The following is a 56,101-nucleotide window of genomic DNA, read 5'->3' as shown; positions in this document are numbered from 1 at the left end:
GGTGACACCGCAAGCACCGAACGTGAGCGCCGCAGCGGCTGCGGCCATGAGCCTTCGCATGGAGGCAGAGTCTAACTTCCGCACTCGCCGGTCGCCCATTTCCAGACGGGCGGGCGGTGTTGAATCAGGGCATGTTGAGCCTTGCCGATATCTCCGACCGGTTGGAAATCCAGCAGCTGCTGGTGGACTACTCGACCGCGATTGACCAGCGCCGATTCGACGACCTTGACAAGGTGTTCACCCCCGACGCCTACATCGACTATCGAGCCCTGGGTGGCATCGACGGCAGGTATCCCGAGGTCAAGCGGTGGCTGTCGGTGGTCTTGCCGAGCTTCCCGGCGTATGCCCACATGCTGGGCAACTTCTCGGTCCGCGTCGACGGGGACACCGCGTCGTCGCGGGTGCTCTGCTTCAACCCGATGGTTCTCGCCGGGGACCCGCCCGCCGGTCAACAGCGGGTGCTGTTCTGCGGGCTGTGGTACGACGACGAGTTCATGCGCACCCCCGAAGGCTGGCGGATGACGCGAAGGGTCGAAACCAAGTGCTTCCAGAAAGTGATGTGAGGGGCCCGATGGTGGCGACCCGTCCCCCGCAAGCGGGAGGTACCCCCAGCGCCCGGCTGCGCCGCGCTTGCGATCGCCACGGGGCCGAGTTTCTGCGGTGGCGCCACGTTCTGGCACAATATGCGGCTGTCCGCCGCGCGGTCAGGCCTTGTTCGGGGTGCTGTTCGGGCCTGCAGCCGGTGGTCACACACGCGAGGCAAAACCGGATCCTGGCATCCCGCCCGGATCGCTGAATTGCAGCGTGACCACACAGGAGAACCGCTTAACCATGGCTGTGAAGATCAAGCTCACCCGGCTTGGCAAGATCCGCAATCCGCAGTACCGCATCGCCGTCGCCGACGCCCGGACCCGCCGCGACGGCCGTTCCATCGAGATCATCGGCCGCTACCACCCCAAGGAAGAGCCCAGCCTCATCGAGATCGACTCCGAGCGCGCCCAGTATTGGCTCTCGGTGGGTGCGCAACCCACCGAGCCCGTCCTCAAACTGCTGAAGATCACCGGCGATTGGCAGAAGTTCAAGGGTCTGCCCGGTGCCGAGGGCCGGCTGAAGGTCGCCCCGCCCAAGCCCAGCAAGCTCGAGTTGTTCAACGCCGCGCTGGCCGCCGCCGACGGCGCTCCCACCACCGAGGCCGCGAAACCGAAGAAGAAGTCTTCGGCCAAGAAGGCCGCGAAGGCCACCGAAGCCGCCGCCGAGCCCGCCCCGGAGGCTGAGCCGGCCCAGGCGCCGGCCGCGGGCGGCGAGCAGCCCGAGCCGACGGCCGAACATTGACCGGCGCAATGAGCACCGTCGTGGTTGACGCCGTCGAGCATCTGGTCCGCGGGATCGTCGACAACCCCGACGACGTCCGGGTGGACATGGTGACCAGCCGCCGTGGACGCACCGTCGAAGTCCATGTGCACCCCGACGATCTGGGCAAGGTGATCGGACGCGGGGGACGCACCGCGACCGCGTTGCGCACGCTGGTCGCCGGTATCGGCGGGCGCGGTATCCGCGTCGACGTGGTGGACACCGACCAGTAGCAGAACCCACGCTCAATGCCCATGGAGCTGGTAGTCGGGCGGGTGGTCAAGGCGCACGGGGTCACCGGCGAGATCGTCGTCGAAATCCGCACCGACGACCCGACTGCCCGGTTCGCGCCGGGTACCCGCTTACGTGCCAGGCCAGCCCGCGAAAGCGATCAGGGACGCGACTACGTCGTCGACGGTGCCCGCGACCATGGTGGCCGGCTGCTGGTGCGATTGGCCGGAGTGGCCGACCGCGACACCGCCGACGCGCTGCGCGGCAGCCTGCTCGTCATCGATTCCGCCGACCTGCCGCCCATCGATGAGCCCGACACCTTCTACGACCATCAGCTCGAAGGCCTGCGGGTCCGCACGACGACGGGTCAGCGGGTCGGTGTCGTCGCCGAAGTGATCCACACCGCCGCCGGCGAGTTGCTGGCGATCCGCGGCGATGACCGCGAGGTGCTGGTTCCGTTCGTCGGGGCGATCGTCCCGTCGGTGTCGCTGGATGACGGCACCATCGTGATCGACCCGCCCGAGGGCCTGCTGGATCTGGGGTGACCGTGCGCATTGACATCGTGACGATCTTTCCGGCCTGCCTGGACCCCTTGCGGCAGTCACTGCCGGGCAAGGCGGTCGAGTCGGGACTGGTTGACCTGCAGGTGCACAACCTGCGGCGATGGACCCACGATGTGCACCATTCGGTGGACGACGCGCCCTACGGCGGCGGTCCGGGGATGGTGATGACGGCGCCGGTGTGGGGTGCAGCCCTCGACGACATCTGTTCGGGCGAAACGCTGTTGGTTGTTCCCACTCCCGCCGGCGCGTTGTTCACCCAGGCGACCGCACAGCGCTGGAGCACCGAGACGCATCTGGTGTTCGCCTGTGGCCGGTACGAGGGCATCGACCAGCGCGTCATGGAGGATGCCGCCCGCCGAATGCGTGTGGAAGAAGTCTCGATCGGCGACTACGTGCTGCCGGGTGGGGAGTCGGCGGCCGTGGTGATGATCGAAGCCGTGCTGCGGCTGCTGGCCGGTGTGCTCGGCAATCCCGCGTCACACCACGAGGATTCCCACTCGCCCGGCCTGGACCGGCTTCTTGAGGGGCCGAGCTATACCCGCCCGCCCAGCTGGCGTGGGCTCGACGTCCCGGAGGTCTTGCTCTCCGGTGACCACGCCCGAATCGCCGCCTGGCGTCGAGAGGTCTCGCTGCGGCGCACCCGCGAGCGTCGACCGGAACTGGCCCCACCCGAATAGCGGGTCTAGATCCGGCCGTTGGGAAATATCGTCTGGACGGCCTGGGTGATCGTCGCGCGGGCGGTGGCATCATCGGAGGGCTGCAGCGACTCGATCACCATGACGTAGCGACGATCCGAGCCGATGACCCCGGTCGACAGATGCATCCAGTCGCTGCCGATACAGCACATCCAGCCCTGTTTGACCGCAACCGGTTCGGCGTACAAACCGTCGGGGATGCCGAACCGCTGCGGGTAGCCGTCAACACCGGTCGGCGTGGACCTCGCTAGATCGTTGACGATGACCCCGGCTCCTGCTGGCGGGAGTCCGCCCGAGCCGTCGAGCAGCATGTCGTAGTAGCGGATCAGGTCGGCCGCCGAACTGGTCGTGTTCCACCAACGCCCATCGCTGGGCGGCGCCGTCGAGGTCAGGCCGTACCGGCTGGCGACCCCCGTGATGATGCTGCCTCCGCCGTCTTGACCCCAGAATCGTTCCGCCGCACCGTCGTCGGACGACTGCAACATGACGTGCAACGCCCGCTGGTCCTCCAGGGAGAGTGTGGTCTTGCCCTGGGATGCCCGCAGCAGCAGATCGTCGGCGATGAACAGCTTGGCCACCGACGCGGTGGCGATGATTCGGGTGTTGCCGTTGGAGACCAGCTGGTGGGTCGCGCGATCGAGGATGGCCACCGACAGGGTGGCACCCTTGGCGGCGGCCTCGTCGGTTGCCTGTTGCAGGCGTGCCTGCACCCCGCTAAGCCCACGGCCGGGCGGTGCCCCGATCGCCCCGGACGGCGTGATCGCCCGCAACAGCAGGTCGATCAGCTGCTGTTGTGGTTGGGTCTGCCGTGGGGTCGAAGGGGTCGGACGGCCGTATGCCTGCGCCTGGACCTTGGCCTCGCAACCCGCGACCACCACCAACGTCACCACCGCCACGGCGGTGAGCAGCGTCAGCGGCCGTGCTCGCATTGCTCTCCTCCAACATCGCGAAGGCGTGTAGGCGGGCGGCTGCAACGTCATCTGCCCCGGGCATCGTGTACAGCGTCGGGTCGGGCTCGCTCGGTTTGACCCCAATCATCGGTTGACCTCAGTCATATGTACCATTTGCCGGCGCGTTCGGGTGGCCGCGAACACCGGAGATTTCCTGTGATTTTCACTGCATGCGCACCGTCTGGCACAATTGACCGGTTGTCTCCAGCGGTTGCCGGCGGCGTCCCGCCCGCTGCGAGATGCGCCCCGAAGCCCGAACCATCGGCTTGGTGGCTGCCGCACGTGGGTGTGGGAAGTTGACCGGGCCGCGACCCCGAGGATGTGCCATTCCCATGAACAGGCTGGTCCCATGAACAGGCTGGACTTTGTCGACAAGACGGCGCTGCGCGACGACATCCCGGCCTTCCAGCCGGGAGACACCATCAACGTGCACGTCAAGGTGATCGAGGGCGCCAAGGAACGTATCCAGGTGTTCAAGGGCGTGGTGATCCGACGGCAAGGCGGCGGCATCCGCGAGACGTTCACGGTGCGCAAGGAAAGCTACGGTGTCGGCGTCGAACGGACCTTTCCGGTGCATTCGCCCAACATCGACCACATCGAGGTGCTGACCCGTGGCGATGTCCGCCGCGCCAAGCTGTACTACCTGCGGGAACTTCGCGGGAAGAAGGCCAAGATCAAGGAGAAGCGCTGACCGGCACCGTGGTGGCGGGCGCGCTCGGCGGCGTTCCGGGCGGCGAACCGTGCTGGTTACGCTGATCCGGTGACCGAAACCACCGACTCCCCGTCTGAGCGCCGGTCCGACGCTGATCGGTCGGAGCCCAAGCTCACCGCGCCCGACCCGAACACCCGGGAGCAGGCAGCAGACGCCGGCCTCGAGGCGGACTCCGGGGAAGTCGACCGGGCCGAGTCGAAGCCCCCGAAACGGTCGGCGCTGCGGGAGTTCGCCATCCTGGCGGTGATCGCGGTGGTGCTCTACTACTTGATGTTGACGTTCGTGGCACGGCCCTACCTGATTCCGTCGGAATCGATGGAACCGACACTGCACGGGTGCTCGTCCTGCGTCGGCGATCGCATCCTGGTAGACAAGCTCAGCTATCGCTTCGGCGCACCCAAGCCGGGCGACGTCATCGTCTTCAAGGGACCGCCGTCGTGGAACGTCGGGTACAAGTCGATCCGGTCGCCCAACACCGTGGTGCGCTGGCTGCAGAACGCGCTGTCGTTCATCGGTTTTGTACCGCCCGACGAGAACGACCTGGTCAAGCGTGTCATCGCGGTCGGCGGGCAGACGGTTGCGTGCCGATCCGACACCGGGTTGACGGTCAACGGCAAGCCAGTCAAGGAGCCTTATCTGGATCCGGCCACCATGATGGCCGACCCGTCGGTGTACCCCTGTTTGGGCAGCGAATTCGGGCCGGTCACCGTCCCGGCGGGGCGGCTGTGGGTGATGGGCGACAACCGGACCCACTCGGCGGATTCCCGCGCCCACTGCCCCTTGCTGTGCACCGGCGACCCGACGTCGGGCACCGTGCCGGTGAGCAACGTCATCGGCAAGGCGAGGTTCATCGTGTGGCCGCCGTCGCGGTGGGGTGGTGTGGGTTCGGTAAACCCGCAGCAGGGACCGTAGCGATGGCCACGGCCTGGCCGCCGCGGACCGTGATCCGCAAGTCTGGGGGTTTGCGAGGGATGCGCACCCTGGAGTCGGCGCTGCATCGCAGCGGGCTGGGGCCGGTGGCCGGGGTGGACGAGGTGGGTCGCGGCGCCTGCGCCGGCCCGCTGGTTGTGGCGGCCTGCGTACTCGGCCCTGGACGGCTGGATAGCCTTGCCGCCCTTGATGATTCGAAGAAGCTCAGCGAACCGGTGCGGGCGCGGTTGTTCCCGTTGATCTGCCGCTACGCGCTGGCTTACCACGTGGTGTTCATCCCGTCGGTCGAGATCGACCGCCGCGGTGTGCACGCGGCCAACATCGAAGGGATGCGGCGCGCGGTGGCCGGCTTGTCGGTGCGGCCCGGTTACGTGCTCAGCGACGGCTTCCGGGTGCCCGGACTCGCGGTGCCGTCGCTGCCGGTGATCGGCGGCGACGCGGCGGCGGCCTGCATCGCCGCGGCCAGCGTGCTCGCCAAGGTCAGCCGGGACCGCGTGATGGTCGCGATGGACGCCGAGCACCCGGGATACGGCTTCGCTGAGCACAAGGGCTATAGCACCCCTGCGCACAGCCGCGCGTTGGCCCGGCTGGGTCCCTGCCCGCAGCACCGCTACTCGTTTATCAACGTTCGGCGGGCCGCGACCGGGTCTCGCGCCACGACGGTGGCCGAGCGCAAACTCCACCCTCCGGGCGAAAGCGGCGAATACTGGTGAGGAAAGATGGGACACGAGTTCCCACCCGGCGACGATGTGGGTCACTGGTGGCGCTGCGGACCGCACCGGGCCGTGAGCGGGGAGTCGGGCAAATTGGCTGGGAGAAGGACGTCTGAGCAGATGAGTGCCGAGGATCTCGAAAAGTATGAGACCGAGATGGAGCTCTCGCTGTACCGCGAATACAAGGACATCGTCGGCCAGTTCAGCTACGTCGTGGAAACCGAGCGGCGATTCTATCTGGCAAACAGCGTGGAGATGGTGCCACGGAACGCCGACGGCGAGGTGTATTTCGAGCTACGGCTGGCCGACGCCTGGGTGTGGGACATGTACCGGCCGGCGCGGTTTGTCAAGCAGGTGCGGGTGGTCACCTTCAAGGACGTCAACATCGAAGAAGTCGAAAAGCCCGAGCTGCGGCTGCCCGAATAGGCTGACCCGGGCGGCCGCGGGCGCCGCGCGGCGACCGCCGACGGGCGGCGGGCAAGCGAGGTACGTTGAGGCCGTGAGGTTACACCGCCCCGCGTCCCGCGACTTCCACGCCGACTATGACGAGCATGCGGTAACGGTCTCGCCGCGCAAGCACGAGGCGGCCGGCGTGCGTGCGGTGCTGGTGTCGGTGCAGCGAGGACTGCAACAGATGGGCGCGCTGCGCACCGCGGCGGCGCTGGCTCGGGTGAACCAGCGCACCGGCTTCGATTGTCCCGGCTGCGCCTGGCCGGAAGAACACGGCGGACGCAAGTTGGCCGAGTTCTGCGAGAACGGCGCCAAGGCCGTCGCCGAGGAGGCCACCAAGCGCACGGTCACCCCGGAGTTCTTTGCCCGGCACTCGATCGGCGAGCTGTCGGCGAAACCCGAATACTGGCTGGGCCAGCAGGGCCGGCTTACCCACCCGATGGTGTTGCGCCCCGGCGACGACCACTACCGGCCGATCGGCTGGGATGCCGCCTACCGGCTGATCGCCGACCACCTCACCGCCCTGGACAGCCCCGATGAGGCCATCTTCTACACCTCGGGACGCACCAGCAACGAGGCCGCGTTCTGCTATCAGCTGTTGGTCCGCAGTTTCGGCACCAACAACTTGCCCGACTGCTCCAACATGTGCCACGAGTCCTCGGGCTCGGCGCTGACCGAGTCGATCGGCATCGGAAAGGGGTCGGTGACCGTCGACGACGTCGAGCATGCGGACCTGATCGTCATCGCCGGACAAAATCCGGGCAGCAACCACCCGCGCATGCTGTCCGTGCTGAGCAAGGCAAAAGCCAACGGCGCCAAGATCATTGCCGTCAACCCCCTGCCCGAGGCCGGCCTGATCCGGTTCAAGGATCCGCAGCGGGTGAACGGGGTGCTGGGACATGGCATCCCGATCGCCGATGAATTCGTGCAGATCCGCGTCGGTGGGGACATGGCCTTGTTCGCCGGGCTGGGCAGGTTGTTGCTGGAGGCCGACGAGCGGGCCCCGGGCAGCGTGATCGACCGTGCGTTCGTCGACGCCTACTGCGCGGGGTTCGACGAGTACCGCCGCGCCACGTTGCGGGTCGACTTCGACACCGTGGCCGATGCCACCGGCATCGAACGCCGCCAACTCGAGCGGGTCGCGGCGATGTTGATGGCGTCGCAGCGCACCGTGGTCTGCTGGGCGATGGGCCTGACCCAGCACACCCACGCGGTGGCCACCATCGGCGAGATCACCAACCTGCTGTTGCTGCGCGGCATGATCGGCAAGCCGGGCGCGGGGCTGTGCCCGGTGCGCGGGCATTCCAACGTCCAAGGCGACCGCACCATGGGCATCTGGGAAAAGATGCCCGAGCCGTTCCTGGCGTCCCTGGATCGCGAGTTCGGCATTGTCAGCCCCCGCAAGCACGGTTACGACACCGTGGCGGCGATCCGCGCCATGCGCGACGGGCGGGCCACCGTTTTCCTGGGTATGGGCGGCAACTTCGCGTCGGCCACCCCGGACACCGCCGTCACCGAGGCGGCGCTGCGCCGGTGCGCGTTGACCGTGCAGGTCTCGACCAAGCTCAACCGCAGCCACCTGGTGCACGGCGCCACCGCGCTGATCCTGCCGACGCTGGGCCGTACCGACCGCGACATCCGGGGTGGGCGCAAACAACTGGTGTCGGTGGAGGATTCGATGTCGATGGTGCACCTGTCCCGGGGCAGCCTGCGCCCGCCCAGCGACCTGGTGCGCAGCGAGGTGGAGATCATCTGCCAGCTGGCCCGCACGCTGCTGGGGCCGCAGCATCCGGTGCCGTGGGAGCGGTTCGCCGACGACTACGACACCATCCGCGACGCGATCGCCGCCGTGGTCCCCGGCTGCAGCGACTACAACCGCAGGGTGCGTGCGCCGGACGGGTTTCAGTTGCCGCACCCGCCCCGGGATGCGCGCGAATTCCGCACCAGCACAGGCAAAGCCAACTTCGCGGTCAACCCCCTGCAATGGGTGCCGGTGCCGCCCGGCCGGCTGGTGCTGCAGACACTGCGCAGCCACGACCAGTACAACACCACGATCTACGGGCTCGACGACCGATATCGCGGGGTGAAGGGTGGCCGCCGGGTGGTGTTCGTCAACCCTGCCGACATCCAATCGCTGGGTTTGCGGGTGGGTGAGCGCGTCGACCTGGTGTCGGAGTGGACCGGCGCCGATGGCCGCTTGCAGGAACGGCGCGCGAAAGACTTTCTGGTGGTGTCCTATTCGACTCCGGTCGGCAACGCCGCCGCCTACTACCCGGAGACCAATCCGCTGGTTCCGCTCGATCACACCGCGGCCACGTCGAACACCCCGGTGTCCAAAGCCATCATCATCCGGTTGGAGCCGGCGTCCTAGTGGGTCACGTGACGGCTCGTCGGCGAGTCAAGCATCTGACGGCCGATCGGGCGACCACCCGACCGGAAACCCTGGCCGTCGAGGAGCCGCTGGAGATTCGCGTCGACGGCACCCCGGTCACCGTGACCATGCGCACCCCGGGCTCCGATATTGAGCTTGCGCAAGGGTTTCTGTTGACCGAGGGGGTTATTGCGCGGCGCGACGACGTGCTGGCGATCCGCTACTGCGGCGTGCACGGTGACGACGGCCGCAACACCTACAACGTCCTGGACGTGACCTTGGCGGCCGGCGTCAGGCCGCCGGAGCTGGAGGTCACCCGAAACTTCTACACCACCTCGTCGTGCGGGGTCTGCGGCAAGGCCGCGCTGCAGGCGGTGCGGCTGATCAGCCGGTTCGCACCGGGCGACGATCCCGTCACCCTGAGCGCCTCGGTGCTTCGGGCCTTGCCGGACCAACTTCGGGGCGCACAACGGGTTTTCGCCAGCACCGGCGGGTTGCACGCCGCGGCACTGTTTACCGTAGACGGCACCATGCTGGCCGCGCGGGAAGACATCGGCCGACACAACGCCGCGGACAAGGTCATTGGCTGGGCGCTGGAACACGACCGGATACCGCTGGGCGCGTCGGTGCTGCTGGTCAGCGGGCGGGCATCATTCGAATTGGCCCAGAAGGCGTTGATGGCCGGGATTCCGGTGCTGGCAGCGGTTTCCGCGCCGTCGTCGCTGGCCGTCTCGCTGGCCGAGGAGTCCGGGATCACGCTGGTGGGGTTCCTGCGCCAGGACTCGATGAACGTCTACAGCAGGGTCGACCGCATCACCTAGCGGACCCGGGTGGTGCGCTGTTGATGAGTGCGCGACTGTGCACAACCCGGCGGTTGCGGTGTCCGCCGGCGCCGGCCGGGTCCCGCGTTGTCGGGGTCGGCGGGCAGGGTGGCCGCATGACGACCCTCAAGACGATGACCCGGATCCAACTGGGGGCGATGGGCGAGGCGCTGGCGGTGGATCACCTGACGCGGCTGGGGTTGCGGATCGTGGACCGCAACTGGCGCTGCCGCTATGGCGAGCTCGACGTGATCGCCTGCGACGACGCCACCGGCGCGGTGGTGTTCGTCGAGGTCAAAACCCGCACCGGGGACGGCTATGGCGGGCTGGCGCACGCGGTGACCGAGCGTAAGGTCCGCCGCCTGCGCCGCCTGGCCACGCTGTGGCTGGCCGGTCAGGACGGGGGCTTCGCCGCGGTCCGCATCGATGTGATCGGCGTGCGGATCGGCCGGCGGCGCACCCCCGAGCTCACCCATCTGCAGGGGATCGGCTGATGGCGCTGGGGCGGGCGTTCTCGGTCGCGGTGCGCGGACTCGACGGTGAGATCGTGGAGATCGAAGCCGACATCACCTCCGGGTTGCCCGGCGTGCATCTGGTGGGGCTGCCCGATGCGGCGCTGCAAGAGTCTCGGGACCGGGTGCGCGCGGCGGTGACCAACTGCGGAAACAGCTGGCCGATGGCCCGGCTCACGCTCGCGCTGTCACCGGCGACGCTGCCGAAAATGGGATCGGTGTACGACATCGCGCTGGCCGCCGCGGTGCTGTCGGCGCAGATGAAAAAGGCATGGCACCGGCTGGAGAAGACGGTGCTGCTGGGGGAGTTGTCGCTAGACGGCCGGGTCCGGCCGGTGCGCGGGGTGTTGCCGGCGGTGCTGGCCGCCAAACGCGACGGCTGGCCGGCCGCGGTGGTTCCGGCCGACAACCTGGCCGAGGCCAGCCTGGTCGACGGCATCGACGTCTGGGGTGTTCGCACCCTGGGGCATTTGCAGAGCTGGCTCAATGGCTCGGCCGACCTGATCGACAGAATCACCGCGGCCGCTACGACCGCGGAGCCGGCCGCGGACCTGGCCGATGTGGTGGGACAGTCGCAGGCGCGTTTCGCCGTCGAGGTCGCGGCCGCTGGGGCCCATCACATGATGCTGACCGGCCCCCCGGGAGTGGGCAAAACGATGCTGGCGCAACGCCTTCCCGGGTTGCTGCCGAGCTTGTCGGACAGCGAGTCGCTGGAGGTCACCGCCATCCACTCGGTGGCCGGCCTGCTGTCCGGGGACACCCCGTTGATCACCCGGCCGCCGTTCGTGGCCCCCCACCACAGTTCCACCGTCGCGGCGCTGGTCGGCGGGGGTTCGGGAATGGCCCGGCCGGGCGCCGTCAGCCGGGCGCACCGTGGGGTGTTGTTCCTCGACGAGTGCGCCGAGATCAGCGTCAACGCGCTGGAGGCGTTGCGTACGCCGCTGGAGGACGGCGAGATCCGGCTGGCCCGCCGCGACGGCGTGGCCTGCTACCCGGCACGGTTCCAGCTGGTCCTGGCCGCGAATCCGTGTCCATGCGCGCCGGCGGATCCGCAGGATTGCCTGTGCGCGGCGGCGGTCAAGCGACGCTATCTGGGCAAGCTGTCCGGGCCGTTGCTGGACCGCGTCGACCTGCGGGTGCAGCTGCACCCGGTGCGTGCCGGGGCGTTTTCGGCGGCCGACGGCGAGTCGACACCGCAGGTGCGCCGCCGGGTCGAGCGGGCACGAGACGCCGCCGCGCAGCGTTGGCGACCACACGGATTCCGCACCAACGCCGAAGTCAGCGGGACGTTGCTGCGGGGCAAGTTCCGGCCCAGCAATGCCGCGATGGTCCCGCTGCGCGCGGCGCTGGACCGCGGTTTGCTCAGCATCCGAGGCGTCGACCGCACCCTGCGGGTCGCGTGGAGTCTGGCCGATCTGGCCGGCCACGTTTCGCCCGGGCCCGACGAGGTGGCCACCGCGTTGAGCTTCCGGCAACCGGGAGCACGGCGATGACCGCCGACGGCGCCGCGCTGCTGCGGGCGTGGGCCTATCTGTCCCGGGTGGCCGAACCGCCGTGCGCCGACCTCGCCGCCCTGGTCGCTCGGGTCGGCCCGGTGGAGGCGGCCGAGCGGGTGCGGCGCGGGCTGGTCGACGCTGATGTGGCCCGGCACACCGAGGCCAGGCGCGACATCGATCGGGCCGCCGAGGATGTCGAGCTCCTCGTCCGCCGGGGCGGACGGCTGATCACCCCCGACGACGACGAGTGGCCGGTGCTCGCGTTCGCCGCCTTCGGTGGTGTGGCGGCGCGGGCCAGGCCAGGCGGTGAACCGCCCCTGGTGTTGTGGGCGCTGGGTCCGGCTCGTCTGGACGAGGTCGCGCAGCGCGCCGCCGCGGTCGTCGGAACCCGGGCCGCGACGGGCTACGGCGAGCAGGTGGCGGCCGATCTGGCGGCCGGGCTGGCCGAGCGCGACATCGCGGTGGTCTCCGGGGCCGCCTACGGCATCGACGGCGTGGCCCACCGGGCGGCGCTCGGCTGCGACGGCATCACCGCGGCGGTGCTGGCGGGCGGGTTCGATATCCCGTATCCGAGTGGGCATTCGGCGCTGCTGTATCGCATCGGTCAGCACGGGCTGCTGTTCACCGAGTACCCGCCGGGCGTGCGCCCCGCCCGGCACCGGTTCTTGATCCGCAACCGGCTGGTGGCCGCCGTTGCGGGCGCGGCGGTGGTGGTGGAAGCGGGCCTGCGCAGCGGTGCCGCCAATACCGCCGCCTGGGCCCGGGCCCTGGGGCGGGTGGTCGCCGCGGTGCCCGGGCCGGTGACGTCGTCGGCGTCGGCGGGTTGTCACGAGCTGTTACGCACCGGCGCGCAGCTGGTCACCCGCGCCGACGACATCGTCGAGTTGGTCGGTCGCATCGGCGAGCTGGCCGCCGACGAAACGCGACCTGCCAGTGCGCTGGATGGGCTGAGCCAGGCCGAACGTGTTGTCTACGAGGCGTTGCCGGGCCGCGGCGCCGCGACGATCGACGAGATCGCGGTGGCATCCGGGTTGGTGCCCGCTCAGGTGTTGGGGCCGCTGGCCATGCTCGAGGTGGTCGGGTTGGCCGAGCGTCATGACGGCCGCTGGCGAATACACCGCGCCGATCCCGGCCAGGCCGGCCGAACGGCTCAACTCGTATAGTCGACGCAGGTCGGGCTGGGCAGGCGGAGACGTGGCGGGTCGCTTCCGGCAATGGAAGAGGGAACTGGCCCAGGCCGAGGCCGCGGGCCGAGCGCAGGCCACCCCGGGCGAAGGTCTCACCCTGGACACGCCGCGGCGCGTCGGCTGACATCCGCCGCGCCACGTCTGCGAGCGTGGGGGCATGCCGGATAGCTGTGACCCCATCCTCGAGGAGTTCGACCAATACCTGGCACTGCAGTGCGGCCGTTCCGCGCACACGCGCCGGGCGTATCTGGGCGACCTGCGGTCGTTGTGCGCCTTTCTCGCCGACCGCGGATCCGGTCTGGACGCGCTGAGCCTGCCGGTGCTGCGGTCCTGGCTGGCCGCTGGTGCCAGCGCCGGTGCCGCCCGTACCACGCTGGCCCGCCGCACCTCGGCGGTCAAGGCATTCACCGCGTGGGCGGTCCGGCGGGGCCTGTTGTGCGGCGACCCCGCCGCGCGGCTGCAAATGCCGAAGGCCCATCGCACACTGCCCGCCGTGCTGCGCCGGGATCAGGCCCTGGCGGCCATGACGGCCGCGGAATCCGGCGCCGAGCAGGGTGATCCGGTGGCCCTACGGGACCTGCTGATCGTCGAACTGTTGTACGCCACCGGCATCCGGGTGAGCGAGCTGTGCGGCCTCGACGTCGACGACGTCGACACCGGACATCGCCTGATCCGTGTCCTGGGCAAGGGCAACAAGCAGCGGACCGTGCCCTACGGACAACCGGCCGCCGAGGCGCTGCACGGCTGGCTGTCCGGCGGGCGCCCGGCCCTGGTTACCGCGCAGTCGGGGCCGGCGCTGCTGCTCGGCGCCCGGGGCCGGCGGCTCGACGTGCGTCAGGCGCGCACGGTCGTGCACCAAACCGTCGCCGCGGTGGATGGCGCGCCCGACATCGGGCCGCACGGGCTACGGCACAGCGCGGCCACCCATCTCCTCGAAGGTGGGGCCAACCTGCGCGTCGTCCAAGAGCTGCTCGGGCATTCCAGCCTGGCAACCACCCAGCTGTACACCCATGTCGCGGTCGGGCGGTTGCGGGCGGTGCACGATCAGGCCCATCCGCGGGCCTAACACCCGGCCGGTTGCGCCCGCCCACGCAACGCCGGTGCGCGCGCCGACAATCCAACGGCGGCTTACCGGCAGTCGATGCGCGGATGAACGCTGCGTGGCAAGCGATCGATCAACCTGGCGCAGGATGCCGGCCCGACCGTCTAATCGTTACCAACAAGCGATTGTGCTTGACGCGCCGCGGCGGGCGAGCCGGTTCGCTTGTCACCACAACCGGAGACGCTGCGCGGAACCGCAGCCGCCAGCCGTCCAGCTAACAGCGATGAGGCACAGGCTTGCGCACCGACCGACGTGGTTGCCCCCGCGGGATCCGTCCCGACGGCCGGCAAGCGGTGCGCGCCCCGGTGCTACCCAACCACATGCTTGACGACCCGCCGGTGACCACGGAGCGTGCCGACAACGCTGCCACGATCCTTTCCCCCTAAAGCAGATGGTGCTCGACTTCGGGGTGCTGCCGCCGGAGATCAACTCCGGTCGGATGTACGCCGGTCCGGGATCGGGGTCCATGGTGGCCGCCGCGGCGGCCTGGGAAGGGCTGGCAGCCGAGTTGGGCTTGATGGCCGCCGGGTACCGGTCCGTCATCTCGGAGCTGACCAGTGCGTGGTGGGTGGGGCCGGCGTCGGCGGCGATGGCGGCCGCGGCCACGCCCTATGCGGCGTGGCTCAGCACCACCGCCCAGCAGGCTGAGCAGGCAGGTTGGCGGGCGCGCGCGGCCGCGGCGGCCCACGAGCTCGCGTTTGCCATGACTGTGCCTCCGCCGGTCATCGCCGCCAACCGCGCGTTGTTGACGGCGCTGATCGCGACCAACTTTTTCGGTCAGAACACCCCGGCGATCGCCGCCACCGAGGCGGACTACGCCGAGATGTGGGCCCAGGACGCCGCCGCCATGTACGGGTACGCGGCCGCGTCGGCGGACGCCACGCGACTGACCCCGTTCACCCCACCGCCGGACACCAGCGATCCGACCGGCCCGGCGCGGCAAGCCGCGGCGGTCGGCCAAGCCGTCGCCACACCGGCCGGCGCCTCCGCGCACACGGTAGCTGCCGCGATCCCGCAGCTCGTCGTCGGCACCTCCGTGCCGTCGGCGCTGCAGCAGCACCTCGCGTCGCTGGGGTGGAACCCGTGGGCGTGGTACATGGAATTCGTCGCCTGGCTCGAGGCCCACATGCCCAACCTGACCACCGCGAACCGGATGACGATCGTTCGGTTCCTGGCCGTCTCCTATTTCGACGAGGGGCTGCTGCAATTCGAGGCTTCGATGGCACAGACCCTGCTGCCCGGCAGCCCGAGCAGTGGTGCGGGCGACTCCGGGTCCTCGGTTCTGGACTTCTGGGGCCCGACCATCTTCGCCGGCCCCAAACCGGCTCCGATCACCACCGGTGCTATCGATGTGGCCCGGGCGTCGGCGGCCCAGATGTACTGGGCACACCCGGGCGCTCCCGGCGAAGGTGGATCGGTCTCGGCCAGCGTCGGCAAGGGTGGTTCGGCGGGGTTGTTGTCGGTGCCGCCGGATTGGGCGGTGCGCGCCCGACTGGGGGGCACCGGGAACACCCCGTCGTTCGTGTCGGCCGAGGACGTCGCCGTTCGCGGACCGGCGGAAAACGCGCTCCTGCAGGGCATGCCGGCGAAGGGCGCGGGTTCGGCCTCCGGCGGCGGCTATGCCAACAAGTACGGCTTCCGTTACGCGGTGATGCAGCGCCCGCCGTTTGCCGGATAGCGACGCCGCGACAACGGTTTGAGCCGCACCGGGGTGGACTTCAGCAGGCCCAGCGGATCGACATAGTCGGCGCCCGACGCCGGACCCCACATCGCACCCCAGTGCAGACACGCCTTGGCCGGGCAGCCGGGGTGCCCGGCCACCAAGTGGCCGATCACGGTCTGCGCCGTCACCTGTTGCCCGACCCGCACCACCGCGCGCACCGGCTCGTAACTGGTACGCAGACCGCCGGGATGAGCCAGTGACACCACCGGTCGTCCGGCCAGCAGCCCGCCGAACACGACGGTCGCGCCGCCCGCCGCATACACCGGCTGACCTGGGCCACCGGCCAGGTCCACGCCCCGGTGCCCGGGATGCCAATCCGGTGACGGTGCGTCAAAGCCGCGCAGCACGGCCGCGGGCGGGCGCAACGGCCACTCGAGCCGGGCGTCGTCGGCGCGCGCGGGTGCCACGCTGAGCAACGGCCAGCACACGATTAGCGCGACCCACCGCATCCGCTCAGTGCAGCGCGCCGGCGACCGGCGGGCCACTCACGGCCGCCGATTCTGGGGAGCAGCCGTCAGCTGTGGAGTGGGTGGGTCAACCCGACTGCCGGTGCGGTGTAGACTGCTCGTCGCAGCTCGCCCGGGCGGGCTGACTTCGCGCGCCTGCACCGCGGCCCCCTTCCGGGGCCACGCACCAGCATGTCGGGGCGGTCCCGTGCGGGGCCTCCCCTTGCGGGGGTTGCCCAGACGGGTTCGGCATCGCAGCAGGCGCCAGGGCCCGCTTCACCCGATGGCGGGCGACAACCGACAACAAAAGGACATGGGCCCAATATGGCTGTTGTCACCATGAAGCAGCTGCTAGACAGCGGCACCCACTTCGGGCATCAGACCCGTCGCTGGAATCCCAAGATGAAGCGGTTCATTTTCACCGACCGCAACGGCATCTACATCATCGACCTGCAGCAGACGCTGACCTTCATCGACAAGGCGTACGAGTTCGTCAAAGAGACCGTCGCCCACGGCGGGTCGGTGCTGTTCGTCGGCACCAAGAAGCAGGCGCAGGAATCCGTGGCCGCCGAAGCCACCCGCGTCGGCATGCCGTATGTGAACCAGCGCTGGCTGGGCGGCATGCTCACCAACTTCGCCACCGTGCACAAGCGGCTGCAGCGCCTCAAGGAGCTCGAGGCGATGGAGCAGACCGGTGGCTTCGAAGGCCGCACGAAGAAGGAAATCCTGGGCCTGACCCGGGAGAAGAACAAGCTGGAGCGCAGCCTCGGCGGCATCCGTGACATGGCCAAGGTGCCGTCGGCGATCTGGGTGGTCGACACCAACAAGGAGCACATCGCCGTCGGTGAGGCCCGCAAGCTGGGCATCCCGGTCATCGCGATCCTGGACACCAACTGCGATCCCGACGAGGTGGACTACCCGATCCCGGGCAACGACGACGCGATCCGCTCGGCCGCCCTGCTGACCAAGGTGATCGCTTCCGCGGTCGCCGAGGGCCTGCAAGCCCGCGCCGGTTTGGGCCGCGGCGACGGCAAGCCGGAGGCCGAGGCGGCCGAGCCGCTCCCCGAATGGGAGCAGGAGCTGCTGGCCAGTGCCGCCGCCAGCGCCAGCCCGGCGGCTCCCACCGACGCCGCCGCGGACACAACCGAATCCACCGCAGATGCATCCTAGGAAAGGCTGACCATTGGCGAACTACACGGCTGCTGACGTCAAACGACTTCGGGAGCTGACCGGTGCCGGAATGCTGGACTGCAAAAATGCGCTGGTCGAGACCGACGGCGACGTCGACAAGGCCGTCGAGGTGCTGCGGATCAAGGGCGCCAAGGATGTGGGCAAGCGTGCCGAGCGGGCCACCGCCGAGGGCCTGGTCACGGCCAAAGAAGGCGCGCTCATCGAGCTGAACTGCGAAACGGACTTCGTCGCCAAGAACGCGGAGTTCCAGGCACTGGCCGACCAGGTGGTGGCGGCGGCGGTGGCGGCTCGGCCGGCCGACGTCGACGCGCTCAAGGCGGTCAGCATCGGTGACAAGACCGTCGAGCAGGCGATCGCCGAGCTGTCGGCCAAGATCGGCGAAAAGCTCGAGCTGCGCCGGGTCGCGATATTCGACGGCACCGTGGAGACGTACCTGCACCGGCGGTCGGCCGACCTGCCCCCCGCGGTGGGGGTTCTGGTCGAATACGGTCCGGGCGATGACCCGGACATCAGCACGGCGGCGGCGCACGCGGTGGCCCTGCAGATCGCCGCGCTCAAGGCGCGCTACCTGTCCCGCGACGACGTGCCCGAAGACGTCGTGGCCAGCGAGCGTCGCATCGCCGAAGAGACCGCCAAGGCCGAGGGCAAGCCGGAGCAGGCGCTGCCCAAGATCGTCGAAGGGCGGCTCAACGGCTTCTTCAAGGACTCGGTGCTGCTCGAGCAGCCGTCGGTGTCCGACAACAAGAAGACCGTCAAGGCCCTGCTCGAGGAGGCGGGCGTGAGGGTGACCCGGTTCGTGCGGTTCGAGGTGGGCCAGGCCTAAGCCGGCCCGTGCGAGGCCGCGCACGCGGGCTAACGTCGTGGTATGCCACGCGTACACGCTTTCGGCGACGATGCCCTCGGCGACCTTGACGCGGTCGCCCTTGCCGACGCCATCCGATCCGGCCGATTGAGCCGCGCCGATGTCGTGGAGGCTGCCATCGCGCGCACGGAAGCCGTCAACCCCGCGCTCAACGGCTTGGCTCATGCGGCCTTCGATCGGGCGCGGGCCGCGGCCGGCCGCTTCGACAGCGGCTTCTTCGATGGTGTGCCGACCTTCATCAAGGACAACGTCGACGTCGCCGGGCAGCCGTCGATGCGGGGCACCGACGCGTGGCAGCCACGGCCGGCCCGCGCCGATAGCGAGGTAACTCAGGTGTTGCTGGGTACCGGGTTGATCGCGCTGGGTAAGACGCAGATGTCGGAATTCGGGTTCAGCGCGGCCGCCGAGCACCCGCGGCTGGGACCGGTCCGCAATCCGTGGAACACCGACTACACCGCGGGTGCCTCGTCGTCGGGATCGGGTGCGTTCGTCGCCGCCGGGGTGGTGCCGATCGCGCACGCCAACGACGGCGGCGGCTCGATCCGCATTCCGGCCGCCTGCAACGGGCTGGTCGGGCTCAAGCCGTCGCGCGGGCGGTTCCCGCTGGACCCGGAGCACCGCCGGCTGCCGGTGGGAATCGTCGCCAACGGTGTGTTGACCCGGTCCGTGCGTGACACCGCCGCGGTGTACCGCGAGGCCGAGCGGATTTGGCGTAACCACCGGCTGCCACCGGTCGGGGACGTCACGCGGCCCGGTCAGCAGCGGCTGACGATCGCCGTGGTGACCGGCTCGGTGCACCGCGATGCCAGCCCCGACGTGCGGCGGCTGACGCTGCGGACGGCCGCGCTGCTGCAGGACCTCGGGCACCGCGTCGAACACGTCGACCAGACCTGGGTGCCGGCCAGTTTCCTGGATGATTTCGTGCTCTATTGGGGATTTCTGGCGTGGATGCAGGTGAACACCGGCCGCCGCGCGTTCGGGCGGAGCTTCGACCGCACCCGGCTGGACAACCTGACGTTGGGGTTGGCCCGCCACGCCGCGCGCAACCTGCACCGACTCCCGCTGGCGATCACGCGGTTGCGCAGGCTGCGACGGCGCAGCGCGGAGTTCTTCGGCATCTACGACGCTTTGCTCACGCCAACGCTCGCCGAGGTGACGCCGCGAGTGGGATACCTTGCGCCCACCGACTATCAGCAGGTCATGGACCGGCTGACCAATTGGGTCGCGTTCACCCCGCTGCAGAACGTCACGGGCGAGCCGGCGATTTCGTTGCCGCTGGCCCACTCCGCCGATGGCATGCCGGTCGGGATGATGCTCTCGGCAGACATCGGGCGGGAAGCGCGACTGCTGGAGCTGGCTTACGAACTGGAAGAGGCTCAACCCTTTGCCCGGATTCAGGCCAACCGGCCGTCGGCTACCGAGGAGGCGCGCTGACGGCCCCGATGCTCGCCTGACAAGAAGGCCGTAGCCAGTGGCGAGCGGGCTGCATTTCACTGCCGGCGTGGGCGTGTTTTCGGTCAACCACGCACCGATTGCCAACCGTTGCCGGTCGCCGGCTCGTGGTTCACCTTCAGCGGCCTGAGCAGGTTCGCCGTCGTCATCGGCGCAGCCGAGCCGGCGGCGTGGCCGCCTGGCCGCCCGCCCGCATCGACCATCACTGCCCCTGTCGCTCAGCCCGCACGCGGTGGTGGGCCCGCCGGACAACGCCGGGCCAACCGCTGGTGGAGCCGATACCCGGGCCGGCAGGCGGGTAAACGTGCGCGGCTCAGCCGGGCTACCGCGCGATCGCGCCCTGAGCTGGCGTTGTCGCCGCCCACGGGGGACCGAGTATCGGCTCGCTGACAATCCATCGCGGTTGCGGCGGCGTCACCGCCATATAACCCACACCGCGAACGGTATCGACCATCGATTCATGCTCGGGTCCGAGCTTTGCGCGCAGCCGTCGAATGTGAACGTCGACGGTTCGGAGGTGACCTTTGCGGTCATCACCCCACACTTCGCGCATGAGACGCGTGCGGGAGAACGCCCGACCGGCGTGCTGCACAAGGAAACTCAACAACTTGAACTCGGTGGGCGTCAGGCCCAACTCCCGGTGGTGAAGGTAGCCGGTGAAGCTAGCCGGGTGCAGGACCAGATCGCCGAACTGCAGCGTGCCCTCGAGTGCGCTGCGCCGACGACTAATCGCCCACCTCAGCCGTGCCTGCAGCTCATCGGCGCCGGCCGCCGCCAGCAGCACGTCGTCGAACTGCCAGTCGACGTCGACCTCGACGAAGTCGGCCGCCGCAACGACGGCGACCACGGCCAACGCAGGCGCGTTGGCCATCAGCTGCCGACACGCCCGGCGAGCCGCCGCCAGGTTCGCGCGCGCGTCGATGATCGCCACGTCCGCGCCGGTGTTGACCTCGACGTCGTGGCCCCGGAGCGGGGCGCGCCGCAATTGCTCGAACGAAGCCAACGCCGGCAATGCCGATTCACAACCGGGGTCGTCGGTGAGCAGGAGAACCTCCAACAACCACCCCTCCGTCGAAGATGTCCGTCCAGCGCGGCCTGCAGGGCCCCCGAAAGTGCGCAAGCGTGCCAACCGTGTTAGCTACGCCCTCGTCGATGGGCCCGGCCCGTTGCCACGGACCGGCCCCATCCTGTCGACGAGCCCAGATATGGCCGTTGAGGCCGTGGATTTTCTCGCCAGAGCGGATTCCCACGCCGCCGGACGGTCAAACCTCGACAGCGACGGAATGTCGTTGCGCGGCCGTCCGGCGCCCGGCACGGTTGCCGGCCAGCCCCCGAGTGCACCCCGCCCACGCCAGAGCGTGGCGATGAGGCAGGATGTGAGATGCCGTCCCGGGTGGTTTGCCGGGATGGCACTCTCATGCGAGGAGTCAGATGACCGAGTCCGAGCCGACGAGCATCAACGGCGCGCCGAGCACTCCAGGACCCGGCCGGCGGTCGAAGTATTCGCGAGTGCTGCTCAAGCTCGGCGGCGAAATGTTCGGTGGCGGGCAGGTGGGGCTGGATCCCGACGTGGTGGCGCAGGTGGCCCGCCAGATCGCCGATGTGGTCCGTGGGGGCGTGCAGATGGCTGTGGTGATCGGTGGTGGCAACTTCTTCCGCGGCGCGCAGCTTCAGCAGCTGGGGATGGAGCGCACCCGGTCGGACTACATGGGCATGCTGGGCACAGTCATGAACAGCCTTGCGCTGCAAGACTTTCTGGAAAAGGAAGGCATTGCCACCCGGGTCCAGACCGCGATAACCATGGGTCAGGTGGCCGAGCCCTACCTCCCGCTGCGGGCCGTCCGCCACTTGGAGAAGGGCCGCGTGGTGATCTTCGGCGCCGGCATGGGGCTGCCGTATTTCTCCACCGACACGACCGCGGCCCAGCGGGCGCTGGAGATCGGCGCGGATGTGGTCTTGCTGGCCAAGGCTGTGGACGGCGTGTTCGCCGAGGATCCGCGGGAGAACCCCCACGCCGAACTGCTGACCGCGATCAGCCATCGCGAGGTCCTCGACCGCGGGCTGCGAGTGGCCGACGCCACCGCCTTCAGTCTTTGCATGGACAATGGCATGCCGATCCTGGTGTTCAACCTGTTGACCGATGGCAATATCGCCCGAGCGGTCGCGGGTGAGAAAATCGGGACGCTGGTCACCACCTGAGGGGAAGATTGCGATGATCCGCGCCGGCGACGATGCAGAGCGCAGCGATGAGGTGGGGGCACCTCCCGCTTGCGGGGGAGAGCGGCGCACATGATCCGCGCCGGCGACGATGCAGAGCGCAGCGATGAGGTGGGGGCACCTCCCGCTTGCGGGGGAGAGCGGCGCACATGATCCGCGCCGGCGACGATGCAGAGCGCAGCGATGAGGTGGGGGCACCTCCCGCTTGCGGGGGAGAGCGGCGCACATGATCCGCGCCGGCGACGATGCAGAGCGCAGCGATGAGGTGGGGGCACCTCCCGCTTGCGGGGGAGAGCGGCGCACATGATCCGCGCCGGCGACGATGCAGAGCGCAGCGATGAGGTGGGGGCACCTCCCGCTTGCGGGGGAGAGCGGCGCACATGATCCGCGCCGGCGACGATGCAGAGCGCAGCGATGAGGAGGAGCGGCGCACATGATTGATGAGGTCCTCTTCGACGCCGAAGAGAAAATGGAAAAGGCCGTGTCGGTGGCGCGTGACGATCTGTCAACCATCCGTACCGGTCGGGCCAACCCCGGCATGTTTTCCCGCATTGTGATCGACTACTACGGTTCGCCCACCCCGATCACACAGCTGGCCAGCATCAATGTCCCGGAGGCGCGGTTGGTGGTCATCAAGCCGTACGAGGCTAACCAGCTGCGCGCCATCGAGACGGCGATTCGCAATTCGGACCTGGGAGTGAATCCCACCAACGACGGCACCCTCATCCGGGTAGCCGTACCGCAGCTGACCGAGGAGCGCCGACGGGAGCTGGTTAAGCAGGCCAAACATAAGGGTGAGGACGCCCGGGTCTCGGTGCGCAACGTCCGGCGTAAGGCGATGGAGGAGTTGCACCGCATCCGCAAGGAAGGCGAGGCCGGAGAGGACGAAGTGGGCCGCGCGGAGAAGGATCTCGACAAGACCACGCATCAGTACGTCGCCCAGATCGACGAGCTGGTCAAACACAAAGAAGGCGAGCTGCTGGAGGTCTAGCGGCCACCCAGCAGTTACGTGCGTTTAGGTCCGTGCCAACCACCGATGCCAGCACCGGCGCCCCGCCCGATGAGCCGGCGCGCACGGCGTCACAGCAGTCGGCCCCGAAGATGTCCCGAGCCGGACGCGACCTGCCGGCCGCGATCGCGGTGGGGCTGGGCATCGGCCTGGTCCTCATCGCGACGCTGATTTTCGTCCCGCGTGTCTGGGTGGCCTTGTGCGCCGGGGCGATCTTGATCGCCAGCCACGAGGTGGTGCGCCGGTTGCGTGCAGCCGGGTATGTGATTCCGGTTGTTCCCTTGCTGATCGGCGGCCAGGTCACCGTCTGGCTGACCTGGCCTTATGGCGCCAGTGGCGCGGTGATGGGCTTCGGCGGCATGGTCGTGGTCTGCATGATCTGGCGACTGTTCATGCGTGACGGTCGCGACGACGGCGAGCCGGGCGAAAGCTCCGGCCGGCCACCGCCGGCGAGCAACTACTTGCGCGATGCGTCGGCTACGGTCTTTCTGGCCGCCTGGGTTCCGCTGTTTGCATCCTTCGCCGCGATGCTGGTCTATCACGGCGCCGCGTGGGTGTTCTGCATGATGATCGCCGTCGTGTGCTCCGACGTCGGCGGTTACGCGGTGGGTGTGCTGTTCGGCAAGCATCCGATGGTTCCGAAGATCAGCCCGAAGAAATCCTGGGAGGGGTTCGCAGGTTCGTTGGCTTTCGGTATCACGGCAACGGTCCTGACCGTGACGTTTCTGGCCGGCAAGACACCGTGGGTCGGTGCCCTGCTAGGTCTGCTTTTCGTATTGACCACCACGCTCGGTGACCTGGTGGAGTCGCAGGTGAAGCGTGACCTGGGCATCAAAGACATGGGCCGGCTGTTGCCCGGTCACGGTGGGCTGATGGACCGGCTCGACGGCATTCTCCCGTCCGCGGTGGCGGCGTGGATTGTGCTGACGCTGCTGCCGTGATGAGGCCGATACTGGATAGGCCATGGTCGGTGAGTTGATCTTTGCGGCGCCCCAGCGGGAGAAGCCGCCGCGGCACCTGGCCGACCTCGATGCCGCGGGCACGGCTTCGGCCGTCGCCGAGCTGGGCCTGCCGGCGTTTCGGGCCAAACAGCTCGCGCATCACTACTACGGGCGGTTGATCGCCGATCCTCGGCAGATGACCGACCTGCCCGCGGCCGTTCGCGACCGGATCGCCGAGACGATGTTTCCCAACCTGCTCACCGCGGTGCGGGAAGTCAGCTGTGATGCTGGCCAGACGCGAAAGACGTTGTGGCGGGCCCTGGATGGCGCGACCGTCGAGTCGGTGCTGATGCGTTATCCGCGGCGCGACACGGTGTGCATTTCGTCGCAGGCCGGTTGTGGTATGGGCTGCCCGTTCTGTGCCACCGGCCAGGGCGGGTTGACCCGCAACCTGTCCACCGCCGAGATCCTCGAACAGGTGCGTGCCGGCGCCGCGGTGTTGCGCGACGACTTCGGTGATCGGCTGACGAACGTGGTTTTCATGGGCATGGGCGAGCCATTGGCCAACTACGCCAGGGTGCTGGCCGCGGTGCGACGGATCACCGAGCCGCCGCCGTGCGGTTTCGGCATTTCGGCGCGCTCGGTGACGCTGTCAACGGTGGGTCTGGCGCCGGCCATCCGCAAGCTGGCCGATGAACGGTTGGGCGTGACCTTGGCGCTGTCACTGCATGCGCCCGACGACGAACTGCGCGACACGCTGGTTCCGGTCAACAACCGGTGGAAAATCAGCGAGGCGCTCGCTGCCGCGCGGTATTACGCCGACACGACGGGTCGCCGGGTTTCCATCGAGTACGCGCTGATCCGTGATGTCAACGACCAACCGTGGCGGGCCGATCTGCTTGCTAGGCGACTGCACCGAGCCCTCGGCCAGCTGGTGCATGTGAACCTGATTCCGCTCAACCCGACACCGGGCAGTGCGTGGGACGCCAGCCCCAAGCCGGTACAGCGCGAGTTCGTCAAGCGCATCCGGGCCCAGGGGGTTTCCTGCACGGTGCGCGACACCCGCGGCCGTGAGATCAGCGCCGCCTGCGGACAGCTGGCCGCCGCAGGCGGGTAGCTGGAGCGCGGGCGCATCGGGCCCAGCCTGCGGACAGCTGGCCGCCCGGGGGCGGCTGTGCGCCGTAGGCTGAGTGCGCGTGGTGAACCGCGACGGCGGGTATTGCGTCATCAAGGTCATCCAGGCAACACCAGCAAACGAGGTCTGTCATGAGTCTTCGCCTTTTGTCTCCGCTCAAAGCCCTCGCCGTGGGTGTGACCGCGGTTGTCCTGTTGTTGGGCCTGGCCACCGCGCCGCGCGCGGTGGCCGCCGACGAGCGTCTGCAGTTCACCGCGACCACCCTCAGCGGTGCCCCCTTCGACGGGGCCAGCCTGCAAGGCAAGCCGGCGGTGTTGTGGTTCTGGACGCCGTGGTGCCCGTTCTGCAACGCCGAGGCGCCGGGGGTCAGCCAGGTGGCCGCCGCCAATCCGGGGGTCACGTTCGTCGGGGTCGCGGCCCGTTCCGACATCGGGGCGATGCAGGGTTTCGTCTCCAAGTACGGCCTGAATTTCACCAACCTCAACGACGCCGACGGCGCGATCTGGGCCCGCTACAACGTGCCATGGCAGCCGGCCTGGGTGTTCTATCGCGCGGACGGCTCATCGACGTTCGTCAACAACCCCACCTCGGCCATGTCCCAGCAGGAGCTGTCGGACCGGGTGGCCGCGCTGACGTCCTAGTGGATCGGGCCCTTGTCGGTCTGGCCTTTGCCGCCGGTTTGGTGGCGGCACTGAACCCCTGTGGGTTTGCGTTGCTGCCCGCGTACCTGCTTTTCGTGGTGCGCGGGCAGCACTCCGGCGCGCGTCGCGAACCGGTCTCCCCGCTCGGCGGGGTTGGCCGCGCGCTGGCCGCCACCGTGGTGATGGCGCTGGGCTTTGTGACGGTGTTCGGATTGTTCGGGGCGCTGACCATCTCGGCGGCCGCGACCATGCAGCGATACCTGCCGTACGTGACGGTGCTGATCGGCGCCGTGCTGGTTGGCCTTGGGGTGTGGTTGTTGTCGGGTCACGAGCTGACCGCGCCGCGGCCATTGCGCGCGCGCTGGGCGCCGACGGTTCGGCTGGGCTCGATGTACGGCTACGGCGTCAGCTATGCGCTCGCCTCGCTGTCGTGCACCATCGGGCCGTTTCTGGCGGTTACCGGGGCCGGTCTACGGGGCGGTTCGGTCGTCGGAAGCGTGGCGATCTACCTCGCCTACGTGTCGGGCCTGACCCTGGTAGTCGGGGTACTGGCCATCGCCGCCGCGGCAGCGAGCTCGGCCCTGGTCGACCGAATGCGGCGAATTTTGCCGTTCGTCAACCGGATCGGCGGTGGCCTGCTGGTGCTGGTCGGGTTGTATGTCGGCTACTACGGTCTGTACGAGCTGCGGTTGATCATGGGCACCGGGGCCAATCCGCAGGACTGGGTGATTCACGCGGCCGGCCGGCTGCAAGGCGCGCTGGCCGGCTGGGTCCACCGGCACGGCGGGTGGCCGTGGGCGTTGGCACTGGCCGCGCTGGTGACCGGCGCGCTCGCCAGCACCTGGTACCGACGAATGCGGCGGTAGCCGGCTACCTAATCCAGCCGCGGCGCCGGCCCCACAGGTCGCGCACCAGGACGGCCAGCACCAGCGCGGCAAACCCGATCAGGAACCAGTCCTCGACGTGACCGACGTGGTTGCCGTGCAGCATCACCAGCAGGAATCCAAAGATGCACAGCCCAACGATGTGCCAGGTGCGGTGATTGATCCTGCTCCAACCCCATTGCGCGGATGGCACGTCAGCGATGTCGACGCCGCTGAATTGCTCCACCTCGGTACTGGCCACGGCGACTCCTCCGGTTGGCTGGGACTGCGGATGCACCAGACATTCTGGCACACGTGAGTTTGCCCGTGAGCCTGCCGGACTGCTACGCAGGTGGCGTCCGCACCGTGTCGATCAGGTAGACCGTCGCGTTGGCGGTGGATACCCCGCCGCACACCACGCCCGCGTCGTTGACCATGAGGTTGTTGCCGTGCCCGGTCACGCTCACGTTGGCGCCCTGCAGACGCTCGGCGTCAACGCCATCAGCGCCGCCGCTGCGAAACCAGGTGCCGCAATGGTGTTTTGAGATTTCATGTGGTGCGCTCCTTCGTTTGGTGCCAGGCGTGCGTACCGCGATCGCACTCAGCCGTACGTGAAGGAGAACACCTGTAACCCCTTGCTGGGCCGCAGCTCTAGCGTTGTGGACACCAGCCGATCGCCGGCCACGATCTGGTGGGCGGTCGGTGGCCCGCCGATCGGCAGCGTGGTCGACTTTCCATCCCGGACCACCGTGAGGGTCCCGGTTCCGCCGACCACGACGTAGACGCTCTTGGCGTGGTAGTTGAGTCTGATGGCGGAGTTGTCGCCGTTTGCCGTCGCACCTTCGTAGTCCAGCGACCACGGTCCGCGCAGCGCGAACGTGTCGGCCGCCAGCTGCGGCGGGTACTCAAACGTCGCCGTTCCCTCGTCGTAAACGCCACCGCCGCCGTAGTTGATCACCTTGCCGACGCCGAAGTACGTCTCGGGGGTGAGGGTGGTGCGCGGGGTCAGGTCGGGTGCGCCTTGTGGTTGGAGGGGTGGGGGGAGTGTGACGCCGGGTTTGGCGTCGATGAGCAATTGCCGGATCAGCTGCTCGGTGCCGTCGTAGTCGCCTTCGCCGAACTTGATGTGGCGCACCGTGCCGTTGGCGTCAATCAGGTACTCGGCGGGCCAGTACCGGTTGCGGTAGTTCGTCCACGTCGAATAGCCGTTGTCCAGCGCGATCGGATACGTGATGCCGAGGTCGGCCGCACCCTTGGCGACGTTGTTGGTGACCTTTTCGAAGGCGTACTCGGGCGTGTGCACGCCGATGACCTCGAAGCCGCTGTCTTTGTAGGTCCGATACCAGCCGACGACGTGTGGGATGGCCCGCTGGCAGTTGATGCAGGAATAGGCCCAGAAGTCGACCAGTACGACCTTGCCGCGCAACGAATCCAGGGTGACCGGCTGGTTGCCGGGGGTGTTCAGCCAGGCGGAGATGCCTTTGAGATCGGGTGCGGTGCCGCAGTTTTCGAGCTGGGTGGCCCCGTTGCTGCAGTTCGACAGCTGCGCGTTCTGGTCGTTGATGATGCCGCCGAGGTTCAGCCTTTCCCGGATCGTGTCCGAGCCGCCGACCTTGGCTTGCAGCGACGCGGTGTAGTCGGGAATGGCGCGCTGCAGCATGGCCGGCAGATCGAACACCAGCGCCACCGCGAGCAGGATCGTCACGATCCCCGCCCCGATCCGGATTTGACGTTGCCGACGCCGAAACGCGCTCACCCGCTCGGCGATGCGTTGCCCGGCCAGCGCGAAGAACAGCAACGGCAACGCGGCCCCCAAGGCGAACGTGGTGGTGAGTACGATGGTGCCCGCGCCGATGGTCGCGGTGGCCCCGGCCACGACGATCGCGGCCAGCACCGGGCCCGCGCACGGGACGTACAGCACACCCAGGGCCAGTCCCAGCCCGAAGCCCCCGAAACCGTCGCCGCCAACGCCGAATTGCTTCTGCGGGATCAGGGAAAACGGCCGCTCCAGCAGTTGCTCGAACCGGGGAAAGATCAGGCCGATCCCGATCGCCACCAACGCGACCAGAGCGACCCAACGAATCGCGTCCTGCGGCAGGTGCAGCGCCGACAGCACCGCCGAGCCGAGCAGGGTGACCACGCTGAAACTGAGCACCAGACCGCCGATCACCAGGTAGGGGCGCACAGTGGCTGAGAATGCACGCTTCTTCATGACCGCCACGGCGCCTTCGGATTTCGCTGCGGTCGTGGCGTCGGCGCTCTGCGCGCCGGAGAAGAAGATCACCGGCAGGACCGGCAGAATGCAAGGTGATATTCCGGTGATGAGGCCCCCGAGGAAGCCGATCAATGCGAGGGTAAACACGTCTACTATTCGGCGCGGCCTCGGTCACGGATTGGCCTGAGCGGCAAGAGGTTTTCCCGTGTCGCCGACCGAGGCACAGCACGGCGAGGCGGCCCGCCAGGACGGGCCGCCTCGCCGCGACACAGCGGTGTTACTGGGACGGGGGCATCAGCACCGTGTCAATCATGTACACCGTCGCGTTGGCGGTATGCACTCCGCCGCAGACCAGGCCGGCGTTGTTGACCTTGAGCTCGTTGCCCCCGCCGGTCACCGTCACCTCGGCGCCTTGCAGTGTCTTGTGGGCGCCGGCGACCTTGTTGGGGCTGGCTTGGCCGCTGACCACGTGGTAGGTCAGGATGCTGGTCAGCAGCGTGGAGTCGGTCTTGAGTTGGTCGATGGTGGCCGCCGGCAGCTTGTCGAATGCGGCGTTGGTGGGCGCGAAAACCGTGTACTGGCCGCTGTTGAGGGTGTCGACCAGGTTCACGTTAGCGTTCAGCTTGCCGGACAACGCCGCGGTCAGCGTGGTCAGCATCGGGTTGTTCGACGCCGCCGTCGCGACCGGGTCCTGCGCCATGCCGGACACCGACCCCGGGCCGCTGGGGTTCTGGGCGGCGTACTGCGCACATCCGGGACCGATCAGGTCGGCGGCGGGATCGGCCATGGTTGGGGTCGCGGCGGGCGCCGCGGTCATGCTCGTAGGTGGGGCGGTGCTGGTGTCTTGCGCCGTGGGTTTGGTGCTGGAACACCCTGCCACGCCCGCGATCGCGATTGCCGCGAGGCCGGCGGCGGCGGCTGTCTTGGCCTGAAGGTTCCTCATCGCGCTTCCATTCCTTTGCTAGCGACGGCGGCTTACGCCGTCCTGTGGGTCGGACAGCAGGGATTCGGAGCGGCCGCGGCCATGGATGGATCGGAAAGCAATTTCGGTTGCGTGCATCGGTGATGCCCGCGGGCCGCGATAAGGGCTTGCCCAAGCGGCACAATGGGTGGGTGACTACCCCCGGTGACGGCCACGCCGACGGTCGCCTGCGTGTGCTGGTGTTGGGCAGCACCGGCTCGATCGGCACCCAGGCGCTGCAGGTCATCGCCGCTAACCCGGATCGGTTCGAGGTGGTCGGGCTGGCCGCCGGCGGCGCGAATCTGGACACGTTGCTGCGGCAGCGCGCCGAAACCGGGGTGACCAATATTGCCGTCGCCGACGATCATGCCGCCCGGCTGGCCGGCGACATCACCTTCCGCGGACCCGACGCCGTCACCCGGCTGGTCGAGCAGACCGAGGCGGACGTCGTCCTCAATGCCCTGGTCGGCGCCCTGGGCCTGCGACCGACGTTGGCCGCCCTGGAATCGGGTGCCCGGCTGGCCCTGGCCAACAAGGAGTCGCTGGTCGCCGGGGGTCCGCTGGTGCAGCGGGCTGCCCGGCCGGGTCAGATCGTGCCGGTCGACTCCGAGCATTCCGCGTTGGCCCAATGCCTGCGCGGCGGCACCCCCGACGAGGTCGCCAAGCTGGTGCTGACCGCCTCGGGTGGGCCGTTTCGGGGCTGGTCGGCCGCCGAGCTGGAGCGCGTCACTCCCGCGCAGGCCGGTGCGCATCCCACCTGGTCGATGGGCCCGATGAACACCCTCAACTCCGCGTCGCTGGTCAACAAGGGGCTCGAGCTCATCGAGACCCATCTGTTGTTCGGCATCCCCTATGACCGCATCGAGGTCGTGGTGCACCCGCAGTCGATTGTTCACTCGATGGTGACGTTCATCGACGGGTCGACGATTGCCCAGGCCAGCCCCCCGGACATGAAGCTGCCGATTTCGTTGGCGTTGGGCTGGCCGCGTCGGGTCAGCGGAGCGGCTCATGCCTGTGACTTCCGCACCGCGTCGACCTGGGAGTTCGAGCCGCTGGACAGCGACGTTTTCCCCGCGGTCGAGCTGGCCCGGGGCGCCGGAGAGGCCGGCGGCTGCATGACCGCGGTCTATAACGCCGTCAATGAGGAAGCAGCGGAGGCCTTCCTTTCTGGCAGGATCAGGTTCCCGGCCATCGTCGACACCATCGCCGAGGTGTTGCACGTCGCCGACCAATGGGCCGCGCCACCGGCTACCGTGGATGACGTACTCGACGCGCAGCGCTGGGCCCGTGAGCGGGCGCAGCGCGCGATATCCGGAATGGCTTTAGAAAGGTCGTAACCGCTCGATGATGTTCGTAGTCGGCCCATGTTCGTAGTCGGCCCATGTTCGTAGTCGGCATCGTGCTGTTTGCGCTGGCCATCCTGATCTCGGTGGCCCTGCACGAGTGCGGCCACATGTGGGTCGCTCGGGCCACCGGCATGAAGGTGCGGCGCTATTTCGTCGGGTTCGGCCCCACGCTGTGGTCCACCCGGCGCGGGGAAACCGAATACGGCGTCAAAGGCATCCCGTTGGGCGGCTTCTGCGACATCGCCGGCATGACCCCGGTCGAAGAGCTCACACCCGACGAGCGGGAGCGGGCCATGTACAAGCAGGCGACCTGGAAGCGGGTCGCGGTGCTGTTCGCCGGGCCCGGGATGAACTTCGTCATCTGCCTGGTGCTGATCTATGCCATAGCGGTGGTCTGGGGGCTGCCCAACCTGCACCCGCCCACCCGGGCCGTCATCGGTGAAACGGGCTGTGTCGCAACGGAAACGGTGCAGGGCAGACTTGACCAGTGCACCGGCCCCGGTCCGGCGGCGGCGGCTGGAATCCGCACGGGCGACGTCGTCGTCAAGGTCGGCGGCACCCCGGTGTCCACGTTCGACGAGATGGCCGCCGCGATCCGCAGGCTGCATGGCACCGTTCCGATCGTCGTCGAGCGCGACGGCGCCACGATCACCACCAACGTCACCATCGAGTCCACCCGGCGCTGGATCCCCAACGCCCAGGGCGATCGGCTCGAGCCGGTGACCGTCGGCGCCATCGGGGTCGGCGCTGCCCGCGTCGGGCCCACGCACTATGGAGTGGTCTCAGCCGTCCCCGCCACCGTCGCGTTCACCAGCGACCTGACCGTCGAGGTGGGCAAGGCGCTGGTGGCGATCCCGACGAAGGTGGGTGCGCTGGTGCACGCGATCGGCGGCGGCCAGCGTGACCCGCAGACGCCGATGAGCGTGGTGGGTGCCAGCATCATCGGCGGCGACACCGTCGACCACGGGCTGTGGGTGGCGTTCTGGTTCTTCTTGGCCCAGTTGAATCTCATCCTGGGTGCCATCAACCTGCTGCCGTTGCTGCCGTTCGACGGCGGTCATATCGCCGTGGCGGTCTTCGAGAAGATCCGCAACATGATCCGTTCGGCTCGCGGCAAGGTGGCCGCCGCGCCGGTGAACTATCTCAAACTCATGCCCGCGACGTACGTGGTGTTGGTTTTGGTGATCGGGTACATGCTGTTGACCGTCACCGCCGATGTGGTCAACCCCATCCGGCTCTTCCAGTAGCAGCCGGCAGCCAGAGAGAAGGGTTAGCAGTGACTCCCACCAGCGACGATGCAGAACGGAGCGATGAGGTGAGGGTGCCACCCGCTTGTGGGGGAGAGTGGCGCACATGACCATTGGGTTGGGCATGCCGGAGCCTCCGGCGCCCGCGCTTGCCCCCCGGCGCAGCACGCGTCAGCTGAGGGTCGGCAACGTCGGGGTGGGCAGCGACTATCCGATCTCGGTGCAATCGATGTGCACCACCAAAACCCATGATGTGAACTCGACGTTGCAGCAGATCGCCGAGTTGACCGCAGCCGGCTGCGACATCGTCCGGGTGGCGTGCCCCCGGCAGGAGGACGCCGACGCGTTGGCCGAGATCGCCCGGCACAGCCAGATCCCGGTGATTGCCGATATCCACTTCCAGCCGCGCTACATCTTCGCCGCCATCGACGCCGGATGCGCCGCGGTGCGGGTCAACCCGGGCAACATCAAGGAGTTCGACGGCCGCGTCGCCGAGGTCGCCAAGGCGGCGGGTGACGCCGGAATCCCGATCCGGATCGGCGTCAACGCCGGTTCGCTGGACAAGCGGTTCATGGCCAAGTACGGCAGGGCCACGCCGGAGGCGTTGGTCGAGTCCGCGCTGTGGGAAGCCTCGCTGTTCGAGGAGCACGGCTTTTCCGACATCAAGATCAGCGTCAAGCACAGTGACCCGGTGGTCATGGTCACCGCCTACCAGCAGCTGGCCGCCCAATGCGACTACCCGCTGCACCTCGGCGTCACCGAGGCCGGTCCCGCGTTTCAGGGCACCATCAAGTCCGCGGTGGCCTTCGGAGCCCTGCTGTCGAAGGGCATCGGCGACACCATCCGGGTGTCGTTGTCGGCCCCGCCGGTCGAGGAAGTCAAGGTGGGCAACCAGATTCTGGAGTCACTGAACCTGCGACCGCGCTCGCTGGAGATCGTGTCCTGCCCGTCGTGCGGTCGTGCGCAGGTCGACGTGTACACCCTGGCCAACGAGGTGACCGCGGGCCTGGACGGTCTGGACGTGCCGTTGCGGGTGGCCGTGATGGGGTGCGTCGTCAACGGTCCGGGCGAAGCCCGCGAGGCCGACCTGGGCGTTGCCTCCGGCAACGGCAAGGGCCAGATCTTCGTTCGCGGCGAAGTGATCAAGACCGTGCCCGAAGCGCAGATCGTCGAGACGCTGATCGAGGAGGCCCTGCGGCTGGCCGCCGAGATGGGCTCGGAAACCGGTGGCGATCCGGGTGCGACGGCGAGCGGTTCGCCTATTGTGACCGTAAGCTGATAGGGGCCAAACTCACTGGCCCTGGCACCACAGAGAGTTCTTCGGATGTCGGCTGTGCCCATCATGCGCCTCGTCGGCGAGCGTCGGGTCTCGGTGGTGCGTGACGCCGCCGCGGTGTGGCGGGTCCTCGACGAGGACCCGGTCGAATCGTGCATGGTCGCCGCGCGGGTGGCAGACCATGGCCTCGAGCCCAATTCGCTTGGCGGGGAACTGTGGACGGTACGCGGCGTGGACGAGTCGCTGTGCTTCGCCGGGGCCAACCTCATCCCGCTGCGCGGCGGGCTGATCGACCTGAATGCGTTCGCCGACGAGGCGATGAGCACATCGCGGCGGTGTTCGTCGCTGGTCGGCAGGGCCGACCTGGTGTTGCCGATGTGGCAACGGCTGGAGCCGGCCTGGGGTCCGGCGCGGGACGTGCGGGACCACCAGCCGCTGATGGCACTGGACACCTACCCGAGCTGCGCGATCGACCCGGGGGTACGTCAGGTCCGGCCGGAGGAGCTGGACGCCTACCTGGTTGCCGCCGTGGACATGTTCATCGGCGAAGTCGGTGTCGACCCGCGGCTCGGCGACGGCGGCCGCGGCTACCGACGCCGGGTGGCCGGCCTGATCGGCGCCGGACGTGCCTGGGCCCGCTTCGAGCATGGCCAGGTGGTCTTCAAGGCGGAGGTGGGATCGCAGTCCCCGACCGTGGGGCAGATCCAGGGGGTCTGGGTTCATCCCGAGTGGCGCGGCCACGGTCTGGGCACCGCCGGCACCGCGACGCTGGCCGCGGTGATCGTCGGGAGCGGGCGCACCGCCAGCCTGTATGTGAACAGCTTCAACACGGTCGCCCGGGCCGCCTATGCCCGGGTTGGCTTCACCGAGGTCGGCACCTTCGCAACGGTGTTGCTGGACTGAGCGCGGGCGCACCGACGAAGCAGACGACGGGGCCAGCCGCGACACCTTAACCACGGTGAAGACAACGCCGAAAGCGGTCGCCACGGTTTACGTTTCGCGGCGCCGGCGCCTGGGTGCGTTTGCTTGCTCGAGCGGGAATCTGCTTGCCCGCGTCCGTCCGGTTGGCCGGCGTCGTCAGACCTCCCGTCGTTGGCTGCTATCTGCGGGAGATGTCCGCGCGGTGATCGACGCGCAGGACCGTCACGGTCGTGTGCTCGTCGTCAATCCGGTTACGGCGGGCGGTACGGTCCCGGCGCGCTGAACGTGCCGGTCAAGTCGCGCCGCAGCGGCTTGCCCAGCCGCGCCTTTCGACCTCGTCACGCGCCGCCTCTGGTTTGTGTCGGCGCATCAGGTCACGGTCCGGTCTCGGTGAGCCTCCGTCTCTGTGACCGCCGGATTGCCTAACATCGGCCTCAATGGCCACTCGAACCACATCAGTATCACGGGTCGCCGGTCTGTTGGCGGCGGTCGTCATCGTCGCCGCGACACAAGCCTGCACCCCGCGACCCGAAGGCCCGGGCCCGGCCGCCGAAAAGTTCTTCGCCGCGCTGGCCATCGGCGACACCGCCACCGCCGCCCAACTCAGCGACGACCCCAACGAAGCCCGCGAAGCACTCAACGCGGCCTGGGCCGGGCTGCAGGCCACCCACCTGGACGCACAGGTCCTTGGCTCGAAGTACGCCGAGGACATGGGCACGGTCGCGTATCGCTTCACCTGGCGGCTGCCCAAGAACCGGACCTGGAGCTACGACGGTCAGCTGAAGATGGCTCGCGACGAGGGGCGCTGGCAGGTTCGCTGGGCCACCACCGGGCTGCACCCCAGACTGGGCGAGCATCAGACGTTCGCGTTGCGGGCCGATCCGCCGCGGCGCGCCTCGGTGAACGAACGCGGCGGCACCGATGTGCTGGCGCCGGGCTACCTGTATCACTACGCGCTGGACGCCAGTCAGGCCGGACCCGACCTGATCGGCACGGCACGCGCGGCGGTGGATGCGCTGCGGCCTTTCGACGACACGCTGAATGACCCACAGCTGCTGGCCGAACAAGCCAGCTCCGCGATCAAGCCGCTGGATTTGGTCACGCTGCACGCCGACGACAGCAACCGAGTCTTCGAAGCGATTGGCAAGCTTCCCGGCGTGGTGATCACACCGCAGGCCGACCTGCTGCCCACCGATGCCCGATTCGCGCCGGTCGTCATGGCCGAGGTGAAGAAGGCCGTGATCGACGAACTCGACGGCCAGTCGGGCTGGCGGGTGGTCAGTGTGAACCAGAACGGCGTCGACGTCGCCGTGTTGCACGAGGTCGCACCCTCGCCGGCGCCCTCGCTCACGATCACCTTGGATCGGACCGTGCAGAACGCCGCCCAGCATGCGGTGGACACCCGCGGCGGCAAGGCGATGATCGTCGTGATCAAACCGTCGACCGGGGAGATCTTGGCGATCGCGCAGAACGCGGGCGCCAACGCCGACGGCCCGATCGCCACCACCGGGCTGTTCCCGCCCGGGTCGACCTTCAAGATGATCACCGCCGGCGCGGCTGTCGAGCGCGACATGGCAACCCCCAATACCCTTTTGGGCTGCCCCGGCCACATCGACATCGGGCATCGCACCATCCCCAATTACGGTGGCTTCGACCTCGGCGTGGTGCCGTTGTCGCGGGCGTTCGCCAGTTCCTGCAACACCACGTTCGCCGAACTGAGCAGCAGGCTGCCACCGCGGGGTCTGACGCAGGCGGCCACCGGCTACGGGATCGGGCTCGACTATCAGGTGGAGGGCATCACCACGGTGACCGGTTCGGTGCCGCCGACGGTGGACTTGGCCGAGCGCACCGAGGACGGCTTCGGCCAGGGCAAGGTGCTGGCCAGCCCGTTCGGCATGGCCCTGGTGGCCGCGACGGTCGCCGCCGGGAAAACCCCGATTCCGCAGCTGATCGCCGGACGGCCGGCGACCGTCGCGGGCGACAGCACACCGATCAGCCCGAAAGCGATCGACGCACTGCGGCCAATGATGCGGCTAGTGGTGACCAACGGAACCGCCAAGGAGATCGCCGGTTGCGGTGAGGTGTTCGGAAAGACCGGTGAAGCCGAGTTCCCCGGAGGGTCGCATTCCTGGTTCGCCGGTTACCGCGGCGATCTGGCGTTCGCGTCGTTGATCGTTGGCGGCGGCAGCTCGGAATACGCGGTGCGAATGACCAAGGTGATGCTCGAAACGCTGCCGCCGGGTTATCTGGCGTAGCGCGGGCTCCGACCCCGTCCCGTCCCGCGAGCGCGCGCGGGTTGCCGCCGACACGCCGTGCGGGGCGTACACATGCGGAGGCTTGCGCCCACACAGACGCGTCAGGATCCGAATGCGCTGGCCAGTGCTGGGTCGAACGTCTTGATCCGGGTGACACCGCGACGCTGGCAGCATGCCAGGTGAAGCAGATCGCGCGCACCGAGACCGGGGTGGCGGTTGTGCAGTGTGCGGGCGTGGACGACGTCGGCCACCTCGACGGGCCAGATTTCCGCCAGCTCCCGGGCCAACGTCAATGCCGAGTCCAGCGTCGAGATCCGGCCGACGGGCAGATACGTGTGCAGCAGTTCCTGCGCGACCTCGGCTGACGTGACAAGGCGGTCTTTGTGTTCCAGGCTGTGCTCCAGGAACTCACGGGCGGGCGTTCGCAGTGGATGATCGCGACCAACCGCATACATGAAGACGTTGGTATCGACGAAGATCATGTCGCGGCGAGGCCGCGACGGCGCGACTCCGCTACCACCTGCAGATGGGCCTCCCAATCGGGTTCTGATCCTGCTTCTTCGGGTCGCGAAGCAAAGAACTCGCGCAAGTTGCCGCAGCCATTACCAACTCCGGCGTTGCAATCACAAACGACATCTGACACCTCGCAATGCGTCATGATCGCGAGGTCATGCGATGTTTCGCCGGGGTCAGCGACAACTCATCGACAATGGTCGATCGTATCGTGATCAGGCGCCAAGGCCCTGGGTTCGGAGATCTTTGTTGCATCCGCTGATCCGGCCGCCTGTAACCTGATGTTTGCTAGCCGGCAGCGGCGGTGCGCATCGGACGTCATCGCTGGCGACAATCACCGGGCGCCGTGGAGCGGCAGCGGTAGGTTGCGAGGGTAAGCGGAACATCGCCGGCGGCAGAACATCAGGAATGGCCATGACGGAGACCGGTAGGGACATGGTGGCGTTGCGGGTGTCGGACGCCGATCGCAACGGCACCCTGCGGCGGCTACACAACGCCGTCGCGCTTGGGCTGATCGACATCGACGAGTTCGAGCAACGCTCGTCGCGAGTGTCCTACGCGCGCACCCGAACCGAGCTGGACGGTCTTGTCGGTGACCTGCCCGGGCCGGGCGCGATCGTCACATCCGCGGCCGACCGGGTGGAGCTGCGCGGCTGGGCCGGTTCGCTCAAGCGCCAGGGCGAGTGGATTGTGCCCACCCGGCTGGCGCTGGTGCGCCGGCTGGGCTCGATATACCTCGACCTCGTCAAGGCCCGCTTTGCCGGGCCCGTCGTGGTCATCGAGCTCGACATGAAGTTCGGATCGCTGGACCTTCGGCTGCCCGACGGCGCCAGCGCATCGATCGACAACGTCGAGGTCTACGTGGGCAGCGCGATCGACCGTCGCAAAGACGCACCGGCCGAAGGCACGCCGCATGTCGTGTTGACCGGTCAGGTGGTGTTCGGCTCGGTGGTCATCCGGGGACCGCGTCGTGCGCTGCTGCGCCGCCGCCACAACGGATAGCCCGGCTCGTCGCCCGGGGTGCCGGCTAAGCTAGCGGGATGCCTAGTCGTACCGCGCTTTCCCCCGGCGTGCTGTCTCCGACGTTGCCGGTGCCCAAATGGATCGCGCGCCCGGAATACGTCGGCAAGCCGACGGCCCAAGAGGGCACCGAGCCGTGGGTGCAGACGCCGGAGGTCATCGAGAAGATGCGCGTCGCCGGCCGGATCGCGGCCGGCGCGCTGGCCGAGGCGGGTAAGGCGGTCGCGCCCGGGGTGACCACCGACGAGCTTGACCGGGTCGCGCACGAGTACATGATCGACCACGGCGCGTATCCATCGACGCTGGGCTACAAGGGCTTCCCCAAGTCGTGCTGTACCTCGCTCAACGAGGTCATCTGCCATGGCATCCCGGACTCGACGGTGATCGCCGACGGCGACATCGTCAACATCGATGTCACGGCCTACTTCGACGGGGTGCACGGCGACACCAACGCGACGTTCCTGGCCGGCGACGTCTCCGAAGAGCACCGCCTGCTGGTCGAGCGAACCCGCGAGGCGACGATGCGCGCCATTAACGCCGTCAAGCCCGGGCGCGCGCTGTCGGTGATTGGCCGGGTCATCGAGTCGTATGCAAATCGGTTCGGGTACAGCGTGGTTCGCGACTTCACCGGTCACGGCATCGGCACCACGTTTCACAACGGGCTGGTGGTCTTGCATTACGACCAGCCCGCAGTCGGCACCATCATGCAGCCGGGCATGACGTTCACCATCGAGCCGATGATCAACCTGGGCACACTGGACTACGAAATCTGGGACGACGGTTGGACGGTGGTCACCAAGGACCGCAAGTGGACCGCGCAGTTCGAACACACCGTGCTGGTCACCGACACCGGCGTCGAGATCCTCACGTCGGCATGACGTACCCCGCGCGAGCAGACGCAAAAGCCCCCATTTCGGAGCGAAATTGGGGGCTTTTGCGTCTGCTCGGCGCAGGACGGTGAGTGCCCTGCCGGTGGCGAGCATGCTTGCCCGATGGATCCCCGATGCGTCGAGGCGGGCCCCGGTTCGAGGTCGGCTCGCAGCAGCCATCGACTCGTCTATGCCGATTACCGCGTCGTGGAGCCGCCCGAGGGACGCGACGCCCACCAGTCAGCCGCGCAGCAGGCCACCGAGAACGTGCGGTGCACCAGCGGCCGGCACGGCGCGGGTCGGGTTGCGGATGGTTGACTTGCCCTCATGGCTGCACGCGCTGCGAACGGTCCCGGGTCTGCGCCGTTGTCGTGGGCCGAGCTGGAACGGCTGGTCGTCGCCGGCGATGTCGACACCGTCATCGTGGCGTTCACCGACATGCAGGGTCGGCTGGCCGGCAAACGGGTGTCGGGCCGATTCTTCGTCGACGAGGTGGCCGGCCACGGCGCCGAATGCTGCAGCTATTTGCTGGCCGTCGATGCCGACCTGAACACGGTGCCCGGTTATGTGATGTCGAGTTGGGACACCGGCTACGGCGACATGGTGATGATGCCGGACCTGGGCACCCTGCGACGCATTCCCTGGCTGCCGGGCACCGCGCTGGTGCTGGCCGACCTGGGTTGGGCCGACGGCAGCGCGGTCACCGTCGCGCCGCGCGCCATCCTGCGTCGCCAGCTTGACCGGCTCCACGAGCGCGGACTGGCCGCCGACGTCGCCACCGAGCTGGAGTTCCTGGTGTTCGACGAGCCCTATCGCCAGGCGTGGGCAAGCCGCTATCGGGATCTGACGCCGGCCAGCGACTACAACATCGACTACGCGATCCTGGCGTCGTCGAGGATGGAACCGCTGTTGCGCGACATCCGGCTGGGCATGGAGGGAGCGGGTCTGCGGTTCGAGGCCGTCAAGGGCGAATGCAACCGGGGTCAGCAGGAGATTGGATTTCGGTACGGCGACGCGATGGTCACCTGCGACAACCACGCCATCTACAAAAACGGTGCCAAGGAAATCGCCGACCAGCACGGCAAGAGCCTGACATTCATGGCGAAATACGATGAGCGCGAAGGTAACAGCTGTCATGTTCACCTGTCGCTGCGTGCCAGTGATGGCTCCGCGGTGTTCGCCGACAGCGGGCACCCGCACGGCATGTCCTCGACGTTTTGCAGCTTCCTCGCCGGCCAGTTGGCCACGTTGCGCGAGTTCACCCTATTCTTTGCGCCGAACATCAACTCCTACAAGCGATTTGCTGACGGCAGCTTCGCGCCTACCGCGCTGGTATGGGGATTGGACAATCGAACCTGCGCGCTTCGGGTGGTCGGCCGCGGCCGCAGCATCCGGGTCGAATGCCGGGTCGCCGGTGGCGACGTCAACCAGTACCTTGCGGTGGCGGCCATGATCGCCGGCGGACTGTACGGCATCGAACGAGGTCTGCAGCTTCCGAATCCTTATGCCGGCAACGCATATCGAGCCGCTGACGTGCAACGGTTGCCCACCACACTAGCCGAGGCAGCCGCGCTATTTGGGGAATCGGCGTTGGCGCGCGAAGCGTTTGGTGACGATGTCGTCGCGCATTACCTGAACAACGCCCGGGTCGAGGTGGCGGCGTTCAACGCGGCGGTGACCGATTGGGAAAGGATGCGTGGCTTTGAACGCCTCTAGATCGGGGCCGATCGTGGGCCTGACCACCTACCTGGACCGCGCGCAGACCGGGGTGTGGGACGTGTCGGCGAGCTTCCTGCCCGCCCAGTACGTCCAGGGTGTCACCATGGCCGGCGGTATCGCGGTGCTGCTGCCGCCGCAGCAGGTGAGCCCCGACGCTGCCGGCAGGGTGCTCGACCGCCTGGACGGCCTGGTGATCACCGGGGGCAAGGACGTCGACCCTGCCCGTTATGGCCAGCAGCCGCATCCGGAAACCGACCGGCCGGGCGTCGTCCGCGACGCCTGGGAGTTCGCGCTGCTGCGGGGGGCGTTGCAACGGGGGCTGCCGGTGCTGGGCATCTGCCGCGGCGCGCAGCTGCTCAACGTCGCATGCGGCGGGACGCTGCACCAGCACTTGCCGGATGTGCTGGGCCACGACGGACATCGGGCAGGCAACGCGGTGTTCAGCTCGTTGCCGGTGCGCACGGTGCCGGGGACCCGGCTGGCCGCGCTGATCGGGGAGTCCGCCGAGGTTCGCTGCTACCACCATCAGGCGATCGCCGATGTCGGCGATCCCCTGGTGGTCAGCGCGTGGGACGGCGACGGCGTTGCCGAGGCGCTGGAGCTGCCCGGGGAGAACTTCGTGATTGCCGTGCAGTGGCACCCGGAGGAGACGTTGGACGATCTGCGGCTGTTCGCGGCGGTGGTGGACGCCGCCCGGTCGTACGCGGGCAGGTGATGCCATGGGCACCGTGCAGGTGATCAACCCGGCGACCGAGGAGCTGCTGCGGTCGGTGGAGCAGGTCGATGCCGCCGCCGTGGACGACGCGGTACCGCGTGCGCGGGCGGCCCAGCGCCGCTGGGCACGGCTGGCGCCGGCGCGGCGGGCGGCCGCACTGCGGGCGTTCGCCGCCGCTGTGGAAGCCCACATCGATGAGCTGGCCGCGCTCGAGGTCGCCAACTGCGGACACCCGATCGCGTCCGCCGAGTGGGAAGCCGGCCATGTCCGCGACGTGTTGACGTTCTACGCCGCCAGCCCGGAACGCTTGTCCGGCAAACAGATTCCCGTCGCCGGTGGGCTCGACGTCACCTTCCACGAACCGATCGGTGTGGTCGGGGTGATCGCGCCGTGGAATTTCCCGATGGTGATCGCGTCCTGGGGGATCGCGCCCGCGCTGGCCGCCGGCAACGCGGTGCTGGTCAAACCCGCCGAACCGACGCCGCTCACCACGATCCGGCTGGGTGAGCTGGCCGCGCAGGCCGGTCTGGACGAGGACCTGCTGCAGGTGCTGCCGGGACGGGGCTCGGTGGTCGGCGAACGCCTCGTCAGCCATCCGGACGTCGGCAAGATCGTGTTCACCGGGTCCACCCAGGTCGGTAAGCGGGTGATGGCCGGTGCGGCGGCCCAGGTCAAACGGGTGACGCTGGAGCTCGGCGGCAAAAGCGCAAACATCATCTTCGAGGACTGCGACCTGGAACGAGCGGCGGCCACCGCGCCGGCCGGGGTGTTCGACAACGCCGGGCAGGACTGTTGTGCCCGCAGCCGGATCCTGGTGCAGCGCAGCGTCTACCACCGGTTCATGGAGCTGCTCGAACCTGCGGTTCGCGGCGTCGTCGTCGGGGACCCGCGATCCCGCGACACCGAGATGGGTCCGCTGATATCGGCCGCTCACCGTGACAAGGTGGCCTCATACGTGCCCGACGACGCCCCCGTCGCGTTTCGCGGCACCGCACCGTCTGGACGTGGATTCTGGTTTCCTCCAACGGTTCTCACTCCAAAGCGCACCGACCGAACCGTTACCGAGGAGATCTTCGGTCCGGTGGTCACGGTGCTGCCGTTCGACGACGAGGCGGACGCCATCGCGTTGGCCAACGACACCCCCTACGGGCTGTCCGGATCGATCTGGACCGACGATTTGTCCCGCGCGCTGCGGGTGTCCCGGGCGGTCGAGTCCGGCAATCTTTCGGTGAATTCGCATTCGTCGGTGCGCTACCACACCCCGTTCGGCGGGTTCAAGCAGTCGGGCCTGGGTCGCGAGCTCGGGCCGGGCGCGCCGCTGCAATTTACCGAAACCAAGAACGTGTTCATCGCCATCTCGGAGGAGGGCTAGTGGCTGCGGTCGATCTCACCCGACGGCTGGCGGGCCGGGTGGCGGTCATCACCGGCGGCGGCAGCGGCATCGGCCTGGCCGCGGCCCGGCGGATGCGCGCCGAGGGCGCGCGGATCGTCGTCGCCGACATCGACGACGAGGCCGGCGCGGCGGCCGCCGAAGAGCTGTCCGGTTTGTTTGTGCCCGTGGATGTTTCCGACGAAAACGCGGTCAACGCGCTGTTCGACACCGCGGCGAAGACCTGCGGCTCGGTCGACATTGCGTTCAACAACGCCGGGATCTCCCCGCCCGACGACGACCTGATCGAACACACCGAGCTTGCGGCGTGGCAGCGGGTCCAAGACGTCAACCTGAAGTCGGTGTTCCTGTGCTGCCGGGCGGCGCTGCGGCACATGGTGCCCGCCGGCAAGGGTTCGATCATCAACACCGCGTCGTTCGTGGCGGTCATGGGTTCGGCGACCTCCCAGATCTCCTACACTGCCTCCAAGGGCGGGGTAGTGGCCATGTCGCGCGAACTGGGTGTGCAGTTCGCCCGTCAGGGCATCCGGGTCAACGCGCTATGCCCGGGGCCGGTCAACACCCCACTGCTGCAAGAGCTTTTCGCCAAGGATCCCGAGCGGGCCGCGCGCCGAATGGTGCACGTGCCGTTGGGCCGGTTCGCCGAACCCGACGAAATCGCCGCCGCGGTAGCGTTTTTAGCCAGCGATGATGCATCGTATATCACCGCATCGACGTTCCTGGTCGACGGCGGCATCAGCTCGGCCTACGTGACCCCGCTGTAGCTTGCCGCGATTGTGAACTGCGCGACGCGTTCCCGGCGTGTCGCGTCGTGCATTTCACAGTCGAATCGCCGTCAGCCCCGGAAGACGATCAACGGGATGGCCATCTCGGCGTCGGTGGCCCCGCCGTGAAAACCGATGAGGCGAGCCGTTTCCGGAGGCTCGTGGCCGGTTGCCAGCACCGCCGTCGCGGTGGTGCAGGTGACGACGACGTCACCGATCCGGGGCAGGTGTCGCGGGTGCACTGGCCCGAACACGCCGGTGGCCACGGCCTGCTCGCGACCGCACACGTTGGCCCGGCCGCCAAGCACTTCCCGCCAGGTGGCCAGCACGTCGGAGGCGGCGCCCGGCTCGGTGTGCAGGTAGCGCACCCTCGGCTCGCCGGCGACCACGCGTACCCCTGCCGTCAGCCGCGGGTCGGCGTCGAGGTCGACGCGCGCGTCGTCGGGGACATTGAGGCCGCCGTGATCGGCGGTGATCAGCAGCGCCGCCGACCGCGCCAGCCCCTCGACCAGCCGGGTCAGCAGGGTGTCGACAACCGTTGCCGCGGCGTGCCACTGGCACGACCCGATACCGAACACGTGGGCCGCGGTGTCCAGGTCGGCGATGTAGCCAAAGACCAGTCCGGGCGCCGCGGCCAGCTCGTCGGCCAGCCGCTGGGCGTAGTCCTCGCCCCTGCGCGTCGGGTGAAACTGCGCGCCCCGATAGGCGGCGGCGGTCAACCCGCTGCCGATGAACCATGCCGGCAACACGGCGCGCGCGCTGACCCCGGTGTGCGTCAGCCGCTCGAACCAGGTTGGCAGCGGCTGCCATTGGGCCTGCGGTGGGTCGTCGCGCCACCGGATGTGGTTGAGCACCCGGTTGGTGCCGGGGATGTTGACCGTGAAGCCCAGAATGCCGTGCTCGCCGGGTGTGGCGCCGGTGCCCAACGACACCAGGCTGGTCGGTGTGGTGGACGGGAAGGTGCAGACCAGCTGCCTGAGCCGCCCGGCGTCACCGGTCACGACGGAGGCGAGCAGCGGCGCATCGTCGGCCAATTCCGGTAACAGGTGCCAGCCCATCCCGTCGACGAGCACCACCGCGATCCGATCAACGTCGCCCACCCAATCCGCCAGCGCGAGCCGGTCGACCGCGCCCGGGACCTCGAGCAGCGCGGCCGCCGCGGGCAGCACATCGCAGATCGAGCCGGGCATGACGGCCAGTCTGGCAGCCGAGTCTGGTTCAGCCGTCGGCTGGTCGACCGGAGCGCGCCACCGGCCGGTGCACGCGGCCGAAGTTGTAGTAGGCCGCGCACGCCCCCTCCGGGGACACCATGCACGTCCCGATCGGAGTCTCCGGGGTGCATGCGGTGCCGAAAACCTTGCACTCCCAAGGCTTGAGCACCCCCTTGAGCACTTCACCGCATTGACACGCCTTGGGGTCGGCCACCCGCACGCCGGGCATGGCGAACCGTCGTTCGGCGTCGAAGTCCGCGAAGTCTTCATGCAACCGCAGCGCACTGTGCGCGATGAACCCCAGCCCGCGCCACTCGAAGTGCGGGCGTAACGCGAACACCGTGCCCATCAACGCCAGGGCTGCCGGGTTTCCCCGCTCGGGCACCACCCGCGTGTACTGATTTTCCACTTCGCACCGGCCCTCGCGGATCTGACGCAGCAGCATGGCCACCGCCGCCAGGATGTCCAACGGCTCGAATCCGGACACCACCAACGGTTTCCGGTACACCTCGGACACAAACCGGTACGGTCGGATGCCCACCACGGTGGACACGTGCCCGGGACCGATGAAACCCGACAGTCGCAGGTCCGGTGATTCCAGGATGGCCCTGATCGGCGGCACGATCGTGACGTGGTTGCAGAACACGCTGAAATTGGACAAGCCCAGATCGCGTGCCCGCACCAGCGTCACCGCGGTCGACGGTGCCGTGGTCTCGAAACCGACGGCGAAGAACACCACCTGCCTGCCGGGATTGTCGAGCGCGAGCTTGAGCGCGTCCAGCGGGGAATACACGAACCGCACGTCGGCGCCGCGGGCCTTGGCGTCCAGCAAGCTGCCCGCGGACCCGGGCACCCGCATCATGTCGCCGAAGCAGGTGAAGATCACGCCGGGTTGGCCGGCCAGCCACATGGCGTCGTCGATGCGGCCCATCGGGATCACGCACACCGGACAACCCGGTCCGTGCACCAGTTCGACGTTGCCGGGCAGCAGCCGTTCGATGCCGTGCCGGTAAATGGTGTGGGTGTGCCCGCCGCACACCTCCATGAACTTGACGTGTTCACCCTCGCCGGCCATGTGTTCGATGGCTGCCAGCAGTTTGCGGGCGGCCGTCGGATCGCGGAATTCGTCAACGAATTTCATTGCACATCAAGTTATTTCAGATGAATCGAAGGCCCGCATCTCGGTGGAATACGCGTCGCCGAGCTGTTTGATCGCGGCCAAGGTGAGCAACGCTTCGGTTTCGTCGATCTTGGCCATCGCGAAGCCGACGTGGATCAGCACCCAGTCGCCCGGTTCGGGCATGTCGTCTTCCAGCAGCCGCACGCTGATGGCCCGCCGCACACCGCTGACGTCAACCCTCGCCAAATAGTTTGCCGAATCGGCGATCTCGACGATCCGCCCCGGAATCCCAAGGCACATGGCACCTCCCCTCAGCAGATTCGCGGCAGCGGGTCGCCGACCAGCATGTCGACGATCCGGGTACCGCCGAATCCGGTTCGCAACGCGACGCTTTCGGCCGGCTCGGCCACGATTTCCCCGATCACGGCCGCATCGGCGCCCAGCGGATGCGAGCGCAGCGCGGCCAGCCCGGCCTCGGCCTGCTCCGGCGCGACGACGGCGACGAACTTGCCCTCGTTGGCGACGTAGAGGGGATCGATGCCGAGCAACTCACACGCACCGTTGACCGTCGGCCGCACCGGAAGTCGGGCCTCCTCGAGCAGCACGCCAAGACCGCAGGCCCGGGCCAGTTCGTTGCAGACGGTGCCCACCCCGCCGCGGGTCGCGTCGCGCAGCCAGCGGGTGGATGGGGCGGCCGTCATCAGCCGCTCCACCAGCGGGCTGACCGATGCGGTGTCCGAAGCGATGTCGGCCTCGATGGCCAGGTCGCCGCGGGCGAGCATGACCGCCATGCCGTGGTCGCCCATCGACCCCGACAGCAGCACCCGGTCGCCGGCGCGCACCGATTCGGCCGACAGCTGACGCCCGGCGGGAATGACGCCGACGCCGGCGGTGGCGACGAACATGCCGTCGGCCGCACCCTTGGGCACCACCTTGGTGTCGCCGGTGACGATCTGCACACCGGCGGCGGCGGCCGCGGCGGCCATGTCGGCGACGATCTCGCGCAGCTCGGCGATCGGGAAGCCCTCTTCGAGCACGAACGCCGCCGAGAGCCAACACGGCACCGCGCCGGTCATCGCCAGGTCGTTGCAGGTGCCGTGCACGGCGAGGGTGCCGATCGAACCGCCGGGAAAACGTCTGGGCGCCACCACAAAAGAATCGGTGGACAGTGCGATCCGCTCGCCACCGGGCAGGCCCAGGACCGCGCCATCACCGAGCGACTCCAGCATCGGGTTGCAAAACGCCTCCAGGAACACCGCGTCGACCAAGGCCGCCGAGGCTTTACCGCCGGCCCCATGCGCCAGGGTGATGTGGTCGTCGCGCAACCGGGGCCGGCGCCGACGGAACGACTCGATGCGCTCGATCACCTCGCCTTCGGTCAACCGCGGCCCGGACCGCAGGTGGTCGCCGGCCGACGTGCTCATGCCGCCCTGCCTCGGTCGCCGCGTTCGTGCACCAACAACCACAGCCGATATCCCAGCAGCGCTTGCGATTCCTGAATCCGGTGCACGCTTTGGGAACGAACGACCAAGCAGGCGTCCACGTTCGGGTTGTTGGCGAATGCGCCGCCGTCGTATCCGGCGAATCCGATGGTGTAGAGACCACGCCGGCTCGCCTCGGCCAGCGCGGCCAGCAGGTTGGGCGAACTGCCGCTGGTCGACATGGCGATCGCGATGTCGCCGGCCTGGGCGCGGGCGATCAGCTGGCGGGCGAACACCAGCTCGAAGCCGACGTCGTTGCCCAGCGCGGTCAGGATCGCCGGGTCGGCGGTCAACGACCACGCCGGCAGGGGCCTACCGATCGGCGGCCGCGCGAACAGCTGCGCCAAGGTCGTGCAATCGGTGCAGCTGCCGCCGTTTCCGAAGGTGAACATTCTTGCCCCCGAAGCGAATCGGCGCGCCATCTCGGTGGCGGCCCGATCCAGCGGCTCGGCGTTGGCTGCCAGCGTGGCGCGCCGCAGCATCAGGCTTTCGGCCGCTTTGGCCTGCGCGGACGCGGACAAATCGGCCAGCAGCGATTCGGGGTCTGCCTCCCGGGCGTCGAGGAACGGGTACAGAAAGTTGGTCGGCTCGTCGTGCGTCACGTGTCCTCCTCGTCCAGGCGGGCGATCGCCGTGCCGGCGTGCACCAGCACCAGATCCCCGGCCGTGACCGGGCCGACCAGCGTCGTCACCACGTTCTCCATGCCCCGCGCGGTGCGCACCGCGGCCAGCCCGTCGGTCGCGGCGGTGACCACTTCGCCCGGCCGGCCGTCGTCGCCGCAGGTGACACACACCTCGTCGACGCACGTGGGCCGCAGCAGCCCGGGGTGCTCGAAACACACGTGGGTCAGCTCCCACAACAGGTGATAGAACAGCACGAACCCGCCGGCGGCGGGCGCCCGCGGATCGGGGTCGTCCAGCCACAGCACGTGATCGGCCAGGCCCGCGCCGGGCCGTTCACCGCTGCCGATCCAAAGCGTGCTGACGCCCCAGGCCGGGCCGCGGCGCATCACCGCGCGCACCTCGGGATGGTCGGCGCCGGAAACCGCTACCACGACGTCGCCGGGCCGCACCGAAACGCGCACCCGATCCACCAGGTCGGGTCCGGTCAGCGCGACCGCGGGCAGCGCGCGGGTGCCCACAATCACCGGATGCACGAACTCGACCGCGATGTGCTGGGCGTGCGGTTCCCACGACGGCGCGAGGGACCACAGGGTGGCGCCCGCGGCGAACCGCTTGGCCAGCGTGAACGCGGCGGAGGCGAGATCGCGGGCCAGATCGCCGGTCAGCTCGGCACCCAGTCCGCGATCGGTCGCGGTGGGATGTGTCACCGTGGTGCCTCCTGCAGCGCGGTCAGCACGGAGATCGCGGCCTGACCCAGCGCCAGCCCGCCGTCGTTGGGTGGCACGATGTGGTGGGTCAGCACCTCAAACCCCGTCAGCTGCAACCTGGTCCGGCATTCGCGCAGCAACACCGCGTTCTGGAACACCCCGCCGGTAAGCCCCACCAGCCGCACCGGGCCGGCCACCTGGCAAACCACCTCGGTGACGGCGAGCGCGACGGCGTGGTGAAAGGCCGCCGCCAGCACCGCCGGTTGCGCACCGGCCCGCAGCGCCGACACCATCGCCGCGATCATTGGGGCCGCGTCGATGATCCCGCCGGCGCGCACCGGGAGAGGCAGCGGCTCGGGTGCGGCCGGGGCGGATTCGGCCAGGGCCTCGAGTTCGATGGCGGCCTGGCCCTCGTAGTCGATGCGGTGCCGCACCCCCAGCAGGGAGGCGACCGCGTCGAACAGCCGGCCCACGCTCGAACACGGCACGCAGCCGGCGCCACTCTTCAATTGCGAACGGATAACCCGCAATTCGTCGGCACTGGCCGCGGTGACCGGCGCCAGATCCGGGGTCCAGTCGACGCCGGCCGTCCACAGCGCAGACAGCGCCATTCGCCACGGATTGCGCACCGCGGCGTCCCCGCCGGGCAGCGCGAGCGGCAGCAGATGCCCCGCCCGCACGAACCGGTGACTGTCGCGGCCGAGCACGAGAATCTCACCGCCCCAGATCGTCTCGTCGCAGCCGTAGCCGGTGCCGTCGAACGAGACGCCGACAACCGGTTCACCGATGCGACCGTGCTCGGCCAGCAGCGACACCACGTGCGCGTGGTGGTGCTGAACCAGATCCAGCGGGCGATCGCCGGCATGACGCTCCGCCCAACTGCGGGTGTGATACCCCGGATGGCGATCTGCGGCCAACCGCACCGGCTCGCCCCGTATTTCGCTGAGCTGGCCCACCGCCCGCTCGAACGCGCGCAGCGCCTCCCAGCTGGCCAGGTCGCCGATGTGCCCGGACAGGTACGCGCGTGAACCGTCGGTGAGGCAGATCGTGTTCTTCAGCTCCCCACCCACGGCCAGCACGGCGGGGGCGGTCGGCCCCGCAAGCCCCAAGTCCACCGGCAGCGGCGCATACCCGCGGGACCGGCGGATCGGCAGCTGTCGGCCGTCGATCGCCCGCACCACCGAGTCGTCACAGGGCACGTGAATCGGGCGGTCGTGGTCGAGGACGGCATCGCACAGCGCCGCAAGTCGTTTGGCGGCATCGTCGGCGGTGAAGCAGATGGGCTCGTCGGACCGGTTGGCGCTGGTCAGCACCAACGCCTGGGGAACCCGCCGGTCGGCGCCGGGCACCGGGGCCAGCAACAGGTGGTGAACGGGGGAGTACGGCAGCATCAGCCCCAGCAGCGGGCTGCCGGGCGCAACCGACTCGGCGACCGGCGCATCGGGCCGTCGGCGCAGCAGCACGATGGGCCGGGCCGGACCGGCCAACACCGCGGCCTCGGCATCGTCGACGTGGACGTACCGGCGTGCGACGTCGAGGTCAGCAACCAGCACGGCGAAAGGCTTGGCGCCGCGCGCCTTTCGCGTCCGCAGCGCGGTGACCACCGCGTCGTCGTCGACGGCGCAGGCCAGGTGGTAGCCGCCGATCCCCTTGATCGCCACCACCGCGCCGGTCGCCAGCGCCCGCTGGGCGGCCGCCAGCGCGGCATCGGATCCGTCGACCCGCCCGGCTGCCGACCGAAACCACAGCGACGGCCCGCAGTCCGGGCAGGCGATCGGCTGGGCGTGGAATCGGCGGTCGGCCGGATCGTGGTACTCGGCGGCGCAGCGCCCGCACATGGGGAAGGCCGACATGGTGGTGGCCTGACGGTCATAGGGCAGCGCGCGGATGATGGTGAACCGCGGGCCGCAGTTGGTGCAGGTCACGAACGGGTGGCGGTACCGCCGGTCGCGCGGGTCGAACAGCTCGGCGACGCAGTCGTCGCATGTCGCGATGTCGGGCGGAATCGGGGTGGTCGCACCGGGCGCGGTGTGACTGGCGACGATCCGGAACTGGCGTGCGCGCGCGGCCTGCGCCGCGGTAGCGACACTGTGCACGGCGTCGATCCTCGCCAGCGGCGGCGCCTCGGCGCGCAGCCGTCGGGCGAACTCGTCCACCCGGGCGCGGTCGCCTTGTACCTCGAGGAAGACCGCGCCGGAATCGTTGCCGACGAATCCGGCCAGCCCCAGCTGACTGGCGACGCGGTGCACGAACGGGCGGAACCCGACCCCCTGGACGACACCGGTCACGGTGAAACGCCGCCGAACCTCGCCGGACGGCAGCGTAGCGGCGTTGGTGGCCCCGCCGCCCATCGCCTCAAGGCCGGCCATCGCCTGCTGGGCCATCCCGATCACTTACCTCGCAGCTCATGGCGCCGACCGGCCCTGCGCGAACCGGCGCAGCCAGCCGAACCAGGCGGCCATGCCCGCACCGGTGCGGGCGCTGATCGGCAGGATCGTCGCGGTGGCGTTGACCTGGCGGACGTGGGCGATATACGCGTCGACGTCGGCGTCCAGGTAGGGCACCAGGTCGATCTTGTTGAGCAGCACCACATCCACCGCACGAAACATCACCGGGTATTTCAACGGCTTGTCCTCGCCCTCGGTGACGGAGTAGACCATGGCCTTGGCATGCTCGCCGACGTCGAACTCCGCCGGGCACACCAGATTGCCGACGTTTTCGATGATCACCAGGTCCAGGCTTGGCAGGTCCAGGCCGGGGAGCGCGCGGTTGACCATCGGCGCGTCGAGGTGGCATTCGCCGCCAAACCCGTTGCTGGTGTTGAGCAGCGACACCTGGGCGCCGCGACCGCTGAGCTTGGCGGCGTCCAGATCGGTGGCGATGTCGCCCTCGATGACCCCGATCGCGAACTCGCCGGCGAGCTCGTCGAGTGTGGCCTGCAGGATCGTCGTCTTCCCCGATCCGGGTGAGCTCATCAGGTTGAGCGCGCGGATGCCGTTGCCGTCGAATGCCGCCCGGTTGATGTGGGCTCGGGTGTCGTTTTCGGCGAAGATGTCCTCGAGCACGTCGATGCGCTGGCGACCGGTCTGGTAGCCGTCGTGATCCCCGTGGTCGTGCTCATGGGCGTGCACCGTGCCGTCATCGTGCCGATGAAATCTACTCACCCTGAACACCTTTCACGAAACGTCCAACGACGTCACCAAGAATTCGTTGCCGCGCAGCACGTCGACGTCGGCGCTGGCACAGTCGGGACACCGGATCGGCCAGGCCGAGGTGATCTCCGACCGATAGCCGCACGCGCGGCAGCGCGCTTCGGCTTCGACGCATTCGAGTTCCAGCTCGGCGTCGGGCATGTCCTGCCAGTCGCGGACGAGTGTCCAACAGAACGCCAGCGACTCCGGAACCACCTGACGCAGCGCGCCGACCCGGACGCGGACCACGTCGACGTGACGGCCGTCGGCGTGTGTCTTGACCACACCGGCGATCGCTTCGCACAGCGACAGCTCATGCACCGTCGGGACAACGCGCTGGGAGACCCATGAGCACTGTTGTACACCGTCGAGCCGCCACGGAGCCATCCCGGCGCGAGACGTCTTGCGCGCGGGCGCCGTGCGGGCGATGCTGTCCGGCTGACCGCTCCTCGCTGATGACCCTGGCCGTGGACAAGACCGCGGGCAAGGAGGCGGCGTGGGGCGCCAACGACACCGGGCGCGCAACCACGCAGCGGGGCATGAAGCGCCGGGCATCCACCTCGACCCGCCCGCGGCGCTCACAGCGCCTCTGCGGCGCCTGCCCGATGGCGCTGCGCATCACCACCGCCGTGGTGGCGAAGGCCCACCGTGCGGCCACCATGCCCCTGGTCGGGGACACGGCGGCCGCCGAGCAGCTCGGCGCTGCCGATCACAAATGCGACGGCCACCGAAAGTCCGGTGATGGTGATGTTGTAGTAGATCCGGCGCACCGGGCTGGAAAACGCCCAGCCGTCCGCACAATTCATGAACGAGCCGTCGATGGTGTCCAGCAGGCACATGCCGGCGGCGAACCGGTCCGGCGATGGCCTTGAGCCCGCACGCCAGCAACACCGCGAGCCCGAGGACCACCGTGGAGTGACCCAGCGAGAAAAAGAAGCCGACGGCAAGCGGGCGATGCCCGTTGCTCATCAGCTTGCGGGTGGTGTTGTCGATGGCCGCGTCGGCACCGATCACTGCAGGCCCAGCAGCGCGTTCTCGACCACCTCGGGCAGCGCCGGATGAATCCAATACTGGCCGCGGGCCATCTCACGAGCGGTCAGCCCGAAGCTCATCGCCTGGATCAACGGCTGGATGAGCGACGACGCCTGGTGGCCCATGATGTGCGCGCCCAGAAGGCGGCCGCCGCCGCGCTCGGCGATCAGCTTGACGATCCCGGTGGTGTCCTCCATCGCCCAGCCGTAGGCGACGTCACCGTAGTCCTGTATCGCGACCGAAATATCGAGTCCCTTTGCGACGGCTTGATTTTCGGTCAGCCCGACGGCAGCGATCGGGGGATCGGTAAACACCGCCGCCGGTACGTAGCGGTGATCGGTGACGGCCATCGACTGGGTGTCGTCCCAGTCGCACAGCAGGTTGTGCTGCACGACACGGGCCTCGTGGTTGGCGACGTGCTTGAGCAAATAGCGCGACGACACATCCCCGAGCGCGAAAACCCCACGCGCGGAAGTCCGTTGGTATTCGTCGACCAGCACCCGGCCGTCCTCGACGTCGATGCCGGCCTGCTCGGCGTCCAGCAGGTCGGCGTTGGACACCCGGCCGGTCGCCACCAGCAGCAGGTCGGCGTTGAGCGTGCAGCCGTCATCGAGCGTCAGCGCCACGCCCGGGCCACGGTTCTCGGCCCGCACCACGTTGCGGTGGGTGCGCAATTCCCATTTGGCCGATGCGATGCGGGTGAACCGTTCACAGATGGTGTCGTCGCAATGTCGCAGCAGGCAGCTGCCCCGGATCAGCAACGTGACCCGCGTTCCGAAGGCGGCGAACACGTGCGCGAATTCCGCTGCGATGAAACCACTTCCGACGATCACCAGATGCTCGGGCAGCTCGGCGATCCGCATGATGGTGTCGCTGGTGTGATACTTGACGCCGGACCGCGCGATGGCCGGCGGAATCACCGGCCGCGAACCCGCGGCGATCACCACCTGTTCGGCGGTGAACTCTTCACCGGCATCGGTGCGCAACAGATAGCGCCCGTCGGGCTGCACCGGCCGGAAGCGGGTGTGCTGGCGGTACACGTCGATGTTGGGCGCGGAGCGTCGATAGTCCTCGCCGCTGAGCGCGATCGGATCGATCCGCCCGAAGACCCGGGACACGACGTCGTCCCAGCGCACCCGGTCGATGTGCGCGTCGACGCCGTACCGAGCCGCGCCCCGCACCGTCTTGGCCACCTCGGCGGCGTAGACGAACATCTTGGTCGGGATGCAGCCGACGTTGAGACAGGTACCGCCGAAGGTGCCCTGTTCGCAGATGGCCACCCGCTTGCTCGCATAGCGGTCATCGACGATGCTGTTGCCCGAGCCGGTGCCGATGATCGCGATGTCGTAGGTTTCCATTTCTGCGGCCCGTCATCCTTCCCGCGATGACGCCGAGGCATCGTTCATCGTGTTCAGGTAGTCGTCCAGCCAGCGGCCCAGGTGGTGGAATGCGATCTGGCGTGGCTGCGGCAGCGACAAGAACACATCGTGTTTTGCGTCTGGGACCACAACGATGGTGGAGCGGTTGCCGATACAGCCGGCCCATCTCGCGATGTGGCTGACGTCCAGCACCGCGTCGCCGCGGTGCAGGGCCGATGGGTCGGCGGTTTCCCGCACGGTGTGATCCGAGCGCAGGATCAGGTTGGGCACGCCGACGTCGAGCCCGCGATGCAGCGTGGCGTGGCCACGGCGAACGGCGTGCAGCCAGCCGAAGGTGACCGGGAAGCCGCCCACCGGCTTCCACTCCAGGTTGTAGTCGAACTCCCCGTCGTAGTCGCGATGCAGGCTGGTGCCGTAGCCTCCGTCAACCGGGCCGCGGACCACGCCCTTGGGGCGCCAACGCGACAGCGCCGCGATCGTGGCCGAGGTCACCCGCAGGCGCAGGATCGCCGGGCCCTGCAGATCCAGGAACGGGCTGTTGAGCACCAAACCCGTCACGCCGGCGCGGGTTGTCGCGCCGCGCCAGCGCAACCGGTCGAGCCAGAGCGCCACGATAAGCCCGCCCGCGGAATGGCCGTACACCAGGACGTTGGCCGAGCGGTTCTGCTCGCGGATGATTGCCAGGGCGTGTTCGAGCTCGACGTCGTAGTGGGTCAGGTCGGTGGTGAAGTGTGGGGTCTGGCCCGGGCGCCGTGAGCGGCCGCACTTGCGCAGATCCAGCCCATAGAAGGCGAAGCCGCGGTCGGCGAAGTGGTCGGCAAGCTCGGTGTGGAAAAAGTAGTCGGTGTAGCCGTGTACCGCCAGGACGGCGTGATCGGCCCCGGTCTCGTTTCCGCGGCGGATCAGGGTTGCGACGATGTCGCCCTCGCCGTCGGGGTCGGGGCCCAGCGGTATCGTGCACTGCCGATAGCCGGGCAGGACATCGGGCACCCAGCCAGTCACGGGGTCAGCTTAAAGCCTCCGCTCAGGGATGGGCGGTGCTGGTGCGCCGGCCCGCCCACCGGGTGCACCGGGGCGCGCCGGCGCCGCCCGCGATACCGGTGGAGCCGCTGGTGCCCGCGGAGTCGACCCGGCGCCGGTGCATCCGCTCAGCCCGCCAGCCGCTGCACACGTCTGAGTCCGCCAGGCCAACGAAACGGTGGGGCCCGGTTCGGCCGGGATAACCTTGGAAACCGGTACAGCGAAGGAAGGACCGCGGTGTCAGAGCCAACCAGGAACGCGGATGTGGTGTTGGTGGGCGCGGGCATCATGAGCGCCACGCTGGGCGCGTTGTTGCGCAGGTTGGAGCCGGACTGGTCGATCATGCTGATCGAACGGCTGGACGCGGTCGCCGCCGAAAGCAGCGGTCCCTGGAACAATGCCGGCACCGGCCACTCCGCGCTGTGCGAACTGAACTACACCCCCGAACTGCCGGACGGCTCGATCGACATCAGCAAGGCGGTGCGCGTCAACGAGGAATTCCAAGTCACCCGCCAGCTCTGGGCGTACGCCGCCGAGAACGGCATGGTGACCGACGTGCGCGG

At 68.7% G+C, this 56,101-nt stretch carries 55 protein-coding genes and 7 pseudogenes (2 of these 62 only partly in view); 39 read left to right on the top strand and 23 right to left on the bottom strand.

Annotated features, from left to right (window positions below):
* A protein-coding gene (locus G6N20_RS11125; RefSeq protein ID WP_083046174.1) for a D-alanyl-D-alanine carboxypeptidase family protein crosses the window boundary here: on the bottom strand, positions 1-60 show its beginning. Its footprint begins 825 nt before the window's first position; 60 of the gene's 885 nt are visible here — the first part of the coding sequence; the start codon lies at positions 58-60; its stop codon lies beyond the left edge, outside the window.
* Positions 61-131: 71 nt separating this feature from the next.
* On the opposite strand from G6N20_RS11125, the gene G6N20_RS11120 reads away from it, so the two are divergent.
* From G6N20_RS11120 to trmD, 5 genes are all read left to right on the top strand, one after another.
* Positions 132-563, top strand: a complete 432-nt coding sequence (locus tag G6N20_RS11120; protein WP_083046242.1) for a nuclear transport factor 2 family protein — start codon at positions 132-134, stop codon at positions 561-563.
* A 268-nt stretch (positions 564-831) separates the two neighbouring features.
* Positions 832-1,332: a 30S ribosomal protein S16 gene (gene rpsP / locus G6N20_RS11115; protein ID WP_083046243.1), complete on the top strand. Its 501-nt coding sequence runs from the start codon at positions 832-834 to the stop codon at positions 1,330-1,332.
* An 8-nt stretch (positions 1,333-1,340) separates the two neighbouring features.
* Positions 1,341-1,583 carry an RNA-binding protein gene (locus G6N20_RS11110; protein WP_003878715.1) on the top strand — a complete coding sequence of 81 codons (243 nt, stop codon included), beginning with the start codon at positions 1,341-1,343 and terminating at the stop codon, positions 1,581-1,583.
* A 21-nt stretch (positions 1,584-1,604) separates the two neighbouring features.
* Entirely contained in the window at positions 1,605-2,126 is a 522-nt protein-coding gene (gene rimM / locus G6N20_RS11105) for a ribosome maturation factor RimM (RefSeq protein ID WP_083046175.1), read from the top strand.
* 2 nt (positions 2,127-2,128) lie between these two features.
* Positions 2,129-2,821, top strand: a complete 693-nt coding sequence (trmD, locus tag G6N20_RS11100) for a tRNA (guanosine(37)-N1)-methyltransferase TrmD (protein ID WP_083046244.1) — start codon at positions 2,129-2,131, stop codon at positions 2,819-2,821.
* 5 nt (positions 2,822-2,826) lie between these two features.
* On the opposite strand, the gene G6N20_RS11095 is transcribed toward trmD, so the two are convergent.
* Positions 2,827-3,768: a serine hydrolase gene (locus tag G6N20_RS11095; protein WP_083046176.1), complete on the bottom strand. Its 942-nt coding sequence runs from the start codon at positions 3,766-3,768 to the stop codon at positions 2,827-2,829.
* Positions 3,769-4,138: 370 nt separating this feature from the next.
* Here G6N20_RS11095 and rplS point away from each other — a divergent pair, with 370 nt between their 5' ends.
* The 11 genes and pseudogenes from rplS (at position 4,139) to G6N20_RS11040 (ending at position 15,761) form a co-directional block, all read left to right on the top strand.
* A complete protein-coding gene (gene rplS / locus G6N20_RS11090) occupies positions 4,139-4,480 on the top strand; it encodes a 50S ribosomal protein L19 (RefSeq protein WP_083046177.1) in 342 nt (113 codons plus the stop codon).
* Between the two features lie 69 nt (positions 4,481-4,549).
* The gene (gene lepB / locus G6N20_RS11085; RefSeq protein WP_083046178.1) at positions 4,550-5,413 is read left to right on the top strand and encodes a signal peptidase I; all 864 of its coding nucleotides are present in this window, start codon (positions 4,550-4,552) and stop codon (positions 5,411-5,413) included.
* A gap of 2 nt (positions 5,414-5,415) precedes the next feature.
* Positions 5,416-6,220 (top strand): annotated as a pseudogene (locus G6N20_RS11080) (ribonuclease HII).
* Positions 6,221-6,264: 44 nt separating this feature from the next.
* A complete protein-coding gene (locus tag G6N20_RS11075; protein ID WP_012393608.1) occupies positions 6,265-6,570 on the top strand; it encodes a DUF2469 domain-containing protein in 306 nt (101 codons plus the stop codon).
* A 73-nt stretch (positions 6,571-6,643) separates the two neighbouring features.
* On the top strand, positions 6,644-8,965 hold the full coding sequence (locus G6N20_RS11070) for an FdhF/YdeP family oxidoreductase (protein WP_083046180.1): 2,322 nt from the start codon (positions 6,644-6,646) through the stop codon (positions 8,963-8,965).
* The gene (gene fdhD, locus G6N20_RS11065; RefSeq protein ID WP_083046181.1) at positions 8,965-9,786 is read left to right on the top strand and encodes a formate dehydrogenase accessory sulfurtransferase FdhD; all 822 of its coding nucleotides are present in this window, start codon (positions 8,965-8,967) and stop codon (positions 9,784-9,786) included. The genes G6N20_RS11070 and fdhD overlap by 1 nt, the downstream gene beginning before the upstream one ends.
* A 116-nt stretch (positions 9,787-9,902) precedes the next feature.
* On the top strand, positions 9,903-10,280 hold the full coding sequence (locus G6N20_RS11060; RefSeq protein WP_083046182.1) for a YraN family protein: 378 nt from the start codon (positions 9,903-9,905) through the stop codon (positions 10,278-10,280).
* Entirely contained in the window at positions 10,280-11,791 is a 1,512-nt protein-coding gene (locus G6N20_RS11055) for a YifB family Mg chelatase-like AAA ATPase (RefSeq protein WP_083046183.1), read from the top strand. The genes G6N20_RS11060 and G6N20_RS11055 overlap by 1 nt, the downstream gene beginning before the upstream one ends.
* Positions 11,788-12,957, top strand: a complete 1,170-nt coding sequence (dprA, locus tag G6N20_RS11050; RefSeq protein ID WP_083046184.1) for a DNA-processing protein DprA — start codon at positions 11,788-11,790, stop codon at positions 12,955-12,957. Before G6N20_RS11055 ends, dprA begins: the two co-directional genes overlap by 4 nt.
* Positions 12,958-13,138: 181 nt before the next feature.
* A complete protein-coding gene (locus G6N20_RS11045; RefSeq protein WP_083046185.1) occupies positions 13,139-14,047 on the top strand; it encodes a tyrosine recombinase XerC in 909 nt (302 codons plus the stop codon).
* Between the two features lie 427 nt (positions 14,048-14,474).
* Complete coding sequence (locus G6N20_RS11040) at positions 14,475-15,761, top strand: PPE family protein (protein ID WP_083046186.1); 1,287 nt, start codon at positions 14,475-14,477, stop codon at positions 15,759-15,761.
* Here G6N20_RS11040 and G6N20_RS11035 read toward each other — a convergent pair.
* Positions 15,725-16,255: a M23 family metallopeptidase gene (locus tag G6N20_RS11035; RefSeq protein WP_083046187.1), complete on the bottom strand. Its 531-nt coding sequence runs from the start codon at positions 16,253-16,255 to the stop codon at positions 15,725-15,727. The genes G6N20_RS11040 and G6N20_RS11035 overlap by 37 nt on opposite strands.
* A gap of 321 nt (positions 16,256-16,576) precedes the next feature.
* Between G6N20_RS11035 and rpsB the strand changes: the two genes are divergently transcribed.
* From rpsB to G6N20_RS11020, 3 genes are read left to right on the top strand one after another with little or no spacing between them, the layout of a single operon-like run.
* Entirely contained in the window at positions 16,577-17,422 is an 846-nt protein-coding gene (gene rpsB, locus G6N20_RS11030; protein ID WP_083046188.1) for a 30S ribosomal protein S2, read from the top strand.
* A gap of 13 nt (positions 17,423-17,435) precedes the next feature.
* Positions 17,436-18,266: a translation elongation factor Ts gene (gene tsf / locus G6N20_RS11025; protein WP_083046189.1), complete on the top strand. Its 831-nt coding sequence runs from the start codon at positions 17,436-17,438 to the stop codon at positions 18,264-18,266.
* A gap of 42 nt (positions 18,267-18,308) precedes the next feature.
* A complete protein-coding gene (locus G6N20_RS11020; protein ID WP_083046190.1) occupies positions 18,309-19,739 on the top strand; it encodes an amidase in 1,431 nt (476 codons plus the stop codon).
* 340 nt (positions 19,740-20,079) lie between these two features.
* Here G6N20_RS11020 and G6N20_RS11015 read toward each other — a convergent pair whose 3' ends face one another.
* Positions 20,080-20,814, bottom strand: a complete 735-nt coding sequence (locus G6N20_RS11015) for a winged helix-turn-helix domain-containing protein (protein ID WP_083046245.1) — start codon at positions 20,812-20,814, stop codon at positions 20,080-20,082.
* A 374-nt stretch (positions 20,815-21,188) separates the two neighbouring features.
* On the opposite strand from G6N20_RS11015, the gene pyrH reads away from it, so the two are divergent.
* The 8 genes and pseudogenes from pyrH (at position 21,189) to G6N20_RS10985 (ending at position 26,566) form a co-directional block, all read left to right on the top strand.
* Positions 21,189-21,956: a UMP kinase gene (gene pyrH, locus G6N20_RS11010; protein ID WP_083046192.1), complete on the top strand. Its 768-nt coding sequence runs from the start codon at positions 21,189-21,191 to the stop codon at positions 21,954-21,956.
* A 32-nt stretch (positions 21,957-21,988) separates the two neighbouring features.
* A pseudogene (locus tag G6N20_RS22220) lies at positions 21,989-22,057 on the top strand (hypothetical protein); the annotation flags it as partial.
* 100 nt (positions 22,058-22,157) lie between these two features.
* Positions 22,158-22,288 (top strand): annotated as a pseudogene (locus tag G6N20_RS22425) (hypothetical protein); the annotation flags it as partial.
* 119 nt (positions 22,289-22,407) lie between these two features.
* Positions 22,408-22,965 (top strand): ribosome recycling factor, encoded by a 558-nt coding sequence (gene frr / locus G6N20_RS11005; RefSeq protein WP_083046193.1) that lies wholly within the window; start codon positions 22,408-22,410, stop codon positions 22,963-22,965.
* A gap of 32 nt (positions 22,966-22,997) precedes the next feature.
* Entirely contained in the window at positions 22,998-23,924 is a 927-nt protein-coding gene (locus G6N20_RS11000) for a phosphatidate cytidylyltransferase (protein ID WP_142271851.1), read from the top strand.
* 22 nt (positions 23,925-23,946) lie between these two features.
* The gene (gene rlmN / locus G6N20_RS10995) at positions 23,947-25,041 is read left to right on the top strand and encodes a 23S rRNA (adenine(2503)-C(2))-methyltransferase RlmN (RefSeq protein WP_083046195.1); all 1,095 of its coding nucleotides are present in this window, start codon (positions 23,947-23,949) and stop codon (positions 25,039-25,041) included.
* A 149-nt stretch (positions 25,042-25,190) separates the two neighbouring features.
* Positions 25,191-25,700 carry a protein disulfide oxidoreductase gene (locus G6N20_RS10990; RefSeq protein ID WP_083046196.1) on the top strand — a complete coding sequence of 170 codons (510 nt, stop codon included), beginning with the start codon at positions 25,191-25,193 and terminating at the stop codon, positions 25,698-25,700.
* Positions 25,700-26,566 carry a cytochrome c biogenesis CcdA family protein gene (locus tag G6N20_RS10985; RefSeq protein ID WP_083046198.1) on the top strand — a complete coding sequence of 289 codons (867 nt, stop codon included), beginning with the start codon at positions 25,700-25,702 and terminating at the stop codon, positions 26,564-26,566. The genes G6N20_RS10990 and G6N20_RS10985 overlap by 1 nt, the downstream gene beginning before the upstream one ends.
* A 4-nt stretch (positions 26,567-26,570) precedes the next feature.
* Here G6N20_RS10985 and G6N20_RS10980 read toward each other — a convergent pair whose 3' ends face one another.
* From G6N20_RS10980 to G6N20_RS10965, 4 genes and pseudogenes are all read right to left on the bottom strand, one after another.
* Entirely contained in the window at positions 26,571-26,825 is a 255-nt protein-coding gene (locus G6N20_RS10980; RefSeq protein ID WP_083046199.1) for a DUF2631 domain-containing protein, read from the bottom strand.
* Positions 26,826-26,907: 82 nt separating this feature from the next.
* A pseudogene (locus G6N20_RS10975) lies at positions 26,908-27,045 on the bottom strand (fasciclin domain-containing protein); the annotation flags it as partial.
* A gap of 119 nt (positions 27,046-27,164) precedes the next feature.
* Positions 27,165-28,925 carry a cytochrome c biogenesis protein DipZ gene (locus G6N20_RS10970; protein ID WP_083046201.1) on the bottom strand — a complete coding sequence of 587 codons (1,761 nt, stop codon included), beginning with the start codon at positions 28,923-28,925 and terminating at the stop codon, positions 27,165-27,167.
* 130 nt (positions 28,926-29,055) lie between these two features.
* Complete coding sequence (locus tag G6N20_RS10965) at positions 29,056-29,721, bottom strand: fasciclin domain-containing protein (RefSeq protein WP_083046203.1); 666 nt, start codon at positions 29,719-29,721, stop codon at positions 29,056-29,058.
* Positions 29,722-29,891: 170 nt separating this feature from the next.
* Between G6N20_RS10965 and dxr the strand changes: the two genes are divergently transcribed.
* From dxr to G6N20_RS10945, 4 genes are all read left to right on the top strand, one after another.
* On the top strand, positions 29,892-31,076 hold the full coding sequence (gene dxr, locus G6N20_RS10960) for a 1-deoxy-D-xylulose-5-phosphate reductoisomerase (protein WP_142271852.1): 1,185 nt from the start codon (positions 29,892-29,894) through the stop codon (positions 31,074-31,076).
* Between the two features lie 44 nt (positions 31,077-31,120).
* Positions 31,121-32,332 carry a M50 family metallopeptidase gene (locus G6N20_RS10955; RefSeq protein ID WP_083046205.1) on the top strand — a complete coding sequence of 404 codons (1,212 nt, stop codon included), beginning with the start codon at positions 31,121-31,123 and terminating at the stop codon, positions 32,330-32,332.
* A 106-nt stretch (positions 32,333-32,438) separates the two neighbouring features.
* Positions 32,439-33,611: a flavodoxin-dependent (E)-4-hydroxy-3-methylbut-2-enyl-diphosphate synthase gene (ispG, locus tag G6N20_RS10950; RefSeq protein ID WP_083046247.1), complete on the top strand. Its 1,173-nt coding sequence runs from the start codon at positions 32,439-32,441 to the stop codon at positions 33,609-33,611.
* A gap of 45 nt (positions 33,612-33,656) precedes the next feature.
* On the top strand, positions 33,657-34,511 hold the full coding sequence (locus tag G6N20_RS10945) for a GNAT family N-acetyltransferase (protein WP_083046206.1): 855 nt from the start codon (positions 33,657-33,659) through the stop codon (positions 34,509-34,511).
* A gap of 196 nt (positions 34,512-34,707) precedes the next feature.
* On the opposite strand, the pseudogene G6N20_RS10940 reads toward G6N20_RS10945, so the two are convergent.
* Positions 34,708-34,852, bottom strand: a pseudogene (locus G6N20_RS10940) (type II toxin-antitoxin system RelE family toxin); the annotation flags it as partial.
* Between the two features lie 114 nt (positions 34,853-34,966).
* Here G6N20_RS10940 and G6N20_RS10935 point away from each other — a divergent pair.
* Positions 34,967-36,784, top strand: coding sequence for a penicillin-binding transpeptidase domain-containing protein (locus G6N20_RS10935; protein ID WP_083046207.1), 1,818 nt, complete (start codon positions 34,967-34,969; stop codon positions 36,782-36,784).
* A gap of 101 nt (positions 36,785-36,885) precedes the next feature.
* Here G6N20_RS10935 and G6N20_RS10930 read toward each other — a convergent pair whose 3' ends face one another.
* Together G6N20_RS10930 and G6N20_RS10925 are read right to left on the bottom strand one after the other, a co-directional pair.
* A complete protein-coding gene (locus G6N20_RS10930) occupies positions 36,886-37,266 on the bottom strand; it encodes a type II toxin-antitoxin system VapC family toxin (RefSeq protein ID WP_083046208.1) in 381 nt (126 codons plus the stop codon).
* Positions 37,263-37,373: pseudogene (locus G6N20_RS10925) on the bottom strand (antitoxin); the annotation flags it as partial. The pseudogene G6N20_RS10925 and the gene G6N20_RS10930, both read right to left, overlap by 4 nt.
* Positions 37,374-37,711: 338 nt before the next feature.
* On the opposite strand from G6N20_RS10925, the gene G6N20_RS10920 reads away from it, so the two are divergent.
* From G6N20_RS10920 to G6N20_RS10895, 6 genes are all read left to right on the top strand, one after another.
* Positions 37,712-38,299 (top strand): DUF1707 SHOCT-like domain-containing protein, encoded by a 588-nt coding sequence (locus G6N20_RS10920; protein ID WP_083046248.1) that lies wholly within the window; start codon positions 37,712-37,714, stop codon positions 38,297-38,299.
* A 38-nt stretch (positions 38,300-38,337) separates the two neighbouring features.
* Positions 38,338-39,195 carry a type I methionyl aminopeptidase gene (gene map / locus G6N20_RS10915; protein WP_083046210.1) on the top strand — a complete coding sequence of 286 codons (858 nt, stop codon included), beginning with the start codon at positions 38,338-38,340 and terminating at the stop codon, positions 39,193-39,195.
* Between the two features lie 318 nt (positions 39,196-39,513).
* Positions 39,514-40,902 (top strand): glutamine synthetase family protein, encoded by a 1,389-nt coding sequence (locus tag G6N20_RS10910; RefSeq protein WP_083046211.1) that lies wholly within the window; start codon positions 39,514-39,516, stop codon positions 40,900-40,902.
* Positions 40,883-41,620 (top strand): gamma-glutamyl-gamma-aminobutyrate hydrolase family protein, encoded by a 738-nt coding sequence (locus G6N20_RS10905; RefSeq protein ID WP_083046212.1) that lies wholly within the window; start codon positions 40,883-40,885, stop codon positions 41,618-41,620. The genes G6N20_RS10910 and G6N20_RS10905 overlap by 20 nt, the downstream gene beginning before the upstream one ends.
* Before the next feature lie 4 nt (positions 41,621-41,624).
* The gene (locus G6N20_RS10900) at positions 41,625-42,992 is read left to right on the top strand and encodes an aldehyde dehydrogenase family protein (protein ID WP_083046213.1); all 1,368 of its coding nucleotides are present in this window, start codon (positions 41,625-41,627) and stop codon (positions 42,990-42,992) included.
* The gene (locus G6N20_RS10895) at positions 42,992-43,774 is read left to right on the top strand and encodes a 3-oxoacyl-ACP reductase (RefSeq protein ID WP_083046214.1); all 783 of its coding nucleotides are present in this window, start codon (positions 42,992-42,994) and stop codon (positions 43,772-43,774) included. The genes G6N20_RS10900 and G6N20_RS10895 overlap by 1 nt, the downstream gene beginning before the upstream one ends.
* Before the next feature lie 71 nt (positions 43,775-43,845).
* Here G6N20_RS10895 and G6N20_RS10890 read toward each other — a convergent pair whose 3' ends face one another.
* From G6N20_RS10890 to G6N20_RS10835, 12 genes and pseudogenes are all read right to left on the bottom strand, one after another.
* Positions 43,846-44,964 carry an alkaline phosphatase family protein gene (locus G6N20_RS10890; RefSeq protein ID WP_083046215.1) on the bottom strand — a complete coding sequence of 373 codons (1,119 nt, stop codon included), beginning with the start codon at positions 44,962-44,964 and terminating at the stop codon, positions 43,846-43,848.
* Between the two features lie 28 nt (positions 44,965-44,992).
* Positions 44,993-46,126, bottom strand: a complete 1,134-nt coding sequence (gene hypD, locus G6N20_RS10885; RefSeq protein WP_083046216.1) for a hydrogenase formation protein HypD — start codon at positions 46,124-46,126, stop codon at positions 44,993-44,995.
* 6 nt (positions 46,127-46,132) lie between these two features.
* Complete coding sequence (locus tag G6N20_RS10880; protein ID WP_083046217.1) at positions 46,133-46,405, bottom strand: HypC/HybG/HupF family hydrogenase formation chaperone; 273 nt, start codon at positions 46,403-46,405, stop codon at positions 46,133-46,135.
* Between the two features lie 11 nt (positions 46,406-46,416).
* A complete protein-coding gene (gene hypE / locus G6N20_RS10875; RefSeq protein ID WP_083046218.1) occupies positions 46,417-47,529 on the bottom strand; it encodes a hydrogenase expression/formation protein HypE in 1,113 nt (370 codons plus the stop codon).
* On the bottom strand, positions 47,526-48,188 hold the full coding sequence (locus G6N20_RS10870; protein ID WP_083046219.1) for a D-sedoheptulose-7-phosphate isomerase: 663 nt from the start codon (positions 48,186-48,188) through the stop codon (positions 47,526-47,528). Before G6N20_RS10870 ends, hypE begins: the two co-directional genes overlap by 4 nt.
* The gene (locus G6N20_RS10865) at positions 48,185-48,916 is read right to left on the bottom strand and encodes a HypC/HybG/HupF family hydrogenase formation chaperone (protein WP_083046220.1); all 732 of its coding nucleotides are present in this window, start codon (positions 48,914-48,916) and stop codon (positions 48,185-48,187) included. Before G6N20_RS10865 ends, G6N20_RS10870 begins: the two co-directional genes overlap by 4 nt.
* Complete coding sequence (gene hypF / locus G6N20_RS10860) at positions 48,913-51,267, bottom strand: carbamoyltransferase HypF (RefSeq protein WP_142271854.1); 2,355 nt, start codon at positions 51,265-51,267, stop codon at positions 48,913-48,915. The genes G6N20_RS10865 and hypF overlap by 4 nt, the downstream gene beginning before the upstream one ends.
* A gap of 54 nt (positions 51,268-51,321) precedes the next feature.
* Positions 51,322-52,080, bottom strand: coding sequence for a hydrogenase nickel incorporation protein HypB (hypB, locus tag G6N20_RS10855; protein ID WP_083046250.1), 759 nt, complete (start codon positions 52,078-52,080; stop codon positions 51,322-51,324).
* Between the two features lie 12 nt (positions 52,081-52,092).
* Complete coding sequence (locus G6N20_RS10850) at positions 52,093-52,428, bottom strand: hydrogenase maturation nickel metallochaperone HypA (protein ID WP_083046221.1); 336 nt, start codon at positions 52,426-52,428, stop codon at positions 52,093-52,095.
* Positions 52,429-52,793: 365 nt separating this feature from the next.
* A pseudogene (locus tag G6N20_RS10845) lies at positions 52,794-53,106 on the bottom strand (HoxN/HupN/NixA family nickel/cobalt transporter); the annotation flags it as partial.
* Positions 53,107-53,117: 11 nt separating this feature from the next.
* Positions 53,118-54,497, bottom strand: coding sequence for a mycothione reductase (gene mtr, locus G6N20_RS10840; RefSeq protein WP_083046222.1), 1,380 nt, complete (start codon positions 54,495-54,497; stop codon positions 53,118-53,120).
* A gap of 12 nt (positions 54,498-54,509) precedes the next feature.
* Entirely contained in the window at positions 54,510-55,520 is a 1,011-nt protein-coding gene (locus tag G6N20_RS10835; RefSeq protein WP_083046223.1) for an alpha/beta hydrolase, read from the bottom strand.
* A gap of 306 nt (positions 55,521-55,826) precedes the next feature.
* Here G6N20_RS10835 and mqo point away from each other — a divergent pair, with 306 nt between their 5' ends.
* Positions 55,827-56,101, top strand: the 5' end (the start) of a protein-coding gene (gene mqo, locus G6N20_RS10830) for a malate dehydrogenase (quinone) (protein WP_408632565.1). 1,165 nt of this gene lie beyond the right edge of the window; the window shows 275 of its 1,440 coding nt (coding positions 1-275); the start codon lies at positions 55,827-55,829; its stop codon lies off the right edge, out of view.

The sequence above is a fragment of the Mycobacterium shinjukuense genome, from assembly GCF_010730055.1.
Classification (GTDB): domain Bacteria; phylum Actinomycetota; class Actinomycetes; order Mycobacteriales; family Mycobacteriaceae; genus Mycobacterium; species Mycobacterium shinjukuense.
This window is presented reverse-complemented; position numbering and strand designations above follow the sequence as displayed.

What these genes read in the sequence shown, in the direction of transcription:
- G6N20_RS11120 (WP_083046242.1), top strand. Translation starts at nt 132, where the DNA reads ATGTTGAGCCTTGCCGATATCTCCGACCGGTTGGAAATCCAGCAGCTG.
- rpsP (WP_083046243.1), top strand. Translation starts at nt 832, where the DNA reads ATGGCTGTGAAGATCAAGCTCACCCGGCTTGGCAAGATCCGCAATCCG.
- G6N20_RS11110 (WP_003878715.1), top strand. Translation starts at nt 1,341, where the DNA reads ATGAGCACCGTCGTGGTTGACGCCGTCGAGCATCTGGTCCGCGGGATC.
- rimM (WP_083046175.1), top strand. Translation starts at nt 1,605, where the DNA reads ATGGAGCTGGTAGTCGGGCGGGTGGTCAAGGCGCACGGGGTCACCGGC.
- G6N20_RS11095 (WP_083046176.1), bottom strand. Translation starts at nt 3,768, where the DNA reads ATGCGAGCACGGCCGCTGACGCTGCTCACCGCCGTGGCGGTGGTGACG.
- rplS (WP_083046177.1), top strand. Translation starts at nt 4,139, where the DNA reads ATGAACAGGCTGGACTTTGTCGACAAGACGGCGCTGCGCGACGACATC.
- G6N20_RS11075 (WP_012393608.1), top strand. Translation starts at nt 6,265, where the DNA reads ATGAGTGCCGAGGATCTCGAAAAGTATGAGACCGAGATGGAGCTCTCG.
- G6N20_RS11060 (WP_083046182.1), top strand. Translation starts at nt 9,903, where the DNA reads ATGACGACCCTCAAGACGATGACCCGGATCCAACTGGGGGCGATGGGC.
- G6N20_RS11055 (WP_083046183.1), top strand. Translation starts at nt 10,280, where the DNA reads ATGGCGCTGGGGCGGGCGTTCTCGGTCGCGGTGCGCGGACTCGACGGT.
- dprA (WP_083046184.1), top strand. Translation starts at nt 11,788, where the DNA reads ATGACCGCCGACGGCGCCGCGCTGCTGCGGGCGTGGGCCTATCTGTCC.
- G6N20_RS11045 (WP_083046185.1), top strand. Translation starts at nt 13,139, where the DNA reads ATGCCGGATAGCTGTGACCCCATCCTCGAGGAGTTCGACCAATACCTG.
- G6N20_RS11040 (WP_083046186.1), top strand. Translation starts at nt 14,475, where the DNA reads ATGGTGCTCGACTTCGGGGTGCTGCCGCCGGAGATCAACTCCGGTCGG.
- G6N20_RS11035 (WP_083046187.1), bottom strand. Translation starts at nt 16,255, where the DNA reads ATGCGGTGGGTCGCGCTAATCGTGTGCTGGCCGTTGCTCAGCGTGGCA.
- rpsB (WP_083046188.1), top strand. Translation starts at nt 16,577, where the DNA reads ATGGCTGTTGTCACCATGAAGCAGCTGCTAGACAGCGGCACCCACTTC.
- G6N20_RS11020 (WP_083046190.1), top strand. Translation starts at nt 18,309, where the DNA reads ATGCCACGCGTACACGCTTTCGGCGACGATGCCCTCGGCGACCTTGAC.
- pyrH (WP_083046192.1), top strand. Translation starts at nt 21,189, where the DNA reads ATGACCGAGTCCGAGCCGACGAGCATCAACGGCGCGCCGAGCACTCCA.
- frr (WP_083046193.1), top strand. Translation starts at nt 22,408, where the DNA reads ATGATTGATGAGGTCCTCTTCGACGCCGAAGAGAAAATGGAAAAGGCC.
- rlmN (WP_083046195.1), top strand. Translation starts at nt 23,947, where the DNA reads ATGGTCGGTGAGTTGATCTTTGCGGCGCCCCAGCGGGAGAAGCCGCCG.
- G6N20_RS10990 (WP_083046196.1), top strand. Translation starts at nt 25,191, where the DNA reads ATGAGTCTTCGCCTTTTGTCTCCGCTCAAAGCCCTCGCCGTGGGTGTG.
- G6N20_RS10965 (WP_083046203.1), bottom strand. Translation starts at nt 29,721, where the DNA reads ATGAGGAACCTTCAGGCCAAGACAGCCGCCGCCGCCGGCCTCGCGGCA.
- G6N20_RS10955 (WP_083046205.1), top strand. Translation starts at nt 31,121, where the DNA reads ATGTTCGTAGTCGGCATCGTGCTGTTTGCGCTGGCCATCCTGATCTCG.
- ispG (WP_083046247.1), top strand. Translation starts at nt 32,439, where the DNA reads ATGACCATTGGGTTGGGCATGCCGGAGCCTCCGGCGCCCGCGCTTGCC.
- G6N20_RS10945 (WP_083046206.1), top strand. Translation starts at nt 33,657, where the DNA reads ATGTCGGCTGTGCCCATCATGCGCCTCGTCGGCGAGCGTCGGGTCTCG.
- G6N20_RS10935 (WP_083046207.1), top strand. Translation starts at nt 34,967, where the DNA reads ATGGCCACTCGAACCACATCAGTATCACGGGTCGCCGGTCTGTTGGCG.
- G6N20_RS10930 (WP_083046208.1), bottom strand. Translation starts at nt 37,266, where the DNA reads ATGATCTTCGTCGATACCAACGTCTTCATGTATGCGGTTGGTCGCGAT.
- G6N20_RS10920 (WP_083046248.1), top strand. Translation starts at nt 37,712, where the DNA reads ATGACGGAGACCGGTAGGGACATGGTGGCGTTGCGGGTGTCGGACGCC.
- map (WP_083046210.1), top strand. Translation starts at nt 38,338, where the DNA reads ATGCCTAGTCGTACCGCGCTTTCCCCCGGCGTGCTGTCTCCGACGTTG.
- G6N20_RS10910 (WP_083046211.1), top strand. Translation starts at nt 39,514, where the DNA reads ATGGCTGCACGCGCTGCGAACGGTCCCGGGTCTGCGCCGTTGTCGTGG.
- G6N20_RS10900 (WP_083046213.1), top strand. Translation starts at nt 41,625, where the DNA reads ATGGGCACCGTGCAGGTGATCAACCCGGCGACCGAGGAGCTGCTGCGG.
- G6N20_RS10890 (WP_083046215.1), bottom strand. Translation starts at nt 44,964, where the DNA reads ATGCCCGGCTCGATCTGCGATGTGCTGCCCGCGGCGGCCGCGCTGCTC.
- hypD (WP_083046216.1), bottom strand. Translation starts at nt 46,126, where the DNA reads ATGAAATTCGTTGACGAATTCCGCGATCCGACGGCCGCCCGCAAACTG.
- G6N20_RS10880 (WP_083046217.1), bottom strand. Translation starts at nt 46,405, where the DNA reads ATGTGCCTTGGGATTCCGGGGCGGATCGTCGAGATCGCCGATTCGGCA.
- hypE (WP_083046218.1), bottom strand. Translation starts at nt 47,529, where the DNA reads ATGAGCACGTCGGCCGGCGACCACCTGCGGTCCGGGCCGCGGTTGACC.
- hypF (WP_142271854.1), bottom strand. Translation starts at nt 51,267, where the DNA reads ATGGGCGGCGGGGCCACCAACGCCGCTACGCTGCCGTCCGGCGAGGTT.
- mtr (WP_083046222.1), bottom strand. Translation starts at nt 54,497, where the DNA reads ATGGAAACCTACGACATCGCGATCATCGGCACCGGCTCGGGCAACAGC.